The sequence below is a fragment of the Massilia sp. 01N410 genome, from assembly GCF_056399665.1.
The window spans coordinates 340,149-397,819 of the sequence record NZ_JBFTRV010000002.1 but is presented as its reverse complement, the minus strand read 5'-3'; the positions used below and the strand labels follow the sequence as shown (position 1 = coordinate 397,819).

Below are 57,671 nucleotides of genomic sequence, written 5' to 3'. Positions count from 1 at the left end.
CCGGAGAAGGCCAAGATCGGCACCTTCGGCGTGGTGCTGCAGCCGGCCCGCGACGTCAGCATCTCGATCGACTACTGGATCGTCAACCGCCGCAACGAGATCGTGCGCCAGGACTTCAACCAGCTGTTCACCGACCTGGTCGACCAGTACGGCCCGGCGCTGCAAGGCACCAGCCAGGCGATCCGCAACGATCTCACCGACGCCGACCGCGCCAACATGGCGGCGGTACGCGGCATGTGCGCCAACGCGGCGAATGCGGCGGCCTGCGCCGGCGGCGTGCCGGGCTACTCGGTGGGCAACCTGGGCGGCCTGATCAACTCCTACCTGAACCGCGGCCGCACGCTGGTGGACGGCTTCGACATCGATGCGCGCACCCGCTTCTCGCTGGGCGCCTGGGGCAAGCTGAACACGGGCGTGGCGGCGACCATCCGCCGCCGCGAGACCTATAACTACGACGACGGCAGCGGCTTCTCGGGCAACTACGTCGGCTACTACGATTCGCCGCGCCTGCGTGCGACCGTCAACGCCGACTGGAGCTACCGCAACTTCGTGACCAGCCTGTTCGTCAACTTCACCGGCCGCACCAAGTGGGCCTACGGTCCCTACGACAACGACAACGCGCCGGAGAACTGCACCGCGGCCGGGGTGTCGCTGCCGGAGAGTTCCTGCGACGGCGCGCCGTCGTACACCACGGTCAACCTGGGCTTCAACTGGAAGCCGGTGAAGAACCTGGAGGTGGGGCTGAACGTCAAGAACCTGCTGGACAAGCGCCCGTACTACGATCCGAACGGCTGGGAAGGCTATAACCACAGCCAGAACCTGTTCGGCCGCCAGTTCTCGGTGTCGGCCGCTTACAAGTTCTTCTGAGCCGGGGCGCCGGCCGCCGCGAAGCAGTGATCGAGGCTGGGGAAAGTACCGTCGCGGACTTCGTCGCGGTACTTTCCGAAGGCCTCCCGCATATTGTCGGCCAGCGCGGCATACTGCTTGACGAAGCGCGGCCGGTAGTCGGAGAACAGGCCGAGCATGTCTTCGGTGACCAGTACCTGGCCGTCGCAGCTGGGTGAGGCGCCGATGCCGAGGGTCGGGATCGCCACCGCCCCGGTGACGGCGCGCGCCGCCGCCTCGCTGGTGCCTTCGATCAGCAGGCAGAAGGCGCCTTGCCGCTCCAGGCCGCGCGCCAGCCGCACCAGCGCGTCGATCTCTTCCGGCGTGCGGGCCTGGTAGCGAAAGCCGCCCATCGCCTGCACGTGCTGGGGCAGCAGGCCGATGTGCGGCATCACCGGAATCCCGCGCCGTACCAGGAAATCCACGGTCTCGAGAAGCTCTTCGCCGCCCTCCATCTTGACCGCCTGGGCGCCGGTGTCGGCCAGCACCCGGGCTGCGTTCCGGTAGGCCTGCCGCGGCGATTCCTGATAGGTGGCGAAGGGCATGTCGACCACCACGCAGGCGCGCGCGGCGCCGCGTACCACCGCCTTGCCGTGGGCTATCATCATGTCGAGGCCGACCTGCAGGGTCGACTCCATCCCGTAGGCCACCATGCCGGTCGAGTCGCCGACCACGATCAGGTCGACATAATCATCCATCAGCTTCGCCATCAAACTCGTGTAGGCGGTCAGGGAGACGATGCGTCCAGGTCCCTTCATGGCGCGGATCTGCGGCACGGTGATGCGGCGGAGGGTAGTGTGAGTGCTCATCGAATGGTCTCCTGTTGGAACAAGCAGCCGCCATTCTAGGCAGCGGCGCCTTGACAGGATTTCGACAGGCGGACAAGAATTGTCGCAATGCTGACAACCCTCGATTTCGACCCCGACCCGCGCCGCGTCCCCTCCATTGCGGAGCCGGTGACGGTCAACCTGCGCCGCCCCGCGCCCGGCCTGCGGGTGCCGAAGCACCGCCACGCCTGGGCGCAGATCGCCTATCCCTTCCGGGGCAGCATCCAGGTGGAAGCGCAAGAGATGATGTGGATCGTGCCGCCGCTGCGCGCGGTGTGGATTCCACCGGACGTCGAGCACGAGGTGACCATGCTGGGCGAGGTCGAGCTGCGCACCATCTACGTGGCGCCGGAGGCGGCGCCGCGCGCCATCGACGCCTGCGCGGTGATCGAGATTTCGGCGCTCACGCGGGCGTTGTTCGAAGCCTTGCTGGCGGCGGATCCTGTCAATGACGGGCGGCGGCACCTGCTGACAGAGCTGCTGCTGGTGGAAGTGGGAAGGGCGCCGGCATTGTCGCTCGGCCTGCGCATGCCGCGTGACCGTCGCCTGCAGGCCTTATGCCAGGCGCTGGCCGCCGATCCGGCCTCGCACCGGACCCTGGAAGACTGGGCCGGACAGGTGGGCGCCAGCGCCCGCACGCTGGCGCGCCTGTTCCGCGAAGAGATGAACTTCGGCTTCGGCACCTGGCGCCAGCAACTGCGGCTGGAACGCTCGATCGAACTGATGGTCCGCGGCCTGCCGCTGGGCGAAGTCGCCGCGCGCATGGGCTATGAAAGCCAGAGCGCGTTCTCGGCGATGTTCCGGCGGGCGCTGGGCGTCGCGCCCAGCCGTTTCATCGACGACGCTGCCGTCAGCGGGCCGCGCGCCTGATCCCGCGGCGGCTGGCGCCGAGGCCGGCCAGTCCGAGTCCCAGCAGCGCCAGGCTGGCCGGTTCCGGCAGCGGCAGCGAGAGCGTGTCGATGCCGATGTAGTTGGCGCTGTCCGCCGGACCGGTGTAGCGGATCGCGAAGCGGCCGACGCTGCCCGGCGTGCCGGTGCCGGCGAAGTCCAGGCTGACGCGGGTCCAGTCGCCGGTCGGCGCGGCGTCCAGGCTGCCGAGGACGAAATCGGCGGCGCCGGTACCGCCGGTGCTCAGGCCGTACTGGAACAGGTCGGAGTAGCCCTGGTCCGCCGCCGCCCGCACATAGAAGGAGATGGTGCCGCCGGCGCTGGTCGAGAACTCCGGGCTGATCAGCCAGTCGTCGATGCCGCCGCCGGCGGCCGCGCTCTGGTAGTTGGCGCCGAGGTAGGCGCCGGGTGCACCGTCCTGGGCGCCGAAGACGCGGCTGTTCCCCTGGAAGAAGCCGTTGCTGCCGACTGGTGCGCTGGCATTGCGCAGGATGAAGCCCCTGGCGGCCAGGCTGGCGATGTCGTCGAAGCCTTCGATGATGTTGGCCTGGGCGGTGCCGGCAAAACCAAGGGAGGCGAGAAGGGCGGCAAGGAGAACTGTACGCGGCGATCGTTTGAACATGATGGACTCCTGATGGTTTGCGCTCACTGCAGTGGCAGGGCGTTGAGGTCGACGGCGGGCGGGGTGCCGGTGGCCGGGCGGGTGAAGTTCTGGTTGATCGGCACATAGTTGCTGAAGAAGCCGCCGTTGCGCAGGTAGAAGCTGCTGCCGCGCCGGCCGCCGGCATAGTCCATGCGCTGGGCGTTGGCCGCGGTGGCGTCGCCGGTGAAGCGGGCGGTGGTGATTTCGGTCCAGCTGCCGGTGTTCGAGCGCGCCCACTGGTTGCCGTAGTCGGCCGAGCGCTCCATATAGCCGTTGGTGTCGATGAAGTTCTCGAGGAAGGAGTAGACGCCGGTCAGGTAGCTGGAGGTTCCCGGCCGCTTCCAGGTGGCGATGTACTTCCAGGCGCCGGTTTCCGGAGCGAAGAACCAGGCCGAGTAATCGGTGCCGCCGGCGCCGTCGGGCCGGGCGCGGGTGATGAAGCGATAGGTATTCCCGGCGATCCAGTTGAAGCGCAGGTAGGACTGGCCGCCGGTGCCTTCGCCGCCGAAGCCGTTGTCGACCACGCCGGCGCCCTTGCCGACAAGAGTGGTCCTGGCGCCGTTGTCGGCATCCCAGACCGAGAACAGCATCCAGCGCTCGCTCGGCGACTTCACCTGCATGCCGAAGTAGCCGCCGGTGAAGCCGTTGGCCATGAAGTAGGAGCCGATCTTGTCCTGCCCCTGCGGGACCGTGACCTCGTTGTAGAAGTACTCGGTCTGCGCCGGGACCGTGAAGCCGAGGTGCACCGAAGGACCGCGCCGCGACCAGTAGTAGTTGGCCGGATCGTTCGCGTAGTTCAGCGTCGCCTCGGTCGACACGCCGATCGAGGACACGTCGCCGAAATAGCCGCCATCCTTGCTCACGCCCTGCAGGTCCACCTTCACGTAACCAGCGGGGACGATCACGGTGCCGACCGGGTAATTTTTGGTGACGTTGCCCGTCAAGGTGACGTCGAAGGGCGTGCCGTTGATGCTGACGCGGACGGTGCTGCGCGTGCTGCCGGCCAGGCGCGCATTGAGCGACACCGTCACCGCCGCCGGACAGCTGCGCGAACAGTTGGGGGATGCGGCCACGCGGAAGTACGTGCTGGTGACGGTGCCGGCGCTGGTCCAGTTGCCGAGTCCATTGCTGGTAATGACTTCGGCGGCGTTCGGCGCCGCGCTGGTGACGAAGGCGTTGCCGGCGAGGGCGACCACGGCGTCGGTGGCCGCCGCCGGCAGAGGCGCCAGGGCCACGGCGGCGGCGGCGGCGAAGGCGGCAGCATTCAAATACTTGATCCTGCGTTCCATTGCATCTCCTTATGTGATTGTCATAAAGCGAAAGATATTAATTAAATTTCTTTCTTTTTTATTACGATTGCCTGGGTAATTTACGAATAAAAGAAAGTATCGTCAACAAAAACATAAGTTTCATGCCGATGATCAGATAAAAAACCAAATATATGTTTCGTTTATAGCTGAGATGGATTTTTGGCTTTCGTTTTGCCGGAATGGTGTGGTGCGCTCCGATTCTCCGGTGACGTGTAATCTGACCCTGTCTACATCGGTGCAAGCGGTAGATCATCATGTCCACAGAACAAGCAAGGCCGCTGGGATCCACCGGCTTCGTCAGCCTCCTGTTCACCGTGCTGACAGGGCTGTATCTGCTGATCGGCGGCGCTTGGCTGCTGTCGCTGGGCGGATCGGCGTATTACCTCATCACCGGCATCGTGCTGCTCGGCGTGGCATGGCTGCTGTTCCGCCGCCGCCCCGGCGCGCTCGCGCTCTATGCCCTGGTGCTGGTCGGCACGGCGGCCTGGTCGCTGTGGGAATCGGGGCCCGATTTCTGGGCGCTCGCGCCGCGCTCGGGCGTGCTGGTCGTCTTCGGCGTCTGGCTGCTGCTGGTGAGCCTGCGTCCGGTGGCGCCGCCCAGGTTCGACAGCGGCTCGCTGCTTGCGGCGCTGGTGATCTGGGCGGGCGTGCTGGTCTACGCAGCCTTCAACGATCCGCAGACCGTCGACGGCCGCTTCGCCGCTGCCGCCGGAGCGCAAGCGGCGAACGCCAACGTGAATGCCGGCGCCGGCGCCGGCGATCCGGCCGACTGGCCCGCCTATGGCCGCACGCAGGCGGGCACGCGCTACTCGCCGCTGCGGCAGATCACGCCGGACAACGTCAGGAACCTGCAGGTCGCCTGGACCTTCCGCACCGGCGACATGAAGGGGCCGAACGATCCCGTCGAGATCACCGACGAAGTCACGCCGGTCAAGATCGGCGACCTGCTGTATCTGTGCTCGCCGCACCAGAAACTGTTCGCCCTCGATGCGAAGACCGGCGCGCTGAAGTGGAAGTTCGATCCGGGTCTGCGGACCGACCCGAGCTTCCAGCACGTGACCTGCCGCGGCGTGTCCCATGTCGACCTGGCGCAGGGCGCCGCTTTGGCTGCCAGCACAGCTAGCGGCCCGGCCCCGGCCTGCACGCGCCGCATCTTCCTGCCGGTGAATGACGGCCACCTCTACGCCCTCGACGCGCTCACCGGCGAGCGCTGCGCCGACTTCGCCGACAAGGGCGACCTCGACCTCCAGCACGGCATGCCGGTGACGAACCAGGCCAGGAACATGTACGAGCCGACTTCGCCGCCGGTCGTCACGGGCAAGGTGATCGTGGTGGCGGGGGCGGTCGAGGACAACTACTCCACACGCGAACCCTCGGGCGTGATCCGCGGCTTCGACGTCAGGACCGGCGAGCTGCTGTGGGCCTTCGATCCCGGTGCGCCCGATCCGAACAGGATTCCGGGCCCCGGCGAGCACTACGTATGGAATTCGCCGAACTCGTGGGCGCCCGCCGCCTACGACCCGCAACTCGACATCGTCTACCTGCCGATGGGCGTATCGACACCGGATATCTGGGGCGGCAAGCGCACGCCCGACCAGGAGCGCCATGCGTCCGGCCTGCTGGCGCTGCACGCGTCGACGGGCAAGCTGGCCTGGTTCTACCAGACCGTGCACCACGACTTGTGGGACATGGACCTGCCGTCGCAGCCGACGCTGGCCGACATCACCGGCAAGGACGGCAAGACGATTCCGGTCGTGTACGCGCCAACGAAGACGGGCAACCTGTTCGTGCTCGACCGCCGCAGCGGCGCGCTGGTCGTGCCCGCGCCCGAAAGGCCGGTGCCGCAGGGCGCGGCGCCCGGCGACCGTGTCTCGCCGACCCAGCCCTTCTCCGAACTCACTTTCCGCCCGTCGAAGCCGCTCACCGATGCCGACATGTGGGGCGCGACCATGTACGACCAGCTCGTGTGCCGCGTGATCTTCCACCGGCTGCGCTACGAAGGCACCTTCACGCCGCCCTCGTTGCAGGGCACGCTCGTCTTCCCCGGCAACCTCGGCATGTTCGAATGGGGCGGCATCGCCGTCGACACCGATCGCCAGATCGCCATCGCCAATCCGATGGCGCTGCCTTTCGTCTCGCGCCTGGTGCCGCGCGGCCCGAACAATCCGGTGGAACCGGTACCCGGCGTGAAGGGCGGCGGCTCGGAACAGGGCCTGCAGACGCAATACGGCGTGCCCTACGGCGTGACCCTGAATCCTTTCCTCTCGCCGATCGGCCTGCCGTGCAAGCAGCCGGCCTGGGGGTATATCTCCGCGATCGACCTGAAGACCAACAGGATCGTGTGGAAGAAGCGCATCGGTACGGTGCGCGACAGCTCGCCGGTGCCGCTGCCCTTCAAGATGGGCATGCCGATGCTGGGCGGCCCGATCGTGACGGCCGGCGGCCTCGCCTTCATCGGCGCGACCGCGGACAACTATCTGCGCGCCTTCGACGTGAACACCGGCAGGCAGCTCTGGCAGGCCCGCCTGCCGGCAGGCGCCCAGGCCACGCCGATGACTTATTCCGCCAACGGCAAACAGTACGTCGTGATCGCCGCGGGTGGCCACGGATCCTTCGGCACCAGACTGGGCGATTATGTGATCGCCTATGCGCTGCCCTAGGCGAACTCCATCGCCTCGATACGACTCCAAGGTGTCAATGCAGGGGGAATCACATGGCGACGCTCGACAGGCTTTTCCGTTCCCGGCGCTCCCTGGTCCGGCCCGGCGTCCTTGCCGCGGCGGCCTTGCTGGGCCAGGCCATGGCCCATGCCATGGCCCATGCCGGCGACCTCACGACCAGCCCCACCCTGACCGGCGACTGGGGCGGCCTGCGCAAGCAGCTGGCCGACCGCGGCGTGGTGTTCAATCTCGGCTACGGCAACCAGCTGGCCCACAACTTCAGCGGCGGCACCGAACACCTGACGCGCGACACCGACCAGTGGGAATTCGGCACCACCGTCGACCTCGACAAGCGCTGGGGCTGGCGCGGCGGCAGCTTCCAGTTCACCATGACCGACCGTAATGGCCGCAATCTCGGCGCGGACGCACACATCGGCAACAACTTGCTGATCCAGGAAGTTTATGGACGCGGCCAGACCTGGCATCTGACGCAGTTGTGGCTGAACCAGAAGCTGCTCGACGACCGCCTGGAACTCAAGTTCGGGCGCATGACCCTCAGCGAGGATTTCTTCAGCTTTTCCTGCGACTTCCAGAACCTGACTTTCTGCAGCGCCCAGCCGGGCAACCTGGTCGGCAACTACTGGGTCAACTGGCCGACCAGCCAATGGGCCACGCGCATCAAATACCACCCGTCCGCGGACAGCTACGTGCAGCTGGGCGTCTACCAGGTCAATCCGAAGTACGTGGACGACGAGTACGCGCGCCACAACGGCTGGAAGCCGAACAACCCGAGCGGCACCACCGGCGCCCTGATCCCGCTGGAGCTCGGCTGGCAGCCGAACTGGCAGGGCCTGCCCGGTTCCTACAAGCTGGGCGCCTGGTACAACACTTCGGACGGCAAGGACCTGTTCTTCGACCGCAACCACAACCCGCGCGGCCTGACGGGACTGGAACCCCTCGAGCGCAACGGCCAGTACGGTGCCTACCTGAGCCTGCAGCAGAAGGTGACCGGAACGGCCAAGGGTAGCGGCGCGACGCTGTTCCTGAATTTCACGCAGGCCGACCACGACACGGCCCAGTTGGACCACCAGCTCACGCTGGGCGTGCAGTACAAGGGCCCGTTCGAAAGCCGCGCCCAGGACTCGATCGGCTTCGCCGTGGGTGCCACCCACAACAATGGGCGCTTCGCCGATTTCACGCGCCAGAACAATGCCCGCACCGGCCGGGACACCGTCGCGGGCGGTGGCTACGAATACGTGGGCGAGCTGTATTACTCCTGGTTGCCGCTGCCCTCGGTGGTTTTGCGTCCCAATCTTCAGTACATCGTGCATCCGGGCGGCACGACGCGCAACAGCAATGCCTTCGTGATCGGTTTGAAATCCAGTCTCAGCTTCTAATGCGTGCGGGGTAGGAACTGGTATTCTGGAGGCGCTAACTGATTGCAAGGGAAAAATTGAACAAGCTTTTCGCCGCTGCCCTGAATGCGATTCTCATTGCCGCCATGTTCGGCATTGCACTCTGGGCGATTCACGAATTGCCTGCCGGCGGGCAGGTCGTGATTCATTGGGGTTCGGATGGCAGGCCGGATGCCTGGGTCGGGGAGTGGGCCGGCCTCTTGATTATGCCGATCGTCGCCTGTGTGGTGTGGTTCTTGATGTCCGTGTCGCCGCAGGGCTTTTCATCGTCGGGAGATTCCGTTCCGCCGGCGCGGGTCCGGCGTACCGTGTTTTCGCGCCTGCTTTTCGTCCAGCTTGCGATCCAGGCGGTCATTGCGATTCATGCGCTGGGACGTGAGGTCGATACCAGCAACTATATTGCCCTTGCGCTGGGCATGCTCTATATCGCGATTGGGGCGCTCGACAAATCGCGCAAGGCCGGGCGCTGGATTTTCGTGGCGAGCGGGCTGGGGATGCTGGTTGCCGCGTTCGGGCTGGAGCGGGGGGATAAGGTGCTCGGGGTGTTTGTGCTGGCACTTGGAGCACCCTTGGTGACGGTGCTCTATTCCCACTTGATGAGCCGTACCGGATAGATGAGCAAGCTTTCCAAAATGGGTACATTGGCAGCAGCTTCACACCTCTTAAGTGGTTCAAGCATATTACCCGATAGACATCATCGCACTTTGTCAGTAGACTGAAAAAGTATGGTCTTGCGTGCAACGGCTGGGCAAGGCAAGCAGGTTTGCCAGCCGAGTTTCCATGGGAGCGGCCGGCGTGATTTCTTCCACACTTTTTTGTCAATAAGTACAATATCCCTGTAGCCGGTGCAGTCTTGAGATGCATGGGCTGCCTAACTTACAATTCTTTAGTTGGCTAGCCACTGGAACTGAGCAACTATTCGGGAAGACACTGTCCCGCAGGCAGCGAGCGACCGGGTAGAGTCTTATCCTTCGCCTCTAAAAATGTAGACTTAACCCAAGCAAGCTGTGCGAATCGCTTCTGCGCCGCTGATATATTGAGCCATACCAATGATCGACCACCCAGACCAGCCGCACTTGCGCGGTGGTGGCGCTATGGGCGCACTGATCCGTTGCCACGACTGGTCGACGACGCCGCTTGGCGCACCGGGATCTTGGCCTCTGTCCCTGAAGACGGCCGTGAGCCTGATCCTGCGCGCGCAGCAGCCTATGTACATCGGCTGGGGGCCACGCTGCATCTCGCTCTATAACGACGACTACATCCCGATCCTTGGCGACAAACATCCCGATGCGCTCGGCCATTCGATGGCCGACGTCTGGGGCGAGATCTGGGACGAACTAGGGCCGTTGAACGAGGCCGTCATGCGCGGCGAGTCGCTGTCATTCGAGAACAAGCTGTTCCGCTTGGCCAGCCGCAAGACGCCCGGACCACACTATTTCAGCTTCACCTACACGCCCTTGCTGGATGACGACGGGCAGGTCGCGGGCATCTTCTGCGCAGCGATCGAAACCACCTCGACAGTGATGCTCGCGGACAACGCACGTGCCGCGAGCGCGGCGCAGCAGGCCCTGGCCGAGAGCGAAGAACGCCTGCGCCTGGCCACGGACGCTTCCGAGATCGCGTTCTGGGACGTGAACGTGCCCGAGGGCAGCCTGATCTGGCAACCAGGGCTGCGAACCATGTTCGGCATCACGACCGATGAAGCGCTTTCGCTGGACGACTTCTTCGCGGGCCTGCATCCGGACGATCGGGCGACAGTGGCCCGCGCATTCGCGGCGGCGTGCGATCCGCAGCGGCGCGAGCTTTACAACGTCGAGTACCGCACGGTGGGACGCGACGACGGCCGGGTTCGCTGGATTGCGGCCAAGGGACGCGGACTATTCGACGACGCCGGCCGCTGTGTGCGCGCTAACGGCACGGCTATGGACATCACCAGCCGCAAGACCACCGAACTGGCGATGGAGATGGCCCTGGAAGCCAGCCGCACCGGCACCTTCCACTGGGACATCCAGGACAACCGGCTCACCTGGGATGGCGCGCTTGACCGCCTGTTCGGACTGCGCCCCGGGGAGGCGGTGCGTAGCCTCGACCAATTCATCGCGCTGGTTCATCAGGACGACCGCGCCGAGGTTATCCGCCGCTGCGAACGCTGCCGCGATGACGGTGACGATTTCGAGATGGAGTTCCGGGTGGTGTACCCGGATGGTTCGGTGCACTGGCTGTATGATCGTGGCCGGACCTTCCTGGACCCGACGGGCCGCGCGAAGACAATGACCGGCGCTTGTGTCGACATTACCGACTATGTACGCACGCGCGAGGCGCTTAAGCTTGCCGATCGCCAGAAGGACGACTTTCTTGCCACGCTCGCGCACGAGTTGCGCAATCCGCTCGCACCTTTGCGCACCGGGCTGCAATTGCTGCAGAACATCAAAGGCGAGCTGCCGAGCCAGGCGGATCAGGTGCTGGGCATCATGCAACGCCAGCTCGATCACATGGTGCACTTGGTCGACGACCTGCTCGACATTGCCCGCATCCGGCAGGGCAAAATCCTGCTGAGGCAGGAACCGCTTTCGCTGCAATCCGTGCTCGAACAAGCGCTGGAGGGCGTGCAGGCTCTGCTCGATGCGCAGGGCCATGAGGTCATTTGGCAAGGTGTGGATCGGGGGCTATGGGTCACGGGTGACCCGACCCGGCTAGTGCAGGTGGTGGGCAACCTGCTTAACAACGCGGCGAAGTACACGCCACGTGGAGGCCGCGTGGCGCTGCGCGGTGGCGAGTCCCCTCAGCCCGGCATGCTGCTCATCGAAGTGGCCGACACGGGCATCGGCATCCCGCCCGATATGATCGAGCACGTGTTCGACCGGTTCGCGCAGGTGCAGCAGCACCTGGACCATGCACAGGGCGGGCTGGGCATCGGCCTGAGCGTCGTCAAGGGCTTGGTCGAGATGCACGGTGGCCGCGTCGCCGCCCAGAGCGCCGGCCCGGGCGCAGGAAGCCTGTTCCGCATCTGGCTGCCGCGTGCCGACATGCCGGAGCCGGCCGAGGCCGCACCGCCTTCGAGTCAGGGCGCCATCGAGCGGCACAGGGTGCTGGTCGTCGACGATAACCGCGACGCGGCCGAGACCATGGCCATGGTGCTGGACATGAGCGGCCACGAGGTATTCCTCGCGCACGACGGGCAGACAGCGGTAGAGATGGTGAAGCGGCATGACCCTGCGGTGGTGTTCCTCGACATCGGGATGCCGGGCATGAATGGCTACGAGACTGCATTCCTGTTACGGGCCTTGCCGGGCGCGCAGGCTCGGGTGCTGGTGGCGCTCACCGGCTGGGGCAGCGAGGCCGATCAGGCGCGCAGCCTCGAGGCGGGTTTCGACCTCCACCTTACCAAGCCGGTCGACATCGACAAAGTCCAGCGCGTGCTGTCGGCGAGGTTCAAACACGAGGTTCGCGCGTCGACGCTGTAAGGGCCTTGATTCAGGCGGATGCCTGAAGTGCCGCCCGAGTCCAAGCTCCAGGTTTTAGGACGCCAGAAACTCATGGTCTCAATCAAAGAAACTGTCGACCTGGTTGCCAGGCCGTTAAATCTCGGCATACCGGCTTTTTTCATGACAGGCACTTCAACGAGGTGCATCCGCATTCGGCCCTAGGGTACAAATCGCCGCGCATGTTTAGGAAAAAGCGACGACGTCAGGCCCTGGAAACTGACGCTAACTAAGCATCAGGCTGTGTCCGGGAAAAGCAGGGCAAGGTCACCAAGACTTGAACTTGATGTGAGTTATAGTGAGCGTGTCGGGCCTTCTTAAGGGGATGTCATGAACTCGTCTCAAGTCCACACTTTATCTTCGGAAGGTGAGCCTGATGTCGATCACTTGCGCTTCCATCGTCAGCACGAACATTTGTTCAAGACGTTTGGCAGTGACTTGTTTGGACTGCGAGCGGAAGCCTTCGCCCGTTTCTTCGGAACGCCGGTTTTTCTCGGTGGGCAAACCTTAATCGTCGCCGTCTGGATCGCAGCAAACGTGCTGGGCTTCACGCATTTTGACCTTTACCCTTTCATTCTTTTGAATTTGGCGTTCAGCCTCCAGGCGGCTTATGCGGCGCCGCTTATCTTGCTTGCCCAAACTCGCCAGGCAGCGCGGGACAAGGCCCATTCCGACGCGGATGCCAAGCACCGCGAAGCAATCGCCACTGCGTCAACCAAGCAATCCGAGCAGATGCTTGAGCTGCTCCGTCAGAATACAGAGCTGACGGAAATCACCAAAGCCATGGCGGAAYGCATCGAAAAGCTGACGACGGAAATGCATCAGCATTTCGTACGGGATAACGAGCAAAAAAACTGAGTGCAATTTCTTATATACACCGAGGCTCGCTCTCGCCTTGGCACCCCTTCATGGTCGATGTTGGTCGAGCAAATCTACTAGTTTGGTAACGTCGATTTTGGTAACGTCGATTTTGGTAACGTCGATTGGTTTCACGAGATGATGGCCGAACCCAGCTGCCGTGGTTTTACGCCTGTCATGCTCCTGGCCGTATCCTGGCATTCCCCCACCGCGACGGACACTTTCGATAGGTCTTGGCATCTCGCTTGTGCAGTAGTTTGCCAAACCCGAGCAAACTACTGCGAACACCATGAGATCACTGCGAATTCACTGCGAAGTATTCTGAGAACCTATAATGTCAAAGTTTTAAACCACCGACCCCAGCTTGAAGATAGGCAGATACATCGCCACCACCAGGCCGCCGATCAGCACGCCCAGGATCACCATGATCATCGGCTCCATCAGCGAAGACAGCGCGCTCACCGCCTCGTCGACTTCCTCTTCATAGAAATCCGCAACCTTGCCCAGCATGCCGTCGAGGGCGCCGGATTCTTCGCCGATGGCGACCATCTGGGTGACCATGTTCGGGAACACGTTGGCGTTCTGCATGGCCGCCGTCAGGCTGGTGCCGGTGCTGACTTCGGTTTGGATCTTTCTCGTCGCGTCCAGGTAGACCGCGTTGCCGGAGGCGCCGCCGACGGAGTCGAGGGCTTCGACCAGCGGCACGCCGGCCGCGAACATGGTGGCCAGGGTGCGGGTCCAGCGGGCGATGGTCGCCTTGCGGATCACGTCGCCGAAGACCGGCAGGCGCAGCATCAGGCGGTCCATGGCCTGCTGCATCTTCAGCGAGCGGCGCCAGGACTGGAAGAAGAAGTAGATGGCGCCGAACAGCGAACCGAAGATGATGTACCACCACTTCACCACGAAGTCGGACATCGCCATCACCACCAGGGTCGGGGTCGGGAGGTCGGCGCCGAAGGTGGTGAATACTTCCTTGAAGGCAGGCACCACCCAGATCATGATCACGGCGGTGACGATGAAGGCGATCGCCAGGATCGAGATCGGGTACATCAGGGCCGACTTGATCTTGCCCTTCAGGGCCAGGGTCTTTTCCTTGTAGATCGCCAGGCGCGTCAATAAGTCTTCGAGGATGCCGGCCTGTTCGCCGGCGCCCACCAGGTTGCAGAACAGCGGGTCGAAATAGAGCGGGTATTTGCGGAAGGCGTTGTTCAGGCTGGTGCCGGTCTCGATGTCGGCGCGCAGGTCCATGATCAGCTTGGACATCGACGGATTCGAGTGGCCCTTGCCGACGATGTCGAAGGATTGCAGCAGCGGCACGCCGGCCTTCATCATGGTGGCGAGCTGGCGCGTGAACAGGGTCAGGTCCTTGTCGACGATCTTCTTGCCGCTGCGGTAGGCTTTCTTCTTGACCTTGGTGACCATGATGCCCTGGCGGCGCAGGGTCACGTTGACGATGGTTTCGCCGCCGGCGCGCATCTCGCCGCGCACGGTCTTGCCGGTCTTGTCCTTGCCTTCCCAGGCGTAGACGTGCTCCTTGATCTGGGCGCCGCCAGCGCTGCGGACTTGGGCCGAAGTTGCCATGTGTTTTCCCGTATTGGTTTACTACTCGTTGGTGCAGCCGAGCACTTCTTCGAGGCTGGTCAGCCCCTGTTTCACCTTCATCAGGCCGGAGCGGCGCAGCGAGTTCACGCCTTCGCTTTCGGCCTGGGCGGCAATTTCCATCGAGTTGCCGCTGGCCAGGATCAGGGCCTCGATGCTTGGGCTGATCGGCATGATCTGGTAGATGCCGACCCGGCCCTTGTAGCCGGAACCCAGGCAGCGTTCGCAGCCGACCGGGCCGTAGGGCTTCCATTCGCCGTCCAGGTCGCTGTCGCGAAAGCCCGCCGCCTTCAGCACGTCGCGCTCGATGTCGAGGGGCTGCTTGCAGGTACACAGGCGGCGCGCCAGGCGCTGGGCCGTGATCATGATCACCGAAGAGGCGATGTTGAAGGGCGCCACGCCCATGTTCATGAGACGCGTCAGCGTGGACGGCGCGTCGTTCGTGTGCAGGGTCGAGAACACCATGTGGCCGGTCTGGGCGGCCTTGATGGCGATGTCGGCGGTTTCGAGGTCGCGGATCTCGCCGACCATGATGATGTCCGGATCCTGGCGCAGGAAGGCTTTCAGGGCGACCGGAAAGGTGAGTCCGGCCTTTTCGTTGACGTTGACCTGGTTCACGCCGGGCAGGTTGATCTCGGCCGGGTCTTCGGCCGTCGAGATATTGATGCCCGGCTTGTTCAGCAGGTTCAGGCAGCTATATAAGGACACCGTCTTGCCAGAGCCGGTCGGCCCCGTCACCAGCACCATGCCGTAGGGGCGGGTGATGGCGTCGATCAGCAGCGCCTTCTGGTCCGGGTCGTAGCCCAGCGAGTCGATGCCCATCTGCGCCTGGGTGGCGTCGAGGATACGCATGACCGTCTTTTCGCCGAACAGGGTCGGCAGGGTGCTGACACGGAAGTCGATCGACTTGGTCGGCGACAGCACCAGGCGCATGCGGCCGTCCTGCGGCACGCGCTTTTCGGAGATGTCGAGCTTGGCCAGCACCTTGATGCGCGAGACCAGCTTGTCGCGGATCGACAGCGGCGGCGCCAGGTGGTCGCGCAGCACGCCGTCCACGCGTAGGCGGATCCGGTACTGCTTTTCGTAGGGCTCGAAGTGGATGTCCGAAGCGCCCAGCGTGATCGCGTCCATCAGCACCTTGTTCAGGAAGCGCACGATGGGCGCGTCCTCGACTTCGGTGGCGGCGGCTTCGACCGCCGCGGCGTGCGGCTCGTCCTCGGCGAATTCGATCTCGGCATCGTCGCCGACCAGCTCGCTGATGCTCTGTTCGGCGTTCTTCGACAGGCCGGCCAGCAGGGCCAGCAGGGTGTCGTGGGCGACGATCACCGGCTCGACCGAGGCTTCGCTCTGGAACTTGATCTGGTCCAGGGCCTGGGAATTGGTCGGATCGGACAGCGCCACCGACAGCTTGTTGCCACGCTTGGACAGCGCCACCACGCGCTGGCCCTGCATCAGGCGGGCATCGATGGCGTTGGTGGGGAGGGAGTCCACATTGAAGGTGGACAGGTCGAGCAGGGGATAGCCGAAGGTCTCGGCGCAGAATACCGCCAGGCCCCGCGCATCGATGATTCCGGCGCCGAGCAAGGTGTCGATGAAACCAGTCTTGTCGGCGGCGGCCTTCTTTTGGAGGCCGTCCGCCTGCGCTAGCGTCAATCGCCCCGCCTGGACCAGGGCGCGCGCCAACCCGGGCAATGCGGTGCCTGCGGTCGTGTTGGGGAGGACTGCTGCCATAGGATCAGGGACGGAGTGTCGACAAGGGGCTGGGCTGGACGGTTATGCCCGGCGGCTGCTTGGGATCATGCCCGCAGGCATCAAATTTGTAAAGAGATTGGCGTTGGGAAAGAGGCGTGCATACCACGTAGACGGAATGGTATTGCTGAGGTGATAAGCTGTTGGCTGGGGTCATTGCGGCTCCTGGGTGGGCAAAAGCACATCGTCGTTCCCGACATTGTCGGAAACGACTTCCCGCGGAGGCGGGAATCCAAGTTTGCTTGAGCTAAGGAAACGCATACAAACCTGGGCCCCCGCCTTCGCGGGGGCGACGTGGCGGCTTTTCAGGCCGCCAGCCACCGTTTGACGGCAGCCGGCCGCAACAGTTTCACGATCTTGATTGACTGATTCTGCACCTGCACCACTTCGATCACGCACTGGCCCACCTTCAGCGCAATCGGAAACTCGGGAATTTCCTGCAGCAGTTCCAGCAGCAGGCCGTTGACCGTCTTCGGCCCGTCCAGCGGCAGTTCCAGGCCCAGCTTCTTGTTGATGTCGCGCAGAGGCGTGCTGCCTTCGAGCAGGCATTCGCCTTTCGTGTTCCAGGCCATGGCGTCGGCGCGCGCATTGCTCGGGGTCGAGGTGGTGAAGTCGCCGATCATTTCCTCGATGATGTCCTCGAGCGTGACCAGGCCCTGCACTTCGCCGTATTCGTCGACGATGATGCCCAGCCTTTCCTTGTTTTCCTGGAAATACTGAAGCTGGGTAAAAACGTCCGTGTCCTGGGGGATGAAGTAGGGCTCGCTCAGCAGTCCCCGGATGTGGTCGACCGTCAGCTCGTCCGCTTCGTTGAGCAGCCGGACCGCCTTGCGGACCGCCAGGATGCCGACCACCTTGTTGATCTCGCCTTCATAGACCAGCAGCTTGCGGTGGTAGGAGGTGGTCAGCTCGGCCATGATGTCCTCGACCGGTGATGCCAGGTTCAGGGCTTCGATCTGGCTGCGCGGGGTCATGATGTCCTCGACCGAGATCTTTTCCAGGTCGAACAGGTTGAGCAGGATGCTCTTGTGCTTTTGCGGCATGAAGTTGCCGCCTTCCAGCACGACGGTGCGCAATTCCTCCGGCGACAGGCGCTGCTGGTGGGCGTCGGCGCCGCCGCGGATGCCCAGCGGACGCAAGATGGCGGAGACGAACAGGTTGACGAACCAGATCGCCGGCTTGGCCAGCTTCATCAGCGGCCGCAGCACCAGGCTGGTGCCCAGCGAGATGCGTTCCGGATAGGTGGCACCGATCACTTTTGGTGCGATCTCGGCGAACACGATCAGCAGGAAGGCCACGCTGGCGGTGGCGATCGTGATGACGCTTTCCTCGTGGCCGAAGAACAGGATCGCGATCGCCGTCACCAGGGCGGTGGCCATCGCATTGATCAGGGTATTTGCGATCAGCACCAGCGACAGCAGCTTGTCGGTACGCTCCAGCAGCCACAGGGTGGTGACGGCGCCGCGGTGGCCGCGCTTGGCCAGGTGGCGCAAGCGGTATTTATTGGCTGCCATCAGGGCCGTTTCCGCCATCGCGAAAAAGGCCGAGCAGAGAATCAGGAGAACGAGGGCGAGGACAAGCGCCCAAAGGGGTACGGATTCCAAGGTTTACCGTGAAGAATCGGGGAGAGGTCGATTCTAAGGTACGGGGGTGGGGGCTGCAAGTTCAGTTCCACCAATGCGAAGTCGTACCCGCTTCCGGCAATCGGACTTGGCGCGCATCGTGGACGATTCCCGCCTCGACGGCCTGTTCGGCCGTGTAGATACGCGAACTGCCCGTCAAAAAGCCGCGGATGTCCTGGGGCGTGCGGGCGCCGCGCGTCGCTTCTTCGAAGATCGAGGCATAGCGCTCGGCGTCGAAATCCAGGCAGTCGCGCCATTCCGAGATGCGGGCATGATCGGCCGCCACCAGGTTGCCGAAGCCCCAGTGCAGCGGGTGGATCAGGAAGCGGGTGCCGGGGCAGGCGTAGCGCTTCTGGCCGGCCAGGAAGATCGCGACCCCCACCGATTCGACGCTGCCGACATTCCAGGTGGTGAGGGGCAGCGGCAGGGACTTGAGAAAGAAATAGAGGGCGAAGCCGGCCGTCATGTTGCCGCCCTCGGTGGACATGTGGAGTTCGATTTCGCTGGCGCCGCTCTGCAGGGCTTGCAGGCACAGGTTGCGCACTGTGCAGGCCGAGTTGGCGTTGATGGGACCAATGAAATGAACGATGTGTAGCGCCATGCTTCCTCCTCGAGACGGTTCAAGCATAGCAAGTTCCGGCGTTTCGCCTCGTCTTGTTCAGCCGCCGCGCCCGCACCGGGAATATACTGGGGTAAGAGGTTTGGTTGAACTATTCGATATTGATGATATTCAAAATCATCCGCCGGATATATCATGCGCCCCCGCCGATGTTAATCTCGCACGCTGGGTTAAATCCGAGGCAACAATGTCCACACCGATCCGATTCTTCTACCGCGGGGCCGTCCACGAAGTGAGCGGCGCCCCCACCACGCAGACCGTCCTCCAGCATCTGCGGGAAGACCTGCATTGCACCGGCACCAAGGAAGGCTGCGCGGAGGGCGACTGCGGTGCCTGCACCGTGGTGATCGGTTCGCTGGAGAACGGCCGGCTCGAGATGAAGGCCGTGAATTCCTGCATCCAGTTCACGCCGACCCTGGACGGCAAGGCCCTGTTCACCGTCGAAGACCTGCAGCAGGCCGGCGGCGACCTGCACCCGGTGCAGCAGGCCCTGGTCGAGTGTCACGGCTCGCAGTGCGGCTTCTGCACGCCTGGCTTCGCGATGTCGCTGTGGGGGATGTATCTGAAGAGCGAAGGGCAGGGCTGCCCCTCGCGCCGCGAGATCGACGACACCCTGTCCGGCAACCTGTGCCGCTGCACCGGCTACCGTCCCATCATCGACGCCGCCCGCCGCATGACGGAACTGCCGCGCGTGGACTTCGACCGCGAGGCGCTGGCCGCCACCCTGCGCGGCCTGCAACGCGAAGCCGGCGCCGTCTACAGCGCACAGGGCCAGACCTTCCACGCCCCGCGCAGCGTCGACGAACTGGTGGCCGCGCGCGCCGCCCATCCGCAAGCCGTGCTGCTGGCCGGATCGACCGACGTCGGCCTCTGGGTCACCAAGCAGATGCGCGAGCTCACCGACATCATCTATCTCGGCCACGTCGAGGAACTGAAATCCGTGCGCGAGCACGACGGCCTGCTCGAGATCGGCGCCGGGGTGTCCCTGAACGATGCCTATGCGGCGATCTGCGCGCGCTATCCCGCGCTTGCCGAGCTGTGGCAGCGCTTCGCTTCCCTGCCGATCCGCAATGCCGGCACACTGGGCGGCAACGTCGCCAACGGTTCGCCGATCGGCGACTCGATGCCCTGGCTGATCGCCCTCGGCAGCCGCCTGGTGCTGCGCGGCCCGGACGGCGAACGCGAGCTGGCGCTGGAAGACTTCTATCTCGGCTACCAGCAGAAGGACCTGCAGCCGGGCGAGTTCGTGCAGGCGCTGCGGATTCCGCTGCCGCGCGCGGGCGTCGCCTTCCGCACTTATAAGCTGGCCAAGCGCTTCGACCAGGACATCTCGGCCGTGTGCGCCGCGTTTGCCCTCGAACTCGATGATGGCGTCGTCAGGCAGGCGCGCATCGCCTTCGGCGGCATGGCCGCGACGCCGAAGCGCGCGGCGGCAGCCGAGGCCCTGCTGCGGGGCCGCGCCTGGGACGAGGCCGCGCTGGCCGATGCGATGGCGGCGCTGGCCAAGGACTATGCGCCGCTGACCGACATGCGCGCCTCGAACACCTACCGCATGCAGGGCGCGCAGAACCTGCTGCGCCGCTTCTGGCTCGAAACGCGGACCGAGAACCCGCTGCCGGCCGAAGCAGTGAACGTATTCGCGTAAGGAGACACTGACCATGAACGACATGAGCGCACCGGAACTGAACACGGCGGCGTGGAGCGCGGTCGGCGTTTCGCGGGCCCACGAATCGGCCCGCCTGCACGTGCTCGGCCAGGCCGACTACACCGACGACATCGACGAGGTGCGCGGCACCCTGCACGCGGCCCTGGGTCTCTCCGCCAGGCCGCATGCGAAGATCGTCTCGATGGACCTGGCGCCAGTCCGTGCCAGCCGCGGCGTGGTCGCGGTCTATACCGCGCAGGACATTCCCGGCACCAACGATTGCGGCCCCATCATCCACGACGATCCCATCCTGGCCGACGGCCTGGTCCAGTACGTGGGCCAGCCGCTGTTCGTGGTGGTGGCGGACAGCCATGACAACGCGCGCCGCGCCGCGAAGAAAGGCGTGGTCGCCTACGACGAGCTGCCGGCCATCCTGACGCCGCAGGCCGCGCGCGCCGCACAAAGCTATGTGCTGCCGCCGATGCGGCTGGCGCGCGGCGATGCGCAGGCGGCTTTCGAGCGCGCGCCGCACCGGGTGAAGGGCGAGCTGCACGTCGGCGGCCAGGAGCAGTTCTATCTCGAAGGCCAGATCGCCTACGCCATCCCGCAGGAAAACGATGGCATGCTGGTGTTGTGCTCGACCCAGCACCCGAGCGAGATGCAGCACGTGGTCGCGCATGCGCTGGGCCTGCACTCGCACCACGTGGTGGTCGAATGCAGGCGCATGGGCGGCGGCTTCGGCGGCAAGGAATCGCAGTCGGCGCTGTGGGCGGCGGCGGCGGCCGTGTCGGCCAGGCTGTGCGGCCGCCCGGTCAAGCTGCGCGCCGACCGCGACGACGACATGCTCGTCACCGGCAAGCGCCACTGCTTCCACTATGAATACGAAGTCGGCTACGACGGCGAAGGCCGCATCGTCGGCGCGAAAGTCGACATGGTCTCGCGCGCCGGCTTCTCGGCCGACTTGTCCGGCCCGGTGGCCACGCGCGCCGTCTGCCACTTCGACAACAGCTACTACCTGGCCGACGTCGACATCCGCGCCGCCTGCGGCAAGACGAATACGCAATCGAATACCGCCTTCCGCGGCTTCGGCGGTCCGCAGGGCGCGATCGCGATCGAGTACGTGCTCGACGAGATCGCGAGGAACCTCGGCCGCGACGCCCTCGACGTCCGCAAGCTGAATTTCTACGGCCGCAGTGGTGACGGTATGGAGCGCAACGTCACGCCCTACGGCCAGGTCATCGTCGACAACGTGATCCACGAACTGGTCGACGAGCTGGAAGCCAGCAGCGAATACCGTGCGCGCCGCGCCGCCGTCGACGCCTTCAACGAGTCCAGCCCGGTGCTGAAGAAGGGCGTGGCGCTCACCCCGGTCAAGTTCGGCATCGCCTTCAACGTCACCCACCTGAACCAGGCCGGCGCCCTGGTGCACGTGTACGTGGACGGTTCCATCCTCGTCAACCACGGCGGCACCGAGATGGGGCAGGGCGTCAACACCAAGGTCATGCAGGTGGTGGCGCACGAGCTGGGCGTGGACCTGTCCCGCGTGCGCATCACCGCCACCAATACCAGCAAGGTCGCGAATACCTCGGCCACCGCGGCCTCCACCGGCGCGGACCTGAACGGCAAGGCGGCCCAGGACGCGGCGCGGAGAATCCGCGAGCGGCTGGCGGCATTCGCGGCCAGGCAGCACGGCGGCGCAGCGGAAGACGTGCGCTTCGCGGCCGACACGGTATTCGCGAACGGCGCCGAGATCCCCTTTGACGAGCTGGTGGCGAAAGCCTACCTGGCGCGCACCCAGCTGTGGTCGGACGGCTACTACGCGACCCCCGGCCTGTCCTGGGATCCGAAGACCATGACCGGCCGTCCCTTTTCCTATTTCGCCTACGGCGCCGCGGTGTCCGAGGTGATCGTCGACACCCTTACCGGCGAATGGAAGCTGCTGCGCGCCGACGCGCTCTACGATGCGGGCAAGTCCCTGAATCCGGCCATCGACATCGGCCAGGTCGAGGGCGCCTTCATCCAGGGCATGGGCTGGCTGACCACCGAAGAACTGTGGTGGGACCAACGCGGCACCTTGAAGACCCATGCGCCGTCGACCTACAAGATCCCGGCGGTGTCGGACTGCCCGGAGGACTTCCGCGTGCGCCTGTTCGAGAACCGCAACGTCGAAGACTCGATCCACCGCTCGAAGGCCGTCGGCGAGCCGCCGCTGCTGCTGCCGTTCTCGGTGTTCTTCGCGATCCGCGATGCGATTTCCAGCGTCGGCGGTCACAAGGTCAATCCGCCCTTGAACGCGCCGGCGACCTGCGAAGCCATCCTCAACGCCGTCGCCGCCGTCGAAGCGGCCACCCGGGCAGGCTGAGATGGAAGACTGGCTGTTCGTGGCGGCACGTGATGCCGGGCCCGAGGCCGCGCCCAGGGTCCTGGTGACCGTGGCCGCGGTCGAAGGCTCGGTGCCGCGCGAACCCGGCGCGAAGATGCTGGTCGATGCCGTGCGCCAGTGGGGCACGGTCGGCGGTGGCCACCTGGAGCTGCGCGGCGTCGAGACCGCACGCGCGATGCTGGAAAAGGGGGAGGTCCGGCGCCTGGAACGCTTCCCGCTCGGCCCCAGCCTCGGCCAGTGCTGCGGCGGCGTGGTGCACCTCGCCTTCGAGCTGGCGGATGCCGGCCACCTGGCGGCCCTGGCGGCGCGCGTCAATCAGGACAGCTGGCGCCTGGTGGCGCTGGACGGCGCGCCCGGCCTGGCGCTGTTCGACGCGCACGGACAAACGGTCCACGGCGGCGCGGCGCCGGAATTTGCACGCAACCCCGCCGCTACTCATATAATGCGCGAGCCGGACGGCCGCCGCTGGCTGGTGGATGCCGTCGAAGCCCCGCGCGCGCGCCTGGTGCTGTTCGGCGCCGGCCATGTGGGTGCGGCCATCGTGCGCGTCCTGGCCGGGCTGCCCTGCCGCGTGACCTGGGTCGACGAGCGCGAGGACCTGTTCCCCGCGAACCTGCCGTCCAACGTCGTCGCCGAAGCCACCGACACCCCGGAGGCGCTGGCGGAAAGCGCTGCGCCGGGCACCAGTTTCCTCGTCATGACCCACAGCCATGCGCTCGACCAGCGCCTGGCCGAAACGATCCTGAAACGCCCGTCCTTCGATGAAGACTGGTTCGGGCTGATCGGGTCGAATACCAAACGCAAGCAGTTCGAGCACCGCCTGCGCGAGCGCGGCATCGAGCCCGCGCGCCTGGATGCCATGGTCTGCCCGATCGGCGTGCCCGGCATCGAAGGCAAGCAGCCCGCCGTGATCGCGGTCGCCGTCGCCGCCCAACTGCTGATGGTGTGGGAAGCCCACGCCGCCACTATCGCTTCAACAGGAAGAATCTAATGTCGATCGACACCCAGAACCTGCAGGCCTACCGAGCGAGCCTGCTGCACTTTCACGCGGATCCGGCCTTTCTGGAGTCCGCCCATGCCTGGCACGAGGACGGCCTGCTGGTCGTCGAGAACGGCCGCGTCAAGGCGGCCGGCGACTACGCGAAGCTGGGATCGACCCTGCCGGCAGGTGTCGAGGCGGTCGACTACCGCGGCAAGATCATCACGCCCGGTTTCATCGACACCCACCTGCATTTCCCGCAGACCGACATGATCGCCTCGCCGGCGCCGGGCCTGCTGCCCTGGCTGGAGACCTATACCTTCCCGACCGAGCGCCAGTTCGGCGACCCCGTGCACGCGCGCGCCACCGCCGAGTTCTTCCTCGACGAGCTGCTGAGGAACGGCACCACGACGGCGCTGGTCTACTGCAGCGTGCACAGGGAATCGGTCGACGCCTTCTTCGAGGCGGCGTCGGCGCGCGACCTGCGCATGGGCGCCGGCAAGGTGCTGATGGACCGCCACTGCCCGGACTTCCTGCAGGACACCGCCGACCTGCGCGAGAGCGAGGGACTGATCAAGCGCTGGCACGGGCGGGGGAGAAGCATGTACGCGATCACGCCCCGCTTTGCCCCGACCTCGACCGAGGCCCAGCTGGCCGCCACCGGCGAACTGGCGCGCGCCTATCCGGACATCTTCATCCAGACCCACGTATCGGAAAACAAGGACGAGTGCAAATGGGTGGGCGAGCTGTTCCCGCAGCGCCGCAGCTACCTGGACGTGTACGACCACTATGGCCTGATGCGTGAGCGCGCCATGTATGGACACTGCATCTGGCTGGACGATGCCGACGTCGCCCGCATGGCGGAAAGCGGCTCGGCGATCGCCCACTGCCCGACCTCGAACCTGTTCCTGGGCAGCGGCCTGTTCGACATGGCGCGCGCCGACAAGGCCGGCGCGCTGGTCTCGCTGGGTACCGACGTGGGGGCGGGCACTTCCTTCTCGATGTTGCAAACCATGAATGAAGCGTATAAAGTTGCGCGACTGAAAGGCAGCTACCTCCCGGCCCTGCGCATGTTCTACCTCGCCACGCTGGGCGCCGCGCGCAGCATGCAGCTCGAGGGCACGATCGGGAATTTCGTTCCGGGGCTTGAAGCCGATTTCATCGTGCTCGACCCCAAGGCCACGCCGCTGCTGGAGCGCCGCACCGCGCACAGCAATACGCTCGAGGAAACCCTGTTTGCGCTGGCCCTGCTGGGCGACGACCGTGTCATCCGCGCCACCTACGCGGCCGGCCGTTTGGTCCACGAGCGGACGCTGCCCTGAGGTTTACCCTTGACGTTTCGCCCCTGGATCAGCCACGAGAACTTTATGCAGAACACATTCAGCCGCCGCCTCCCGCTCGCCGTCGCACTGGGCCTGGCCCTGGCCGCCAATGCCGGCGCGCGCCCGACCGCCGCCAACGCCAACGAGGCCGCCACCGCCCGCCATTACGCGGCCCTGATCGCGGGCGCCGAGCCGAAGACGGCCGAGCTGACCATGTTCTTCACCCAGATGCCCAAGGGCGGCGACCTGCACCACCATTATTCCGGCGCCGTTTACGCCGAGACCTATGTCGACTTCCTCGACAAGCAGGGCTATTGCGTCAACAAGCAGACCTACAGGATCGAGACCGACAAGGCGCTGGTCGAGGCCGAGCGCGCCAAGCCGGCGAAAGAGCGCAACTGCCTGGGCACCGCCGACGTCTACGCCGACGATTTCACTTACCGCGAGCTGCTGCAGCGCTGGTCGAGCAAGGATTTCCATAACCACGGCGCCCTGCAGGCGCCGCCGGACCGCCAGTTCTTCCAGACCTTCGGCTACTTCGGCCCGGTCTCCAACGCCAACTTCCACGAAGGCCTGGTCGAGATCAAGGAGCGCGCGATCCGCGAGAACGTCGGCTACATCGAGACCATGTTCAAGATGTCGCCCTTCGTCGCCAACAAGGACTTCGACGCCCAGGCCTGGCAGAACGCCCACGACGACAAGGCCTTCGAGGCCCAGATGCGCGCCTGGATGACCCAGCTCGACGCGGACCAGAAGTTCAACCAGGCGATCGCCGACTTCACGGCCAAAATCGACGAAGCCGCCGCCGGTATCGACGACGAGCGCTTCACCATGCGCTACCAGACCTATGTGCTGCGCCTGCTGAACCCGTCGCAGGTATTCTCCTCGATGCTGGCCGGCTTCAAGGCCGCGAGCAAGGACAGCAAGATCGTCGGCGTCAACATCGTCGGGCAGGAGAGCCAGATGGTGTCGATGCGCGACTACACCCTGCACATGCAGATGTTCCGCTTCCTGAAGTCGGTCTACCCGAAGGTCAAGGTGGCGATGCACGCCGGCGAGCTGGCCCTGGGCGACGTCCCGCCGGAAGACCTGCAGTTCCACATCGACCAGGCCGTCAACCTGGCCGGCGCCGACCGCATCGGCCACGGCATCGACCTGGCCCACGAGAGCAATGCGGTCGCCATCATGCAGCGCATGCGCGAGAAGGACATCCCGGTCGAGATCAACCTGACCTCGAACGCCTTCATCAACGGCGTGCAAGGCGAGAACCACCCGGTCACCCTGTACCGCAAGTACGGCGTTCCCTACGTCATCTCCACCGACGACGCCGGCGTGACCCGCCACAACCTGGCCAACGAATACGTGCTGTTCGCCAGCCGCTACAAGCCGGGCTACGCCGAGCTCAAGAAGGCGTCCTACAACAGCATCCGCTATTCCTTCCTGGATGCCGCCGACAAGGCGCGGCTGACCAAACAGCTGGACCAGCGCCGCGAAAGCGGGAACGACGGCTTTGGGCGTGCGTAACTAACCAAAAAATGCATATGTTTATGCTGGCTCTGTGGTCAACTCGCTACAAAACTCACGCTTTCTTCACAGCTTTGCCCAAAAAACAAGCGAAACAATTTTTCTACAGAATGCCTCCCTTATAATCCCGCCGTGCGCTTTTCCTAGGGGAAAGCCGCTCCACACGCGAATTCCTGCCCGTTTTTTCATCAACTTATACGCGCAAGCTATAAATTCCCAAGAGAAAACGTATTTGCTATCAGTTTTGCCTTCATGCATATTGGTCTTTTATTAACCAGTGGCAAAGACGAAGCTGGCAACCAATGGCTGTAACAGCCGGGAAATATTTGGCCGCTAGAATCGCGTGCGCCGCTTTTGTTCTTGAAGCTTTGGCAAGGGCGGTAAAGGGATGTACCGAATGTATAGGCGACGGCGCTAAGCGGTCGGTCCTAAGGGTTGCAGTACTGTGAGAGAGGGAACGACGTGTCCCTTAATAATTATTAAGTCTTTTTGGGGTTAATCCAATGATCTATCAAAAACGGATCCAGCTGACCAAGCTGGCGCTGGCTTTGTCGATTGCACTGGCAGGAGCACCGGCTCTTGCCCAGAACACGACTTCGGCAGTTGGCGGTCGCATCTCCGGCCCGGACGGCAAGCCTGCCGCCGGCGCCTCGGTGCAAATCATCCACACCGAATCGGGTTCGGTCAGCAACGTCACCACCGACGCCGAAGGCCGCTACCTCGCGCGCGGCCTGCGTACCGGCGGTCCGTACACGATCATTATCACGAAGAACGGCGTGACCGAGAAACGTGAAGGCATCTACCTGGAACTGGCCGAAGTCGCCGCCGTGGACGCCACCATCGGCGCACCGATGCAGACCGTGACCGTTGCCGGCAACCGCGCACGTGCCGACATCTTCAACCGCAACAACATGGGCGCCGGCACCTCGATCAGCAACGCCGTGCTGCAGACCCAGGCATCGATCAACCGCAACCTGCAGGACTACGCACGTGCCGACCCCCGCGTGTCGCAGACCGACAAGGAACGCGGCGAGATGTCCGTCGCGGGCCAGAACTCGCGCTTTAACTCGATGACCGTCGACGGCGTCGCCATCAACGACATGTTCGGCCTGGAAGCCAACGGCAGCCCGACCGCACGCCAGCCGATCTCGATCGAAGCGATCCAGTCGGTGCAGGTGAACATCGCCAACTACGACGTGACCCAGAAGGGTTACACCGGCGGTAACATCAACGCTGTCACCAAGTCCGGTACCAACAACTGGAAGGGCGGCATCTACTACGTCTACCGTGACGATCAGCTGTCGGGCAAGCGCTTCAACACCGCCAGCGGCGAATACAGCGACCCGCCGAAGTTCACCGAAACCACCAAGGGCGTCTGGACCTCCGGCGCGCTGGTGCAGGACAAGCTGTTCTTCTACGCCCTGAGCGAAGAGACCAGCTCGAGCCGCGCCGCTCCGGACTTCGGCTACGTCGGCCAGGGCCAGGGCACCACCGCCGGCATCACCCTGGACGAAATCAACCGCGTCCGTGACGTTGCCAAGAGCACCTACGGTATCGACCTCGGCAACCCGGTTGCCGGCGGCAGCGAGCTGAGCTCGCGCGAGCAGATGCTGAAAGTCGACTGGAACATCAACGAAAATCACCGCGCCAACATCCGTTACCAGCGTACCTCGCAGTCCGAGCCGATCTATCCGGGCTACTCGGCTACCGGCATCGCGCTGAGCTCCTACCTGTACACCCAGCAGAAGCAGCTGCAAACTGTCGTCGCCCAGGTCTTCTCGGACTGGACCCCGACCTTCTCGACCGAGTTCAAGGCTTCGAAGCGTGACTACGATTCGGTGCCGAAGAACAATGCGCGCCTGCCGACCCTGGGCTTCCAGTTCAGCGGCCCGCTGCCGTCGGATGCGCCGGCCGGCACCCGCACCGGTAACCGCTTCATCAACGCCGGTACCGAGATGTCGCGCCAGCAGAACGTGCTGGGTACCCGTACCCAGGACTACTACGGCGGCGCTAACTGGACGCTGGGCGACCACGAGATCAAGTTCGGTGGCGACTACCAGAAGAACAAGATCTACAACGCCTTCCTGCAGAACGTGTACGGTAACTACACCTTCGCCTGCGACAACAACTTCACCTACAACACGATCGGATCGAGCACGATCAACTGCGGCACGGCATCGCTGGCCCAGATCGAGAAAGCCGTCCTGGAGAACTTCCAGCGTGGCCGTCCGTCGTCGTACAGCCTGCAGACCGCCGCCGCTGGTTACACCCTGAACGACGCAATCGCCCAGTTCGAAATGTCGAACGTCGGCCTGTTCCTGCAGGACACCTGGTCGGTCAACCGCCAGCTGACCGTGAACTACGGCTTCCGCGTCGACCAGCTCGGCTTCGACCACGCACCGCCGGCCAACGCCGCCTTCGCCGCGCCGGTCGTCGCCGGTGCAGCCGGTGCCCGCCAGACCGGCGGCTTCGGCATCGCCAACACCTACACGCCGGACAACAGCAAGCTGTTCCAGCCGCGCTTCGGCTTCAACTACCGCTTCAACACCCCGCGCATGATGCAGCTGCGCGGTGGCGCCGGCCTGTTCCAGGGCGCGTCGGCCAGCGTGTGGATCGCCAACCCGTACCAGAACGCCGGTATCGCCACCCGTTCGAGCACCTGCTCGGGCACCGGCAACACCCGCTGCCCGGCTACCGACGGCACCTTCAGCCCGAATCCGGACACCCAGAAGGTCGTGACCGGCGCGCCGGCCACCGCTTCGGTCGACCTGCTGAACCCGAGCCTGCGCCAGCCGTCGAACTGGAAGTCGAACCTGGCCTTCGAGATGGAACTGCCGTGGTACGGCCTGGTGGCTGGCGCCGAAGCGCTGTACATCAAGACCAAGGATGGCATCACCTACCAGAACCTGAACCTGGGCAAGCCGAGCGCAATCGGCACCGATGGCCGCGAGCTGTACTACGGCGCCACCGGCGGCCTGCTGGCCAAGTGCTGGAACGTGGGTAACAACTCGGTCAGCACCGCAAGCGGCTGCACCAACACCACCAAGGCGCTGAGCAACGCGGGCTACGGCAACGTGCTGATGGCAACCGGTACCGACAAGGGCGAAAGCCGTCTGGAAACCCTGTCGCTGACCTATCCGATGACCCGTGGCCTGGGCTGGTCGATCGCCGCGACCCACACCTATGCGACCGAAGCGTCGAACCTGACTTCGTCGACCTCGAGCTCGAACTTCGGTGCACGCTCGGTGTTCAACCCGAACGAAGACGTGGCAGCGAACTCGGCCTACCTGGTGAAGAACCGCGTCAACGCGACGGTCAACTTCGAGAAGGCATTCTTCTCGGGCCTGAAGACCCGCTTCGGCCTGTTCTACGAAGGCCGTACCGGCAAGCCGTACAGCTGGACCTTCAAGAACGACATGAACGGCGACGGCATCGCGACCAACGACCTGATGTACATCCCGAAGGCCTTCGGTTCGGGTGAAGTCGTGTTCTACGGCGATACCGCAAGCAGCCACGCCAACGAGCAGCGCTTCTGGGACATCGTCAACGCCAACAAGGCGCTGAAGAACTCGGCCGGCGGCGTCGTGAACCGTTACAGCGACTTCGCACCGTGGACCAACAGCTTCGACCTGCGTATCAGCCAGGAGATCCCGGGCCTGTTCGCACGTAACAAGGGCCGTGTCTCGTTCGACATCTTCAACGTCGGCAACCTGCTGAACAAGAAGTGGGGCCACATCAACGAGATGCCGTTCTCGTCCTCGGGCGGCCAGACCCGCGGCTTCGTCGACTACGCCGGCCTGGATGCACAGGGCCGTTACGTCTACGCAGTGCGCACCCAGAACGACGACTACAGCATTCGCCAGAACAAGGGCGAATCGCAGTGGGCAGCACAAATCACCCTGCACTACGACTTCTGATCTGTTGATTTCGTAGCTGGATGATCGAGACGGCCGGTGGCGACACCGGCCGTTTTTCTTTCCCGCAGTGACTGGATTACATGCAATAATCTTCGGCTTGCAATCCATCGCAACAAGATAAGGTGTACCATTTCATGACCGTTTCCCGTCCCCTCCGCACCGGCCTCACCGTGCTGGCAGCCGGCCTGGTGCTGGCGGGTTGCGCGAGCGCTCCCGCAACGGCGCCGCGCGGCCCGATCGAACTCAATATCGTCGCCATCAACGATTTCCACGGCAACCTGGAACCCAGCAGGTACAGCTATGCGCCGATGGGCAGCGAGAAGAAGGAAAACATCCGCGCCGGCGGCATCGACGTGCTGAAGGGCGCGCTGGACGCCTTCCGCAAGGAAGACAAGGACCTGCTGTTCGTCGCCGCCGGCGACCTGGTGGGCGCGAGCCCGGCGGTGTCCTCGATGTTCGCGGACGAGCCGACCATCGAGGCGATGAACCGGATGGGCCTGGTCGCCAGCTCGCTCGGCAATCACGAGTTCGACCCCGGCAGCAAGGAACTGCTGCGCCAGCAGCACGGCGGCTGCGATTCGCCGCGCCCGGACAAGGCTTGCCGGCTGTCGAAGGACTTCCGCGGCGCCGGTTTTACTTACCTGGCCGCCAACGTCGTCGATGCCGCGACCGGCAAGAACCTGGTGCCGGCCTGGCGCGTCGTCGACGTCAAGGGCGTCAAGGTCGGCCTGATCGGCGCGGTGCTGAAGGACACGCCGTCGGTGACGGTGTCTTCCTCGATCAAGGGCCTGTCCTTCCTCGACGAGGCCGAGTCGATCAACAAGGTCGTTCCCGCCATGCGCGCCCAGGGTGCGCAGGTATTCGTGGTCCTGATCCACGAGGGCGGCCACACCGGCGAGCCCTTCGACAAGACGTATTGCGACGGCCTCGAAGGCCCGATCGTCGGCATCGTCAAGAAGCTCGATCCGGCGATCCGCCTGGTCATCACCGGCCACTCGCACAAGGGTTACCTGTGCAAGGTCGACGGCCGCGTGGTGACGCAGGCCGACTATGCCGGCCACGTGCTGTCGCGCATCAAGATGACTGTCGAGCCGGGCAGCGGCAAGGTCGACGACATCCAGGTCCGCAACGTCGTCATGGCGCCCGATCTGCCCGGTAATCCGGCCTTCACCCCGGATGCGCAGATGACGGCCTACCTGCAGGACGTGCGCGCCCGCAGCGCCGCCGAACTGGCCAGGCCGATCGCGCGCATCTCCGCGTCCGGCGTGTCGCGCAAGGACAGCGACGCCGGCGAATCGCCGCTGGGCGACGTGATCGCCGACGCCGCGGTGGCGGCGACCCGCGACCAGGGCGTGCTGCTCGGCTTCATGAACCCGGGCGGCATCCGCAAGGACCTGGAAGCGGGCGAGGGCGGCGTGGTCAGCTTCGGCCAGGCCCAGGCCGTGCTCCCGTTCGGGAATACCCTGGTGGTGCTGGACATCACCGGCGCCCAGCTGCGCGCCATGCTGGAGCAGCAGTGGGACCGTCCGGACAACAGCCAGTACATGCTGCAGGTTTCGCGCGGCCTGTCCTATTCGTGGGACAGCACCCGTCCGGTCGGCCAGCGCCTGGTGCCGGGCAGCCTGAAGGTGGACGGCAAGCCGGTCGAGGAGGGCAAGACCTACCGCATCGTGGCGAACAACTTCCTGGCCGAAGGCGGCGACAACTTCCCGGCGCTGGCCCAGGGCGTCAACCGCCATGACACCGGGATGCGCGACCTCGACGCGCTGATCGCCTGGCTGAAACAGAACCCGGGCATCGGTGCGACCGGCATGGCCGCGCCCCAGCCCCGAATCAACAAGGTGCGCTGAGCACCGTTCGATGAAACGTCCGGACAAGGAACCATCATGAAAAAACTCGTTTGTGTACTCGCGCTGGCCGGCGCCTTCGCCTCGACCGATGCGCTCGCCTGGGGCAACGACGGCCACCGCGCGGTCGGCGCCATCGCCGACAAGCTGATCAAGGGCACCAGGGCCGAGCAGCAGGTGAAAGCCATCCTGCTGCCGGGGGAGACCCTGGAATCGATCGCCACCTGGCCCGACTGCGTGAAGGGCAACTGGTGCGGCCCGCAGACCCCGGACATGGTCGAGTACGTGAACGCCAACCCGAAGCACAGCGAGTACCACTACACCGACGTGCCGTTCCAGCTGGATCATTATCATGACGGCGCCGCCGGCACCGCCGACGACGACATCGTGCAGACCCTGAAGCAGGCAATCGCCGTCCTGCAGGGCAAGGACACCCCGGCCACCAACCCGCACAAGTTCACCCCGCGCCAGGCCCTGATCCTGCTGACCCACATGACCGGCGACATCCACCAGCCGCTGCATGTGGGCGCCGCCTTCGTCGACAAGGACGGCAAGTTCGTGGTGCCGAAGACCAAGGCCGAGATCGACGAAACCGCGATCTTCGATTCGCGCGGCGGCAACAACCTGCTGATGGACGACGCCAAGCTCGCCGGCCTGGTCGCCAACCTGTCCAGCGTGATCCCGCCGGAAGAAGCCAAGCCGGTCAAGGAAGGCGTGCCCAAGGCGCTGACCAAGCCCTTCCACTCCTACTGGGACAGCACCACCGTCAACTACGCCTTCCGCCGCATCCAGACGAAGACGCCGGAAAAGTTCGCCCAGGCCGCGATCGACAGCAAGCCGGACGTCGCCCGCTCCACCGGCGACCTGGCCACCTGGCCCTATCAATGGGCGGACGATGCGCTGGCGGTGTCGAAGCAGGTGTTCGACGGCGTCACCGTCGGCAAGATCACCCCGCAGACCGGCAAGAAGGGCGAGACCTACTACACCTGGAGCCTGGAAGTACCGCAGAACTATCCGGTGCCGAGCTCCGCGATTGCCAAGACCCAGCTGATCAAGGGTGGGTATCACCTGGCGCAGGTGTTGCAGGCCATCTATCAATAATCGCTAACGCACGCACCACGCGCACATGGGCGCCGTTAAAATGGCGCCCATGCACAAACTATCCCTCCTGGCCCTCGCGGCCGCCTCCATCCTGCCCGGCATCGCGGCCGCCCAGGCTCAACCTCAAGAACGCGACCTGCCGCTGTGGGAAGCCGGCATCGGCGCCGCCGCCTTCAGCACGCCAGCCTATCCGGGCGCCGACGACCGCTCGAACCGCGGCCTGGCCCTGCCTTACCTGATCTACCGCGGCAAGGTCTTCCGCGCCGACCAGAACGGCATCGGCGCGCGCCTGGTGAACACCGACAAGGTGGAATTCGACGTCGGCTTCGCCGGCTCGCTGCCCGCGCATTCGAAGGACGTCGAGGCGCGGCGCGGCATGCCCGACCTCGGCACCCTGGTCGAGTTCGGCCCGCGCGTGAAATACAAGTTCGCCGACCTCGGCGAGCGCGGCAGGCTGCGTTTCGAACTGCCGCTGCGCGCCGTGATCGAGGCTCGTGGCGGGCTGCGGCGCCAGGGCTGGACCATGGAGCCGCGCCTGGTGTGGGAGAAGCGTGGCGAGGCCGCGCGCTGGACCATGGAAGCCCAGCTCGGCGCCGTGTTCGGCGACGGCCGCATCAACCGTTATTTCTATGAAGTGCAGCCGCAGTATGCGACCGCCGGGCGGCCGGCCTACAAGGCGGACAGCGGCCTGCTGCTGGTGCGCACCGGGCTGTTCGGCACCTACCGCCTGAACCCCGACCTGAGGATGTTCGGCTTCGTCCGCTATGAAACCTACTCGGGCGCGGCGAACCAGGACAGTCCGCTGATGAAAAAAAATACCGGCACATCGGCCGGTATCGGATTTGCGTGGACCTTCGCGCGCTCGCAGGAACGAGCGCGCAGCGCCGAGTGATCAGCGCGACTTGACGAACGGCTTGCCGATCGCCTTCGGCGCCACCGACTTGGCCATCAGGCCGGCCAGCACGATCACGGTCACCACATACGGGATCATCTGCACCAGCGAGCCCGGGATGCTGCCCACGACCGGCAGCTCGACGCCTTCGAGCTGGATCTGGATCGCGCCGAACAGGCCGAACATCAGGCAGCCCAGCACGGTGTGCAGCGGACGCCAGTTGCCGAACACCAGGGTCGACAGGGCCAGGTAGCCGGCGCCGGCCGACATGTCGCGCAGGAAGAAGCCGCTCTGGACGATGGCGAGATAGGCGCCCGAGAACGAGCACAGCACGCCGGCCACCAGCATCGCCAGGTAGCGGGTGCGCTCGACCGAGACGCCGGCGGCGTCGGCGGCGTGCGGGTTCTCGCCGCAGGCGCGCAGGCGCAGGCCGAAGCGGCTGTGGTAGATCGTCCAGTGCACCACCGGCACCAGCAGGAAGGCGACGTAGACCAGCACCGACTGGCCGCCGATCACGTGGCCGTACAGCCAGCCGATGAATGGGATGTTGGAAAGCAGCTCGGTGCCGGGCAGGGTGACGTCGAACAGGCGCGCCTCGCGCAGGTCCGGCGTGCGGCCGCCTTCATGGAAGAAGAACTGGGCGAGCACGAAGGTCAGGCCGCTCATGGCGATGTTGATCGCGATGCCGCACACCAGCTGGTTGCCCTTCTGGGTGATCGAGACGAAGGCCTGGACCATGGCCAGCGCGCTTGATACGCCGACGCCGGCCAGGATGCCGAGCCACGGGCTCTGGGTGACGTAGGCGACCGAGGCCGAGACGAAGGCCGAGGCCAGGATCTTGCCTTCGAGGCCGATGTCGACCACGCCGGAACGTTCGGCGAACAGGCCCGCCATTGCGGCGAACATCAGCACCGGCGCGTTGCGGATCATGGACACCACGATGCTGGCGATGTGAAAGTCTTCCATTTATGCTTCCTTGCTGGTGCGGGTCAGGTTGATCAGTTTCAGGAGCGCCGGCGCGTAGAAATTCTCCATCGCACCGCAGAACAGGATGATCAGGCCCTGGATGAAGATGAAGGTCTCCTGGGGGATGTTCGGCTTCTCGAGCGACAGGTCGAAGCCGCCCTGGATCAGGGCGCCGAACAGCACCGACGACAGGAAGATGCCAACCGGGTGCTGGCGCCCCATCAGCGCGATCGCGATGCCGACGAAGCCGGCGCCGGCCGGGAAGTTCAGCGACAGGTAGTGGGTCGAGCCCATCACCGAATTGACCGCGCCCAGGCCGGCCAGTGCGCCCGAAGCCAGCATGGTGACGATGATCATGCGGTCGATCCGCACGCCGGCGTAGTGCGCGGCGTGGGTATTCAGGCCGGTCGCGCGCAGCTTGTAGCCCCACGACGAGCGCCAGACGATCACGCCATACACGACAAGTGCGGCGATCGCCAGCAGGAAGCTGATGTTCAGCGGGGTGTCGCCGAACACGGGGAAGATCTTGTTCAGCAGCGGCAGCGAGGCGCTGTCGGCGAACACGCGCGAGGCCGGGTTCTGCTGGCCTTCCGGGATCATCTTCAGGATCACGTAGTTCATCAGGCTGGCGGCGATGAAGTTGAACATGATGGTCGTGACCACCACGTGGCTGCCGCGCTTGGCCTGCAGGTAGCCAGGCAGGAAGGACCACAGCGCGCCGAACAGCGCGGCGCCGATCATCGCGACCGGGATCATCAGCCAGCCCGGCAGGTGGGCATCGAAGGCCAGCACGGCCAGCGTGAGACCGAGGCCGCCGACATACATCTGGCCTTCGGCGCCGATGTTGAACAGGCCGGCCTGCATCGCGATCGACACCGCGAGGCCGGCGAAGATGAAGGTCGAGGCATAGAACAGGGTGTAGCCCAGGCCTTCCGGATCGAGGATCGCGCTGTCGATCAGGATGTGCAGCGATTCCGACGGGCTTTCGCCGAGCAGGTGGATGACCAGGCCCGCCACCAGCAGCGCCGACAGCAGGTTCAGGATGGGGAGGGCGAAACCCGTGGCCCAGCGAGGGAGTTCAGTCTTTTTCATGTCTCTTACCGTCAGGACTTGTGCAAGCCGCCCATCAGCAGGCCGATGCGGGTAGTGTCGAATTCATCGATCGGCAGGATGCCGGTGATGCGGCCGCCGGACATCACCAGGATGCGGTCGGCGAGCGCGCGCACTTCTTCCAGTTCCACCGAGGACAGCAGGATGGCCACGCCCTCGTCGCGCAGGCGCAGCAGCTGGGTGTGGATGCTCTCGATGGTGCCGATGTCGACGCCGCGGGTCGGCTGGCCGACCAGCATCATCTTCGGCCTGGCCGCGACTTCGCGCGCGATCACGACCTTCTGCTGGTTGCCGCCCGAGAGCAGGCCGATGCGCAGGTCCGGATTGTTCGGACGGACGTCGAAGGCCTGCATCAGGCCGGCGCAGCGCTGGGCGATCTTCCTGAAGTCGAACAGGCCCCAGCGGTTCTTGACGTGGTCCTGGTAGCCGAACACGGTGTTCTGCATGACCGAGAAATCCTTGATCACGCCGTCGCGCAGGCGGTCTTCCGGCACGTGGCCGATGCCCAGCTTGCGGAAGGTGGCCGGCAGGCCGTCGGCGTTCGCGCGGCCGGCGTAGGGCAGGTCCTGGCCCAGGAACTCGACCTTGCCGGAAGTCGGCAGGCGCATGCCGGACAGGATCTCGAGCAGCTCGCTCTGGCCGTTGCCGGACACGCCGGCGATCGCCACCACTTCGCCTGCGCGCAGCGTGAAGTCGATGTCCGACAGCAGCGCGACGCCGTTGGCGTCCTTCAGCTGGACGTTCGAGACCTTCAGCACGTCAAAGCCCGGATTGTAGGGCGCGCGCGGCAGCTCGCTCTGGATCGGACGGCCGACCATCATGTTGGCCAGCTGTTCCTTCGAGGTCTCCGGGGTCTTGACGGCGCCGACCACGCGGCCGGCACGCATCACCGTCACCTCGTCGGTGATCTCCATGATCTCCTGCAGCTTGTGGGTGATCAGGATGATGGTCTTGCCCTGTTCCTTGAACAGCCGCAGGATCTCGAACAGCGAGGCGGTTTCCTGGGCGGTCAGGACGGCGGTGGGCTCGTCCAGGATCAGGATGTTGGCGCTGCGGTAGATCTGCTTGAGGATCTCGACGCGCTGCTGGGCGCCCACGGACAGGTCGTGGACGGTGGCCAGCGGATCGACGTCGAGGCGGTAGCGTTCGCAGATCTCGCGCAGCTTCGCCTCGACCCCGGCGCGGTGCGCGGACAGCTTGAAGCCGCCCTCGTTGCCGAGCATGACGTTGTCGAGCACCGTCATGTTCTCGACCAGCATGAAGTGCTGGTGCACCATGCCGATGCCGAGGGCGATCGCTTCGTTACTGGTGCGGATATCCTGCGCCTGGCCGTCGATCAGGACCTGGCCGCTGTCGGCATTGTAGTAGCCGTACAGGATGCTCATCAGGGTCGACTTGCCGGCGCCGTTTTCACCGATCACGCCGTGGATCGAACCCTTGGCGATCGAGAAGCTGACATCGGCATTCGCCTGTACCGCCCCGAAGGCTTTGCTGATATTGCGGAATTCTACGGCTGGCTGCATAGCGATCCGTTTTCGTTAGACAAAGTAATTATGAAAAGCATTCATTCAAAAGCGCGCCGCGCCGGTTTCGGGCCGGCGCGGCGCGCTTCCTACGTAAAAAAACATTCGCCTATTGCGGGCACGAATTCGACGCGCGGTAGTCGACCACCTTGATCTTGCCGCTGATGATGTCGTCCTTGGCGGCGAGCACGCGCTTCTCGATCTCGGGCGTGATGAGGGCCCGGTTGTATTTGTCGAGCGCCCAGTCGACGCCGCCTTCCTTCAGTCCCTCATACGTGATGCCGGAGGTGAACTGGCCGTTCTTCGCCTTCATGAAGGCGTCGTAGGCGGCGTTGTCGACGCGCTTGACCATCGAGCTCAGCATGGTGCCCGGATACAGGTAGTTCTGGTTCGAGTCGACGCCGATCGCCAGCTTGCCCTTTTCCTTGGCCATCTGGAGGGCGCCCATGCCGGAGCCGCCGGCCACCGCGAACACGACGTCGGAGCCGCGGTCGAATTGCGCGCGCGCCAGTTCGCCGCCCTTGGCCGGGTCGTTCCAGGCCGCGCTGGTGGTGCCGACCATGTTCTGCAGGACCGGGATCTTCGGGACGATCGACCGGGCGCCCTGCACGTAACCGCAGGCGAAAGCGCGGATCAGCGGAATGTCCATGCCGCCGACGAAGCTGATGGTCTTGGTCCTGGACGCCATGGCGGCCGCCACGCCGACCAGATAGGAACCTTCCTGTTCCTTGAACAGCACGGAATTGACGTTCTTGCCCTGGGCATTGCCGTCGATGATGACGAAATGGACGTTCGGGTATTCGGCGGCGATCTTCTGCACCGGCTGGGTCTGGGAAAAGCCGATCGACACGATCAGGGTCAGCTTCTTGCGCGCGAGGGCGCGCAGCACCTGCTCGGCCTGGGTGTCGTAGTTTGCCTGGGCTTCGAACACCTTGATGCCGGTTTCCTTCGTGAAGCGCGTCACGCCTTCGGCCGCCGACTGGTTGAAGGACTTGTCGAACTTGCCGCCGGCGTCATAGACGATGGCCAGCTTGGCGCCGGCGATGTCGGCCGATGCGCTGGCGCTGATGCAGAGTGCCGCGATCGCCAGACTGAGTTGCTTGAATTTCATCTGTTTTTCCTGAATCTGGAAGGACCTGCAAGCTTGCGCGCTACGCGGCAAAGCAAGGACCAGCCATCCGCGGGTCTCCTCGCGGACTGTGTCAAACCTTGTTGAATCCTGTGGTGTCGATTGTGTAATCTGGCCGAGGCGGGCAAGACCGGAGAGTCGGCCACGCGGTTGAGCATCGTATTCGTCCTTGACGTTTAACTATGCATCAGTCTGTTTATTCGTGGCAAATACGATTTTACTTCGCAATTTATTTACTGGAAATATAAATAGTGCCACTTTTCGGTGGTTTCTTGCAGAAAACCACACGTCTTGACAGCTGCGAAAGGCTGGCCGAGGCCGATGCGCGCCGGCTTGCCGCTTACTTGACGGCTACCTGGATCGGCAGTGCGGTCAGCTTGGGACTGGCGTCCATGGCGGGCAGCGGGATGGCATCGGCCGGGTTGGGAAGGAGGGTGGCCGTGACGGCAATCGCCGCGACGGGAGCGGGAATGAGAGGCGCCGGCGCGCCATCGGTAGCGACGGAGGCGATGACAGGCGCCGGAATCGGCGCGCTCGATGCGGCGCTTGCCGGCGCCGCGTCAGGCGCGCGACTACCCGCCGCCGCGGCCTGTTCCAGTGGTTTGGCGAACTGGGAGCTCAGGAAGCCGGCGATGCGGCTCTGGGTGCCTTCCAGGTAGGGGATGTCCATGTGGTCCGAGCCGGGCACGATGTCGTCTCCGCACAACTGGGCCAGCTTGGCCACCAGCTGGTCGGTATGCGAATGCGGCACCACGTCGTCGCTTTCCGCGCGCAATACATAAGTCGGCGCCTTCAGGGCGGGCGCATATTTGATCGACTCGAAGCGGTGGCGCAGCATGTACTCGATCGGCATCACGCGGAACTTGCGCTTGGCGATCGCCAGGATCGAATCGTAGGGCGTGATCAGGACCACCGAATGCGCCGGACGCTCCTTCGCCACCTGCACGGCGACGCCGGAACCCAGGCTGCGACCGACCACGGCGATGCGGCGTGCGTCCACGTGGGCGCGTGCGGCCATCCAGTCGAACAGCATGCAGCCGTCTTCGACCATGTGGATCTCGTCCGGGTCGCCATGCGAATCGCCGTAGCCGCGGTAATTCACGGCCAGCACGGCCATGTTGGGGAAGAGCTTGCCGGCATCGCGCACCACCCAGGAGACTTCCTCGGAGCGGCCACCGAAATAGACGACGGCCGGATGCGGGCCAGGGATCTGCGGGGTCATCAGCCAGCCGCAGAGACGGGTGCCGTCGGCGGCGCGCAACACCACGGGACGGGTGCGGTGGCCGCTGCTGCGCGGGCTTTTGACTTCGCGCTCGACGGTAGGATTGAATACGAGGCGGCGCTGGTTGGCCGCGACCGCAGCCGTGAGGCCCAGCCACAGCATGCTGGCAAAGCCAGCCATCCCTGCCGCTACTTTTTTCCTGGTGTCCATGCTACTAGTCTACCTCTGCCATCCTGAAACGTTCTGTGCGCTGAGGTACAAAGCCATAGGAGCGGAGTAATTACCCAAGCGACGTTGCCATGTCGCAACGATAACATGGCTGGCGCAAAGCTGCAGGGCAGGGCCTGCTCAGGCCGCCGTGTCCTCGACCGTCTGGTAGCGCGAGCCCTGGCTGGGGAGGAGTGTCGGCGGCGTCGCGCAGTTGCAGATGCACAGGTCACCCTCCAGCGCCACCTGCCTGCCGTTGAAGCGCTCTTGCGTGCGCGGCCCGGTGCACTGGATGGTGCCGGTGCCGCCGCAGCCATGGCAGCTGATCTCATCGCCTTCGAGGGCGATGCGGGCGCCGTCGATCGACATGAAGCTCGAGGCCGAGGTGACGACGCCGTCGGCCGTCGTGCGTGCGCCCAGTGTGATGTGATGTCGTTTCATGGGCGCCATGCTGCCAGCCTCCGGCCGGCCCGCATTGGGATGCGTTAAGATGCCTTGGTCTTGTCGAATCCATGTCTGGGAGACTCCGTGCACTACCTGCTGATGTATGAACTGGCGCCCGATTACCTGGCGCGCCGCGGCGAATTCCGCAACGAACACCTGAAACTGGCCTGGGAGGCCGAGCAGCGCGGCGAACTCGTGATCGCCGGCGCCCTGGCCGATCCGGCCGACACCGCCGTCCTGCTGTTCAGCGGCGACTCGCCGGAAGTCGCCGAACGCTTCGCCAAGACCGACCCCTACGTCGTCCAGGGCCTGGTGACGAGCTGGCGCGCGCGTCCCTGGACCACGGTGGTGGGGAAGGATGCCAGCAATCCTGTCCGGCCCGAGTAAAACTTATTTCGCCGGCAGCAGCTTCACGACCAGGTTATGGGTCGTGAGCGCGAACGAGCCGTCCGGTGCGCGCGCTACCCCGATCGGCCGGTCCAGGCCGCCGGGCAGGGCGCCCAGCTGGATGCCCTGGCGGCCGGCCACGCCCGCCACCGTGCTGGTCACGTTGTCGAGGTTGATCCTGCGGATGGTGGCGTTGCCGGTGTCCGCGATATACAAGTCGTTGCCCTCGACCGCGATGCCGCTCGGCGCGCACAGCCGCGACACGGTGCTGCTGCCGTCCACCGCCCCGCACTGGCCGGCCTGGCCCGCCAGGGTCGATACCGTCCCGTCGGTCTTGATCATGCGGACGGTCGAATTGCCGGTGTCGACCACATAGACGTTGTCCCATTCGTCGACGCCGACGTCCTGCGGATTGCAGAAGCGGGCTGCGCCGCCGCGCCCGTCCGCGCTGCCGCACACGCCCGGCGAGCCGGCCACGGTGCTGACCTTGCCGTCGATATCGATGCGGCGCACCGTGTGGTTGCCGGTATCCGCGATCCACAGATTGCCGCGGCGGTCCAGCGCAATGCCCTTCGGATTGCAGAACTGGGCGGACGTCGTGCGCCCGTCGACGCTGCCGCAGGTGCCGTTGCCGGCTACAGTGCCGGTCAGGCCGGCCGCCGTGATCTTGCGCACCACCGAGTTGCCGGTGTCGGTCACATACACATTGCCCTGGGAATCCGCCGCCAGCCGGCTCGGTCCGTTGAAGCGCGCCGCGCCGCCGCTGCCGTCCGCATAGCCGACCGCGCCGAGGGCGCCGGCCAGGGTCGTGACCGCGCCCTGGGGCGTGACCTTGCGGACGGTCGCGCTGGCCGGCTCCGCCACATACAGGTTGCCGGCGGTGTCGGCGGCAATGCCTTCCGGCGCATTGAAGCGGGCCGCCGAGCCGGTGCCGTCCTTCGAACCGCCGCAGACGCCGCAGACGTCCCCGGCAATGGGGAAGAGTCCGGTCGCGCCCTGCGGCCGGTCGGGCCAGCTGGGCCAGTCGGGGTGGTTGGGCCACGGGTACTGGGGACCGTCGTGCCAGACGACCCCGATGCCGATGCCGATGTCGCCGCCGCAACTGGCGAGGCCGAGCGCGGTCAGCAGCGAGACTCTGCGTAATAGCGAATTCATGGCTGCCTCCCTTGGATGACCCACCGAGCATAGCGGGTGGGCGCCGCCTTGTCATGTGCACACGCAATGCGGGAGTGGCGCGTTCATGCAGTGGCCGTTCTTCCGATGTAAAAGCCACGGCGGCGCGGGCTGCGATGGCGGATCTCATCCATTCGTTGGACGCGCCCTATGCTGAGGTAATATCTCCACGATAAAAAATCCATACGGAGACCCATGCACACCGCTGTCAACCTGTGGCCGCTGCTCGGCATTGCCGTTGTCGTCGCCGGATTCCTGCTGCGCGCCAATCCGGTGCTGGTCGTGATCGCCGCCTGCGGCGTGACCGGGCTGGCCGGCGGCCTGTCCCTCGTCCACCTGCTGGAATCGCTCGGCACCGCTTTCGTCAAGACCCGCAACCTGCCCTTGATATTGCTGCTGCCGCTGGCCGCGATCGGCCTGCTCGAGCGCGCCGGGCTGCGCGAGCACGCCCAGGCCAGCATTGCGAAGATCCGCTCCGCCACCACCGGGCGCCTGCTGACGGTCTACCTGCTGGTGCGCGAACTCGCCGCCGCCTTTGGCCTGACCAGCCTCGGCGGTCATCCGAACATGGTGAGGCCGCTGCTGGCGCCGATGGCCGAGGCGGCCGCCGAAGCGCGCGGCGCCAACCTGGACGAGGCGATGCGCCAGCGCATCCGCGCGATGAGCGCCGCCACCGACAACGTCGGCCTGTTCTTCGGCGAAGACGTGTTCGTGGCCTTCGGCGCCATCGTGCTGATGCAGACCATCCTGCGCGCCGAAGGGCTCGAAGTCGATCCCCTGCGCATGGCGATGTGGGGCATCCCGACCGCGGTCACGGCCTTCCTGATCCACGCCTGGAACCTGCGCCGGCTCGATGCCCGCATCCTGCGCTGCACGGGCAGGCCGCGCCACGTGGCCGACGGAGTCACGCAATGATCCTCGCGCTCGACGATTTTTACGTGCTGGTCGGCCTGCTGTTCGCGGCCACGGCCATCATGAACCTGCGCGACCGCAGCAATCCGCTCCGCTTCACGAGCGCGCTGTTCTGGGGCCTGTACGCGCTGCTCTACCTGGCGGGCGGGCGCACGCCGCCGGCCGTCACCGGCCTGCTCATGGTCGCGATGGCGCTGGTGGCGGGCGTCGGCCTGGTGCGGGGAGGGAAGGCGAATCCGCCGCCGGAAGACGCGCGCCGCGCCAGCGCGGCCCGGCTCGGCCACAGGCTGCTGGTGCCGGCGCTCGCGATTCCGGTGGTGACGATGATCGGCTCGACCTTGCTGAAGGACGTACGCATCGACCTGGGAGCCTACAGCGCGCCGCTGCTCGATCCGAAGAACCTGACCCTGGTGAGCATGGGCTGCGGCTCCATCGTGGCCCTGGCGCTGGCCTGCTGGCTGACGCGCGCCACGCCGCTGCAGGGCGTGCGCGAGGCGCGCCGCCTGATCGACGCGATGGGCTGGGCGGTGGTGCTGCCGCATATGCTGGCCGTGCTCGGGCTGCTGTTTTCCGAGGCCGGCGTCGGCAAGGCCGTGGCCCACATCACGACCTCGTATATTCCGATGGATTCGCGCCTGGTCGCCTGCGCCGCCTTCTGCATCGGGATGGCGCTGTTCACGGTCGTGATGGGCAACGGCTTCGCCGCCTTCCCGGTCATCGCCGGCGGCATCGGGATTCCGATACTGGTCGGGGTGTATCATGCGAATCCGGCCGTAATGGCGGCGATCGGCATGTTCAGCGCCTATTGCGGCACCCTGATGACGCCGATGGCCGCCAACTTCAACATCGTCCCGGCGGCCCTGCTCGAGCTGCCGGACAAGAACGCCGTGATCAAGGCCCAGCTGCCGACCGCGCTGCCGCTGCTGCTGGCGAATATCGTCCTGCTCTACTTCCTGATGTATCGATAAGCTCATGAAAACTGTCCTTCTCACCGGATTCGAGCCCTTCAACGGCGCCTCCATCAACCCGGCATGGGAAGCCGTGCGCCTGCTGGAGGGCTGGTCCGGCGATGGTTTCAAGGTCGAGGTGCGCCTGCTGCCCTGCGTATTCGGCCGCGCCGCCGAGGCGCTGCTCGGCTTCGTCGACGAAGTCCGCCCCGACATCGCGATCGCGGTGGGGCTGGCCGGCGGGCGTCCGGAGATCTCGATGGAGCGCATCGCCATCAACGTCGACGACGCGCGCTTCCTCGACAACGCCGGACAGCAGCCGATCGACGCGCCGATCGTCGCGGACGGCCCGGCCGCTTACTTCACGACCCTGCCGATCAAGGCCATGGTGGCGGCGATGCGCGAGCAGGGCCTGAAGGCGGGCGTGTCGCAGACCGCCGGCACCTTCGTCTGCAATCACGTCTTCTATGCGCTGATGCACCACCTGCGCGGGCAGGGCGTGAAGGCCGGTTTCATCCACGTGCCCTTCCTGCCCGAGCAGGCCGCGGCCTGGCCCGAACCGACGCCGTCGATGGCACTGGAGGAGGTCGTGGCGGGCTTGCGGCTTGCGGTCGAGGTGGCGCTGTCAGTGGACGCCGACGTGGCGCTGGCGGGTGGGGCGACGCATTGAGTGCGCCGGGAATCCGCCTCGGGCTCGAAAGCGGTCAGGCCGCGGCGGCCAGCTGGCCAGCTTCATAACGGCGCAGCTCGCCTTCAGCCCAGTCCAGATCCTCGCGATTGACGCGAGGGGAATAAGATCCGCCCTTCAGGCGGCCTTCCGGTACCGGAATCTGCGCCGACCAATGTGCGATGCCATCCTTTCCGTTTTCGAGGCCGGTGACCAGGGTGACACGGTCGTTTTCGAAGAAGAAGTGCAGCATCTCGTCCTTGGTCATGACCGGGGCGCCCTCGGCGAACAAGTGTTTGCCACGATCCTTGCGCGCCATCCTGTGACCGCGCCGGAGTCCTTTTGGCTTGCGCTCTTTTACCAGGTGCCTGAGCGCATCGAGCGAAATGGCCTCGACGTGCCAGGGGCGCATATCGACGGCGGCGGTCTCGAAGGTGCGGTAACGTCCGTGCACCGACAACGGCGCTTCGCGCAGCACCAGGTACAAATTGTAGAGAAAGTCGGATTGAGCAGCGCTCAGATTCGTATGCACGTGTGGCCTTTCATCGTTCTGTAAGCAATAGGCGACATATTACGCGCTTGCATCGCTTAGAATGTTCCTTGAGGCAACTTTTTCAAGCGTGAATCAGATTGATGAAAAAAACCGCAGTATTCTTGTCCGCGATGCTCTTGAGCGGCCTTGCATCGGCAACGGACGTCAGGGCCTTCGATCTCGGCGGTGTCAGGCTGGGGATGAGCCCCAGCGAAGCCAAGGCCGCCTTGCAAGCGAAGTGCCAGCGCGACCACGGCAAATTCGATGTGACACCGTTCGCCGAGCCGAATCCCTACCTTCCAGGGAAAAAGTACAAGCTATATATGCACTGTGAAGCGCCGGCCGGTAAAACCTCGGTCCACGTCCGGGCGATTCCAGGCGGCGCGATTGTGGTCGAAAGGGTGATTTATGAAATGCCCTGGAATAACGACAACGTAAAGGCATTGCGCGCCAACGCCATTGCCAAGTACGGCGAGCCGACGAACATCATCCAGATGGGACCGGACCCGGAGTGGTGCGAAAGCCCCCATCCATCGTGGCCAGGCGGTCCGGCGTGCCAGGACGATAGTGGCCTCTCGGCCGGGGCCCGCCTCCGGATCACGTCGACGAAGGTCGAGCTTTACGATCCCCGGCCTTCCGAACTGGTGCAGGCGGATCGCAAGGCAAAGGAAACCGTGAAGCCCTCGCTGTAAAACGGGCAAGGTGCGCGCCCTTCAACGCCTGAACACGCCCACCTGCGCCTGCTCCAACAGGTCGTACTGCCGCCCACCAGGCAGACCCGGTCCTCGCGGACGATCGGGCTGGAAGTGCTCATGGTTTGTCTCCGAAAGGATCAGCCGAAGGTGAACGCGAAGGCGCTGGCGCCGGCGTCGAGGAAGCGGATCTCGAACAGGTGTTCCTTCACGGCGCCGGACTGCCTGACGAGCTGGTAGAGCCGCGTATCGCCGATGCTGCCGTTGCCGTCGACGTCGGTGTCCGAACCGTGATCCGCTCCGGGCGCGCGGCCGTCGATGCGTACCTGGAAGCGCACCGGCTTGCCGCCGGGTCCCGGTCCCAGCACCAGGTGCAGGTCGCGCGCACTGAAGCGGTAGACGATGCTGCCGTCCGCGTGGTTCAGGCGGGCGCGCTCGGCGCCGACGGTCCAGTTGCCGACGAGGCTCCACTGGTTCGATCCGACCTCCGTCCTCGCGTAATCGTGCGGCGCATCGCGTTCGAGCTGCCCGCCGCCGGCCAGATTGGACGCCTGCGCATAGCCTACATAGGTTTCGCCGGACCCCAGGTGCGCGAGGTCGGGGGCGGACTGTTCGCCGGCGGCGCGCGGCGTGACGAGGGTGTCCGGCGCGCCGGCCTTGCCCGCTTCCGCCAGCAGTGACTGGATGATGCGTTCCGTCTTCTCGTAGTTGCCTTCGCCGACGACACGCGCGCGCAGCTGGCCGCGGGCGTCGGCAATGTAGAACACGGGCCAGGCATTGTTGCGGAAGGCGGTCCAGATGCGCCTGTCGCTGTCCACGGCCACCGGGTAGTCGATCATGAAGCGCGCAAGGGCCTGGTTGAGGTTCGCGATCTCCTTCTCGAAGTCGAACTCCGGCGTGTGGACGCCGACCACGACCAGGCCCTGGTCACGGTATTTCCGTTCCCAGGCGCGCAGGTAGGGCAAGGTGCGGATGCAGTTGATGCAGGAATAGGTCCAGAAATCGACCAGCACCACCTTGCCCTGCAAAGCCTTGCCGCTGAGGGCAGGGGAGTTCAGCCAGGTCACGGCGCCGTCCAGCGGCGGCAGGGCGCCGAGTACCGGCAAGCCGCTGCGGTAGCCGGTATCGGCCGCGCCGGCCGCGCCGGCCGCCGGCATCATCATCGAGAAGGCGGCGCCGGTAGCGGCCGCTGCAAGGACGGCGCCGGACAGCCAGTTCAGGGGATGGCGAAGCATGCGTTTGAATTCGAACATGGCGGGTCTGCTCTCCGTCTCAGAGATGGTCGACGTCGATCACGGCGTCGGCGAAGGCGCGCGGCGCTTCCTGCGGCAGGTTGTGGCCGATGCCGCCGCGGATGAGTTCATGTCTGTACTTGCCGGTGAAGCGCTTCGCATAAGCCGCCGGCTCAGGATGCGGCGCGCCGTTGGCGTCGCCCTCCAGGGTGATCGTCGGGACCGTGATGGCCGGCGATGTGGCAAGGCTGGCTTCCAGCCCCGCGTATTTCGCTTCTCCCTCCGCCAGGCCGAGCCGCCAGCGGTAGTTGTGGATCGTGATGGCGGCGTGGTCCGGATTGTCCAGCGAGGCGGCGCTGCGCTCGAAGGTGGCGTCGTCGAAGTGCCAGCGGGGCGAGGCGGTCTGCCAGATCAGTTTGGCGAAATCGTGGCGGTTCTTCTCGTAGCCGACCCGGCCGCGCTCGGTGGCGAAGTAGAACTGGTACCACCACTGCTGTTCCGCGGCGGGCGGCAGCGGCTGCCTGCCCGCTTCCTGGCTGCCGATCAGGTAGCCGCTCACCGACACCAGGCCCTTGACGCGCTGCGGCCACAGGGCGGCGACGATGTCCGCCGTGCGCGCGCCCCAATCGTAGCCGGCCAGGATGGCGCGGTCGATCTTCAGCGCATCCATCAGCGCGACCACGTCGGCCGCGAGCGCCGCCGGTTCGCCGTTGCGCACGGCATGGGCGTCGAGGAAGCGGGTGCTGCCATAACCGCGCAGGTGGGGCACGATCACGCGATAGCCGGCCCTGGTCAGCAGGGGCACGACGTCGACGTAGCTGTGGATGTCGTAGGGCCAGCCGTGCAGGAGGATCACGACGGGGCCCGTGGCCGGACCTTCGTCCACGTAGCCGACATTCAGGACGCCCGCATCCACCTGTTTGATCGAGGCGAAGCCGGGCGCCGGCCTTGCCGCTTGCGCCGCGCCGGGCAGGGCGAAGGATGCGGCGGCCAGGGCGGCTGCCGCTGCCAGGCTGCGGATGCTGGACTGCTTGTCGTGCTTGCTCATGCTTGACTCCGATGGCGGTTAGAGGAGAACTTTCTGGAATTACTTATGACGATAATCATTATGATCATAAATTTATACGAAGTCTCCGCGCTTTTCAAGTACGATAATCGTTATCGCGATAATTATTTTTTGGGGATGTCAAATGAGCAAGGACGATCGGAAGCGCAAGGACGCCGCAAAACTCGGCGACTTCATGTGCTTTGCCATCTACTCGACCAACCTGGCCTATTCACGCGTCTACAAGCCGGTGCTGGAGCAGCTGGGGCTGACCTACCCGCAGTACGTGACCATCATCGCGCTCTGGGAACAGGACCGGCAGACGGTCAAGGGCCTCAGCGAAAACCTGTTCCTGGAGCCGAGCACGCTCACGCCGATGCTCAAGCGCCTGGAAGCGATGGGATATGTGCGCCGCGAGCGCGACGCGGAGGATGAGCGCAGCGTGCGGGTGTCCCTGACCGAGGCCGGACGCCAACTGCGGGAAAAAGCCTTCGACTACCGCGAGGTCACGGCCAAGGCCGCGGGCTTGACCCCGGAAGAGTTCCGGACCCTGCAGAAGGCCATCGTCAATCTGCGGACGAACCTGATGGATGCGGCCAGTCCGCCGGCTTGAGTGGAGCCTATCCCTATCGGGATCGATTCCTAGGATTCGCCTTCCGGATTCACGATCTTCAGGAAGGCCCGCACCACCGGCGCGTCGTCCTGGATCGGATAGGTGATGTACAGGTTCGCCGACGGCGGAATGTCCCTGATCGGCAGGAAGCGCACGCCCGGCCAGCCGATCCGGCCGGTGGTCTCCGGCATCAGCGCCACGCCCAGGCCCGCGCCCACCATCGCCAGCAGGGTCTGCGGCTCGGCCGCCTCCTGGAAGATGGTCGGCTGGAAGCCGGCGTTCACGCAGCACTGGATCAGGTAGCGCGGCTCGGCCGACTGGTCCAGGTGCAGGATCAGCAGCGGCTCGCCGGCGATGTCGGTGAGCTCGATGCGGTCCTTGCGCGCCAGCGGATCCTGGACGTTCACCGCCACGCAGTAGTTCTCCTGGAAGCACAGGTCCTGGCGCAGGCCGGCGTGCTTCAGTTCGTCCTCGTCGCGCTTCGGCTCGCGCCAGAAGCCGACGTCGATCTGTTTTCCGCGCAGGGCGTCCCACTGCTCGTTCGGGCCGAGTTCGTGGATGGTCCAGGTCACGCGCGGGAACTGGCTCTGGAACTGTTCCAGCAGGCCGGGTATCGGGCCCCACATCGCCGAGCCGACGATGCCCACGCGCAGGCGCCCGACCTCGCCGCGGTCGATCTGGCGGATGGTGTCGACCGCCATCCGCATCCGCCCCAGCAGGTCCGAGGCTTCCTGCATGAAGGCCTTGCCGGCCACCGTCAGCTCGAAGCTGCGGGTGGTGCGCGCGAACAGGCGCACCCCCAGCTCGCTCTCCAGCTTCATGATCTGCTGCGAGAGCGGCGGTTGCGAGATGTGCAGGCGCTCGGCGGCGCGGCTGAAGCTTTTCTCTTCGGCCACCGCGAGGAAATACTTCAACTGCTTCAGGTCGATCGACATGGAGAACCCGTCAGGCTGTCGTTAATGGGTGGCGTGCAGCGCCACGGCCAGCTTGGCGCCGACCAGGGCGTTGTGCTTGACCAGGGCGATGTTGGTGGCCAGGCTGCGGCCGCCCGTCAGTTCCTTGATGCGCGCCAGCAGGAAGGGCGTGACGAGCTTGCCCTTCACGCCCTGCTGCGCCGCTTCGGCCAGGGCCTGGGCGATGATGGCATCGATCTCCTCGTTCTTCATCGACGAGACTTCCGGCACCGGATTGCTGACCACCACGCCGCCCTCCAGGCCGAGCTGCCACTTGGTGCGGATGAAGCGCGCCTGTTCTTCCGGCGTGTCGAGCTGGAAGTCGGCCTTGAAGCCGCTGTCGCGCGTGAAGAAGGCGGGGAAGGCCGCCTGGCCCACGCTCACCACCGGCACGCCGTGGGTCTCGAGGTATTCGAGGGTCAGGCCGATGTCGAGGATGGACTTGACGCCCGCGCAGACCACGGCGACGCCGGTCCGGGCCAGTTCCTGCAGGTCGGCCGAGATGTCGAAGCTGGTCTCGGCGCCGCGGTGCACGCCGCCGATGCCGCCGGTGACGAAGACTTCGATGCCGGCCAGCTTCGCGCAGATCATGGTGGCGGCGACGGTGGTGGCGCCGAGCTTTCTGGTGGCCAGGACGTAGGCCAGGTCGCGGCGGCTCACCTTGATCGCGTCCGTCGACTGGCCCAGCTGCTCGAGCTGGTCGTCGGACAGGCCGATGCAGATGCGGCCGTCGATGATGGCGATGGTGGCCGGCACCGCGCCGGCGTCGCGGATCACCTGCTCGACTTCGCGCGCGGTCTGCACGTTCTGCGGGTAGGGCATGCCGTGCGAGATGATGGTCGACTCGAGGGCGACGACGGGTTTGCCGGCGGCGCGGGCGGCCTGCACTTCGGGAGAAAACTGGAGAAAGGCTTGCATGGTCAGTCCTGGAGGTTCATGTTCGTAAGAGTGTCCGGGCCGAGGCGCGGATGCACCGTCTCGGTCACGCCGAGGGTCAGCGCCGACAGTTTCAGGCCGCGCCGGCAGGCCAGTTCGAGGTCTTCGCCGTCGTGGACCAGCGACCAGCACACGGCGGCCGCGAAGGCGTCGCCGGCGCCGGTGACGTCGACCACGTCGGTGCCGGGCGCGTACAGGCGGACGATCCGGTCCTCACCCGTGCCGCCGCGCGTGAACAGCACGCCGTCGGCGCCGCGCGTGACGATCAGGTCGCGCGCGCCCTGGGCCCGCACTTCGGCCACCGCGGCGTCGAGCTCGGTTTCGCTGGAGAGTTCGCGCCCGACCCGCGCCGCGAGTTCGCCGCGGTTCAGGATCAAGAGACGCACGCCCGAGAGATCGCGCGGCAGGCGCGCCATCTTCGGCTCGGACACCGCCACCAGCACCAGCGGCACCTCGGCACGGCGCGCTCCGGCGATCACGGCGTCGACCGTGTCGAGCGGCAGGTTGAGGTCGGCCACCACCAGCGCGCTGGTCGCGAGCCGGGCCTGGCAGCTGTCGACGAAGGCGCGATCGAGGCGGTCGTAGAGGGCCATGTCGGCCAGCGCGACCACCATCTCGCCATCCTGGTCCAGCACCGCGGTATAGGTGCCGCTGGCGAGGTCGGGCAGCTGCAGCGTGCCCCCCAGGTCGATGCCGAGGCTTTTTGCGTGGGCGAGCAGGGCGGCGCCCGAGCTGTCCTTGCCGGTCGCGGTCAGCAGGGCGGCCGGCGTGCCCATGCGCGCGAGGTTTTCGGCGATGTTGCGGGCGACGCCGCCGAAGGATTCGCTCTGGATGGCGGGGTTCGAGGTGTGCATGGCGATGCCGGCCAGCGAGCGCAGCTTGCGGTCGAGGTTGGCCGCGCCGATGCAGGTGACGGGACGGCGGTCCGGCAGCACGTAGGCGCGTCCCAGCAGCTTGCGTTCGCGGATCAGGCCGGCGATATAGCCGGCCACGGCCGAGCGCGACAGCCCCAGGCTGGCAGCCAGATCCTGCTGCGAAATAAAGGGGTTCGCGCGGATCAGCTCAAGCAACTGTTGTTTTTTTGAGTGTTCGCTCACGGTGGTTCCGATTCAAGGAGGCTATAAACAATTGTTTTTAATCTTAAACACTTGTTTGGTCGGCGTCAATCCGAGGCTGTCTCCGGGGGCTAACATGCAGCATAGCCCATTTATACCTTCTACATATAAATCGAGCAAAAATTTGGTATTTGCCATACCAATCCACGATAATGCATAGTTTGATTTATTTGGTGCACCGGGCTCCCGCTTTCTGTGCAACACCTTGAGCGCCTGACGCTCCTTCAGCTTCTCCGGTCTGCCAGCACGAATACCCGCAATAAGCCCAATCCAGCGAATATCACAAGGAAGCCATCCATGCTCAGCAACACCCCATTCGAAGCCGCCGACGTCATCCGTGCCCGCAAGCCCGGTTTCACGCCGCGTGTGGCGCTCATCCTCGGCTCCGGTCTCGGCGTGCTGGCCGAGCAGATGACGGACGCGGTGGCGATCAGCTACGCCGACCTGCCTGGCTTCCCGATCAGCACCGTGCACGGCCACGCCGGCGAACTGGTGCTGGGCACCCTGGCCGGCGTGCCGGTCGCCTGCATGAAGGGCCGCGGCCACTTCTATGAAGGCTACGGCGCCAGCGTGATGACTTCCGCTGTCCGTACCCTGAAACTGATGGGCTGCGAACTGCTGTTCGTGACCAACGCGGCCGGTTCGCTGCGTCCGGAAGTGGACGCCGGCAGCATCGTGCTGCTTTCCGACCACATCAACCTGCTGCCGGGCAGCCCGATGGCCGGCCCGAACGACGACCGCTTCGGCCCGCGCTTCTTCAGCATGGCCAACGCCTATGACCTTGACACCCGCGAACTGGTGAAGACCGTGGCGAAAGAGAAGGGCATCACCCTGCACGAAGGCGTCTACCTGTCGACCCCGGGCCCGCACTTCGAAACCGCGGCCGAGATTCGCGCCTTCCGCACCATGGGCGCCGACGTGGTCGGCATGTCGGTGGTCCCGGAAGTGATCGCCGCCCGCCACTGCGGCCTGAAAGTCGCCGGCGTCTCCGCCATCACCAACCTGGCCGAAGGCCTGACCCCGTTCCCGCTGTCGCACGAGCAGACCCTGAAGTATGCTGCGGTGGCGGCCAAGGACCTGGTGGCGTTGATGCACGCGTTTATTGAACGTCTGGGTACGACCGCTAACGCCTAATACGTCGTCCCCGCGCAGGCGGGGACCCAAGTTTGTCGAGCAGTCGAAACGCAGGCAAACTTGGACCCCCCGCCTTCGCGGGGGCGACGAGCTAGCAATTTCTATGTGAGATAACTATATGTCACGCGCATTCATCCTCCTGCTTGACTCCTTCGGCCTCGGCGCACTGCCCGACGCCGGCAAGTACGGCGACACCGGCGCCAACACCCTCGGCCACATCGCCGAATGGGCCGCCAGGGAAGGCAAGCCGATGTCGCTGCCGACCCTGGAAACCATCGGCCTCGGCGCCGCGGCGCATAAAGCCTGCGGCGAATGGCCGGCCGGTTTCGAGAAACGCGACGGCTTCAGCGGCGCCTGGGGCGTCGCCCGCGAGCAGTCGACCGGCAAGGACACCCAGAGCGGCCACTGGGAAATCGCCGGGGTGCCGGTGCTGTTCGACTGGGGCTACTTTCCCAAGACCGTGCCGAGCTTCCCGAAAGAGCTGACGGATAAACTGCAGGAGCTGACGGGCGTACCGGGCTGGCTGGGCAACTGCCACGCTTCCGGCACCACCATCATCAACGAGCTGGGCGACGAGCACGTCGCCAGCGGCAAGCCGATCCTGTACACCTCGGCCGACTCGGTGCTGCAGATCGCCGCGCACGAAGAACACTTCGGCCTCGAGCGCCTGTACGAAGTCTGCGAAGCCGCGTACGAGCTGGTCAAGCCCTACAATATCGGCCGCGTGATCGCGCGTCCCTTCACCGGCTCGAACGGTGATTACAAGCGCACCAGCAACCGTCACGACTACGCCGTGCCGCCGGTCGCGCCGACCCTGCTGGACCACGTCAAGGACGCCGGCGGCGAGGTCATCGCGCTCGGCAAGATCAGCGATATCTTCGCCGGCCAGGGCGTGACCCAACTGATCAAGGGCGCCGACAACATGGCGCTGTTCGACCGCCTGCTGGAAGTCGCGGACACCGCCGGCGACAAGTCGCTGACCTTCGTGAACTTCGTCGACTTCGACATGCACTTCGGCCATCGCCGCGACGTCGCCGGTTACTCGAACGCGCTGCACGAGCTGGACGCGCGCCTGCCGGAATTCATGGCCAAGCTTCAGCCCGGCGACCTGGTCGTGATCACCGCCGACCACGGCTGCGACCCGACCTGGCCCGGCTCCGACCACACCCGCGAACACATCCCGATGCTGTTCTTCGGCCCGGCCGCGCCCGCGAAGGAACTGCCGGTGGCCGACACCTTCTCCGATATCGGCGCAACGCTCGCCAAACACCTCGGCGTCAAACCTCTCTCGAACGGAACTGCTGTGCTATGAGCCCGAACCTCGATTCTAAAATTATCACTGCGCGTAACACGGCCACCGGCCTCGACCTGGGCTGGATCAACCACCTCAAGGTCAACCGCAACGCCGCCGACCGCCGCGCCGCCAGCCTGGCGAACCGCCGCACGGTCAAGAAGGACTACCAGGCCGCCTGGCTGGTCAAGGCGATCGAATGCATCGACCTGACCACCCTGTCCGGCGACGATACCCCGGGCCGCGTCGAGCGCCTGTGCATGAAGGCGATGCGTCCGCTGCGCACCGACCTGATGCAGGCACTGGGCCTGGACTCGCTGACCACCGGCGCCGTCTGCGTGTATCACGAAATGATCACCCCGGCGGTGCAGGTCCTGAAAGGCCGACTGCCGATCGCCGCGGTGTCGACCGCCTTCCCGGCCGGCCTGTCGAGCATGGAAACCAAGCTGCGCGAGATCGAACTGTCGGTGGCCGCGGGCGCGACCGAGATCGACATCGTGATCACCCGCCAGCACGTCCTGACCGGTAACTGGCAGGCGCTGTACGACGAGATGCTGGCCTACCGCCAGGCTTGCGGCGAAGCCCACGTGAAAGCCATTCTGGCGACCGGCGACCTGGTCACCCTGGAAAACGTGGCCAAGGCATCCTGGGTCTGCATGATGGCCGGCGCCGACTTCATCAAGACCTCGACCGGCAAGGAAGGCGTGAACGCGACCATCCCGGTGTCGCTGGTGATGGTGCGTGCGATCCGCGAATACTACGAACGTACCGGCTTCAAGGTCGGCTACAAGCCGGCGGGCGGCGTGAGCACCGCGAAATCCGCGCTGCAGTACCTGACCGTGATGAAGGAAGAGCTGGGTAACGAATGGCTGCAGCCGCACCTGTTCCGCATCGGCGCATCCAGCCTGCTGACCGACATCGAGCGCCAGCTCGAGCACCACGTGACCGGCTACTACTCGGCCGCCCACCGCCACGCGCAACCCTAAGATTTCACGGATTCGTCATGCCTACTATCAAAGAGATTCTGCAAACTATGGATTACGGTCCCGCACCCGAAAGCACCAAGGAAGCGCAAGCGTGGCTGGACCAGCATGGCCGCCGTTTCGGCCTGTTCATCGACAACGCCTGGACTGAAGCCCTTGACACCTTCGGTTCCTTCAATCCGGCCGACGGCAACGAACTGGCCCAGGTGACGCAAGCCACCTCGGACGACGTCAACCGCGCCGTCGAAGCCGCGCGCCGCGCCCAGCCGCTCTGGGTCGCCATGGGCGGCCACGGCCGCGCCAAGATCCTGTACGCGATCGCCCGCCTGCTGCAGAAGCACTCGCGCCTGTTCGCCGTGCTCGAGACCCTGGACAACGGCAAGACCATCCGCGAAACCCGCGATGCCGACCTGCCGCTGGCCGCGCGCCACTTCTATCATCACGCCGGCTGGGCCCAGCTGCAGTCGGAAGAATTCGCCGACTACCGCGCCGTCGGCGTGGTCGGCCAGATCGTGCCGTGGAACTTCCCGCTGCTGATGCTGGCGTGGAAAATCGCGCCTGCGCTCGCAGCCGGCAACACCATCGTCTTCAAGCCGGCCGAGTTCACGTCCTTGAGCGCACTGCTGTTCGCCGAGATCTGCCAGCAGGCCGGCGTGCCGGCCGGCGTGGTCAACATCGTCACCGGCGACGGCCGCGTGGGCGAAGCCATCGTCAACCACCCGGGCATCGACAAGCTGGCCTTCACCGGCTCGACCGAAGTGGGCCGCATCATCCGCAAGGCCACCGCCGGCACCGGCAAGAAGCTGTCTCTGGAACTGGGCGGCAAGTCGCCCTTCATCGTCTTCGAAGACGCGGACCTGGACGCCGCCGTCGAAGGTCTCGTGGATTCGATCTGGTTCAATCAGGGCCAGGTCTGCTGCGCAGGCTCGCGCCTGCTGGTGCAGGAATCGGTCTACCCGCGCTTCATCGCCAAGGTCAAGGCGCGCATGCAGAACCTGCGCGTCGGCTCGCCGCTGGACAAGTCGAACGACATCGGCGCGCTGGTCGATCCGGTGCAGCAGCAGCGCATCACCGGCCTGGTGGAATCCGCCCGCGCCGAGGGTTGCGAAATCTGGCAGCCGAGCTGCGACATGCCGGTTGCCGGCTCCTGGTACCTGCCGACCCTGATCACCGGCGCCTCGACCTCGGCCGCCGTGGCCCAGACCGAAATCTTCGGCCCGGTGCTGGTGGCGATGAGCTTCCGCACCCCGGGTGAAGCGGTCCAGCTGGCCAACAACACCGTCTACGGCCTGGCCGCCTGCGTGTGGACCGAGTCGATCAGCCTGGCACTGGACGTCGCGCCCGCCATCAAGGCCGGCGTGGTGTGGATCAACACCGCCAACCAGTTCGACGCCGCCTGCGGCTTCGGCGGTTACAAGGAATCGGGCTTCGGCCGCGAAGGCGGCAAGGAGGGCATGTACGAGTACCTGACCCCGCTGGCCGAAGACCGCCGCCCGGCCGCGCCGCTCGCGCCTGAAAAGGGCAAGCTCAAGCCGGTGGAAGAGGGTGTCCCGTTCGCCGTCGACCGTACCGCCAAGCTCTACATCGGCGGCAAGCAGGCCCGCCCGGACGGCGCCTACAGCCGCGCCATCCATGGCGCCAACGGCCAGTTCATCGCCGACATCGGCGAAGGCAACCGCAAGGACATCCGCAACGCCGTCGAAGCCGCGCACAAGGCGGCCGGCTGGTCGAAAGCCACCGCCCACAACCGCGCCCAGGTGCTGTACTACATCGCCGAAAACCTGGCCGTGCGCGCCGACGAATTCGCGTCGCGTATCGCCCAGCAGACCGGCGCGAAGAACGCTGCGGCCGAAGTGCAGGCCTCGATCGAGCGCCTGTTCTACTGGGCCGCCTGGGCCGACAAGTACGACGGCCTGGCGCACCAGCCGCCGATGCACGGCATTACCGTGGCGCTGAACGAGCCGGTCGGCGTGATCGGCATCGTCTGCCCGAACGAGAACCCGCTGCTGGGCTTCATCTCGCTGGTCGCCCCGGCGCTGGCGCTGGGCAACCGCGTGATCGCCGTGCCGTCGGAAGCGCATCCGCTGTCGGCGCTGGACCTGTACCAGGTGCTGGACACTTCGGACCTGCCGGGCGGCGCGCTGAACATCGTCACCGGCTCCAGCGACGAACTGGCCCGCACCCTGGCTTCGCACTTCGACGTGGATGCCGTGTGGCGCCACGACGGTTCGGCGGAAGGTTGCGCGGAAGTCGAGCGCCTCTCCAGCGAGTCGCTGAAGCGCACCTGGACC

Annotated in this window: 46 protein-coding genes (2 of these 46 cut by a window edge); 26 read left to right on the top strand and 20 right to left on the bottom strand. The window is 65.3% G+C overall.

Annotation, left to right across the window (positions count from 1 at the left end):
• A protein-coding gene (locus tag AC1DOP_RS04395) for a TonB-dependent receptor plug domain-containing protein (RefSeq protein ID WP_477250011.1) crosses the window boundary here: on the top strand, window positions 1-867 show its 3' end. 2,139 nt of this gene lie to the left of the window's left edge; the window shows 867 of its 3,006 coding nt (coding positions 2,140-3,006); its start codon lies beyond the left edge, outside the window; the stop codon is at window positions 865-867.
• Here the strand turns inward: AC1DOP_RS04395 and panB are convergent.
• Window positions 852-1,694: a 3-methyl-2-oxobutanoate hydroxymethyltransferase gene (gene panB, locus AC1DOP_RS04390; RefSeq protein WP_442122254.1), complete on the bottom strand. Its 843-nt coding sequence runs from the start codon at window positions 1,692-1,694 to the stop codon at window positions 852-854. The genes AC1DOP_RS04395 and panB overlap by 16 nt on opposite strands.
• Before the next feature lie 87 nt (window positions 1,695-1,781).
• Here panB and AC1DOP_RS04385 point away from each other — a divergent pair, with 87 nt between their 5' ends.
• Window positions 1,782-2,582 carry an AraC family transcriptional regulator gene (locus AC1DOP_RS04385; RefSeq protein WP_442122255.1) on the top strand — a complete coding sequence of 267 codons (801 nt, stop codon included), beginning with the start codon at window positions 1,782-1,784 and terminating at the stop codon, window positions 2,580-2,582.
• Here the strand turns inward: AC1DOP_RS04385 and AC1DOP_RS04380 are convergent.
• On the bottom strand, window positions 2,563-3,222 hold the full coding sequence (locus AC1DOP_RS04380) for a choice-of-anchor J domain-containing protein (protein ID WP_442122256.1): 660 nt from the start codon (window positions 3,220-3,222) through the stop codon (window positions 2,563-2,565). The two genes, AC1DOP_RS04385 and AC1DOP_RS04380, sit on opposite strands and share 20 nt — an antisense overlap.
• Before the next feature lie 23 nt (window positions 3,223-3,245).
• Window positions 3,246-4,532 carry a DUF3472 domain-containing protein gene (locus tag AC1DOP_RS04375; RefSeq protein WP_442122257.1) on the bottom strand — a complete coding sequence of 429 codons (1,287 nt, stop codon included), beginning with the start codon at window positions 4,530-4,532 and terminating at the stop codon, window positions 3,246-3,248.
• Window positions 4,533-4,807: 275 nt separating this feature from the next.
• Here AC1DOP_RS04375 and AC1DOP_RS04370 point away from each other — a divergent pair, with 275 nt between their 5' ends.
• From AC1DOP_RS04370 to AC1DOP_RS04350, 5 genes are all read left to right on the top strand, one after another.
• Entirely contained in the window at window positions 4,808-7,213 is a 2,406-nt protein-coding gene (locus AC1DOP_RS04370; protein ID WP_477250008.1) for a glucose/quinate/shikimate family membrane-bound PQQ-dependent dehydrogenase, read from the top strand.
• 53 nt (window positions 7,214-7,266) lie between these two features.
• Window positions 7,267-8,610, top strand: coding sequence for a carbohydrate porin (locus AC1DOP_RS04365; RefSeq protein WP_477250006.1), 1,344 nt, complete (start codon window positions 7,267-7,269; stop codon window positions 8,608-8,610).
• 56 nt (window positions 8,611-8,666) lie between these two features.
• Entirely contained in the window at window positions 8,667-9,242 is a 576-nt protein-coding gene (locus tag AC1DOP_RS04360) for a DUF1648 domain-containing protein (protein ID WP_477250004.1), read from the top strand.
• A 564-nt stretch (window positions 9,243-9,806) separates the two neighbouring features.
• The gene (locus AC1DOP_RS04355) at window positions 9,807-12,092 is read left to right on the top strand and encodes a hybrid sensor histidine kinase/response regulator (protein WP_477250002.1); all 2,286 of its coding nucleotides are present in this window, start codon (window positions 9,807-9,809) and stop codon (window positions 12,090-12,092) included.
• A 348-nt stretch (window positions 12,093-12,440) separates the two neighbouring features.
• Entirely contained in the window at window positions 12,441-12,968 is a 528-nt protein-coding gene (locus tag AC1DOP_RS04350) for a DUF1003 domain-containing protein (protein ID WP_477250000.1), read from the top strand.
• Between the two features lie 345 nt (window positions 12,969-13,313).
• Here the strand turns inward: AC1DOP_RS04350 and AC1DOP_RS04345 are convergent, their stop codons facing one another.
• The 4 genes from AC1DOP_RS04345 to AC1DOP_RS04330 form a co-directional block, all read right to left on the bottom strand.
• The gene (locus AC1DOP_RS04345) at window positions 13,314-14,549 is read right to left on the bottom strand and encodes a type II secretion system F family protein (protein WP_442122263.1); all 1,236 of its coding nucleotides are present in this window, start codon (window positions 14,547-14,549) and stop codon (window positions 13,314-13,316) included.
• Window positions 14,550-14,570: 21 nt separating this feature from the next.
• Window positions 14,571-16,298 (bottom strand): type IV-A pilus assembly ATPase PilB, encoded by a 1,728-nt coding sequence (pilB, locus tag AC1DOP_RS04340; RefSeq protein ID WP_477249998.1) that lies wholly within the window; start codon window positions 16,296-16,298, stop codon window positions 14,571-14,573.
• A gap of 323 nt (window positions 16,299-16,621) precedes the next feature.
• Window positions 16,622-17,920 (bottom strand): HlyC/CorC family transporter, encoded by a 1,299-nt coding sequence (locus AC1DOP_RS04335; protein ID WP_442122265.1) that lies wholly within the window; start codon window positions 17,918-17,920, stop codon window positions 16,622-16,624.
• A 61-nt stretch (window positions 17,921-17,981) separates the two neighbouring features.
• Complete coding sequence (locus tag AC1DOP_RS04330) at window positions 17,982-18,539, bottom strand: ClpP family protease (protein ID WP_442122266.1); 558 nt, start codon at window positions 18,537-18,539, stop codon at window positions 17,982-17,984.
• 205 nt (window positions 18,540-18,744) lie between these two features.
• Here AC1DOP_RS04330 and xdhA point away from each other — a divergent pair, with 205 nt between their 5' ends.
• The 9 genes from xdhA to AC1DOP_RS04285 all read left to right on the top strand — a co-directional run bounded on the left by xdhA (window position 18,745) and on the right by AC1DOP_RS04285 (window position 34,167).
• Complete coding sequence (gene xdhA, locus AC1DOP_RS04325) at window positions 18,745-20,202, top strand: xanthine dehydrogenase small subunit (protein ID WP_477249995.1); 1,458 nt, start codon at window positions 18,745-18,747, stop codon at window positions 20,200-20,202.
• A 13-nt stretch (window positions 20,203-20,215) separates the two neighbouring features.
• A complete protein-coding gene (gene xdhB / locus AC1DOP_RS04320) occupies window positions 20,216-22,564 on the top strand; it encodes a xanthine dehydrogenase molybdopterin binding subunit (RefSeq protein WP_477249993.1) in 2,349 nt (782 codons plus the stop codon).
• Between the two features lies 1 nt (window position 22,565).
• The gene (xdhC, locus tag AC1DOP_RS04315; RefSeq protein ID WP_442122269.1) at window positions 22,566-23,576 is read left to right on the top strand and encodes a xanthine dehydrogenase accessory protein XdhC; all 1,011 of its coding nucleotides are present in this window, start codon (window positions 22,566-22,568) and stop codon (window positions 23,574-23,576) included.
• Entirely contained in the window at window positions 23,576-24,886 is a 1,311-nt protein-coding gene (gene guaD / locus AC1DOP_RS04310) for a guanine deaminase (RefSeq protein WP_442122270.1), read from the top strand. Before xdhC ends, guaD begins: the two co-directional genes overlap by 1 nt.
• A gap of 45 nt (window positions 24,887-24,931) precedes the next feature.
• A complete protein-coding gene (locus AC1DOP_RS04305; protein WP_477249990.1) occupies window positions 24,932-26,410 on the top strand; it encodes an adenosine deaminase family protein in 1,479 nt (492 codons plus the stop codon).
• A gap of 503 nt (window positions 26,411-26,913) precedes the next feature.
• A complete protein-coding gene (locus AC1DOP_RS04300; RefSeq protein WP_477249987.1) occupies window positions 26,914-30,327 on the top strand; it encodes a TonB-dependent receptor in 3,414 nt (1,137 codons plus the stop codon).
• 134 nt (window positions 30,328-30,461) lie between these two features.
• A complete protein-coding gene (locus tag AC1DOP_RS04295; protein WP_477249985.1) occupies window positions 30,462-32,177 on the top strand; it encodes a bifunctional metallophosphatase/5'-nucleotidase in 1,716 nt (571 codons plus the stop codon).
• Window positions 32,178-32,213: 36 nt separating this feature from the next.
• Window positions 32,214-33,275: a S1/P1 nuclease gene (locus AC1DOP_RS04290; protein WP_477249983.1), complete on the top strand. Its 1,062-nt coding sequence runs from the start codon at window positions 32,214-32,216 to the stop codon at window positions 33,273-33,275.
• Between the two features lie 49 nt (window positions 33,276-33,324).
• Window positions 33,325-34,167, top strand: coding sequence for a MipA/OmpV family protein (locus AC1DOP_RS04285; RefSeq protein WP_442122275.1), 843 nt, complete (start codon window positions 33,325-33,327; stop codon window positions 34,165-34,167).
• Here AC1DOP_RS04285 and AC1DOP_RS04280 read toward each other — a convergent pair whose 3' ends face one another.
• From AC1DOP_RS04280 to AC1DOP_RS04255, 6 genes are all read right to left on the bottom strand, one after another.
• Window positions 34,168-35,133 (bottom strand): ABC transporter permease, encoded by a 966-nt coding sequence (locus AC1DOP_RS04280; protein WP_477249981.1) that lies wholly within the window; start codon window positions 35,131-35,133, stop codon window positions 34,168-34,170.
• The gene (locus tag AC1DOP_RS04275) at window positions 35,134-36,225 is read right to left on the bottom strand and encodes an ABC transporter permease (protein ID WP_442122277.1); all 1,092 of its coding nucleotides are present in this window, start codon (window positions 36,223-36,225) and stop codon (window positions 35,134-35,136) included.
• 11 nt (window positions 36,226-36,236) lie between these two features.
• Window positions 36,237-37,766, bottom strand: a complete 1,530-nt coding sequence (locus AC1DOP_RS04270) for an ABC transporter ATP-binding protein (RefSeq protein ID WP_442122278.1) — start codon at window positions 37,764-37,766, stop codon at window positions 36,237-36,239.
• A gap of 109 nt (window positions 37,767-37,875) precedes the next feature.
• The gene (locus AC1DOP_RS04265; protein WP_442122279.1) at window positions 37,876-38,877 is read right to left on the bottom strand and encodes a BMP family lipoprotein; all 1,002 of its coding nucleotides are present in this window, start codon (window positions 38,875-38,877) and stop codon (window positions 37,876-37,878) included.
• Window positions 38,878-39,235: 358 nt separating this feature from the next.
• Window positions 39,236-40,297, bottom strand: coding sequence for an alpha/beta hydrolase (locus AC1DOP_RS04260; protein ID WP_477249978.1), 1,062 nt, complete (start codon window positions 40,295-40,297; stop codon window positions 39,236-39,238).
• Between the two features lie 168 nt (window positions 40,298-40,465).
• Complete coding sequence (locus AC1DOP_RS04255) at window positions 40,466-40,765, bottom strand: PAAR domain-containing protein (RefSeq protein WP_477249976.1); 300 nt, start codon at window positions 40,763-40,765, stop codon at window positions 40,466-40,468.
• Between the two features lie 87 nt (window positions 40,766-40,852).
• Between AC1DOP_RS04255 and AC1DOP_RS04250 the strand changes: the two genes are divergently transcribed.
• Entirely contained in the window at window positions 40,853-41,155 is a 303-nt protein-coding gene (locus AC1DOP_RS04250; protein ID WP_477249974.1) for a YciI-like protein, read from the top strand.
• 3 nt (window positions 41,156-41,158) lie between these two features.
• Here AC1DOP_RS04250 and AC1DOP_RS04245 read toward each other — a convergent pair whose 3' ends face one another.
• A complete protein-coding gene (locus AC1DOP_RS04245) occupies window positions 41,159-42,310 on the bottom strand; it encodes an NHL domain-containing protein (RefSeq protein ID WP_477249972.1) in 1,152 nt (383 codons plus the stop codon).
• 213 nt (window positions 42,311-42,523) lie between these two features.
• Here AC1DOP_RS04245 and AC1DOP_RS04240 point away from each other — a divergent pair, with 213 nt between their 5' ends.
• The 3 genes from AC1DOP_RS04240 to pcp are packed head-to-tail and all read left to right on the top strand — an operon-like array spanning window position 42,524 to window position 44,857.
• Window positions 42,524-43,243, top strand: coding sequence for a DUF969 domain-containing protein (locus AC1DOP_RS04240; RefSeq protein WP_442122284.1), 720 nt, complete (start codon window positions 42,524-42,526; stop codon window positions 43,241-43,243).
• Complete coding sequence (locus tag AC1DOP_RS04235) at window positions 43,240-44,208, top strand: DUF979 domain-containing protein (RefSeq protein ID WP_442122285.1); 969 nt, start codon at window positions 43,240-43,242, stop codon at window positions 44,206-44,208. Before AC1DOP_RS04240 ends, AC1DOP_RS04235 begins: the two co-directional genes overlap by 4 nt.
• Before the next feature lie 4 nt (window positions 44,209-44,212).
• Window positions 44,213-44,857 carry a pyroglutamyl-peptidase I gene (gene pcp, locus AC1DOP_RS04230; protein WP_442122286.1) on the top strand — a complete coding sequence of 215 codons (645 nt, stop codon included), beginning with the start codon at window positions 44,213-44,215 and terminating at the stop codon, window positions 44,855-44,857.
• 34 nt (window positions 44,858-44,891) lie between these two features.
• Here pcp and AC1DOP_RS04225 read toward each other — a convergent pair whose 3' ends face one another.
• Window positions 44,892-45,386 carry a hypothetical protein gene (locus AC1DOP_RS04225; protein WP_477249969.1) on the bottom strand — a complete coding sequence of 165 codons (495 nt, stop codon included), beginning with the start codon at window positions 45,384-45,386 and terminating at the stop codon, window positions 44,892-44,894.
• A gap of 101 nt (window positions 45,387-45,487) precedes the next feature.
• Here AC1DOP_RS04225 and AC1DOP_RS04220 point away from each other — a divergent pair, with 101 nt between their 5' ends.
• Window positions 45,488-46,078 (top strand): hypothetical protein, encoded by a 591-nt coding sequence (locus AC1DOP_RS04220; protein ID WP_442122288.1) that lies wholly within the window; start codon window positions 45,488-45,490, stop codon window positions 46,076-46,078.
• Window positions 46,079-46,218: 140 nt separating this feature from the next.
• Here the strand turns inward: AC1DOP_RS04220 and AC1DOP_RS04215 are convergent, their stop codons facing one another.
• The gene (locus tag AC1DOP_RS04215) at window positions 46,219-47,331 is read right to left on the bottom strand and encodes a thioredoxin family protein (RefSeq protein ID WP_442122289.1); all 1,113 of its coding nucleotides are present in this window, start codon (window positions 47,329-47,331) and stop codon (window positions 46,219-46,221) included.
• Between the two features lie 19 nt (window positions 47,332-47,350).
• Window positions 47,351-48,358 carry an alpha/beta fold hydrolase gene (locus AC1DOP_RS04210; protein WP_442122290.1) on the bottom strand — a complete coding sequence of 336 codons (1,008 nt, stop codon included), beginning with the start codon at window positions 48,356-48,358 and terminating at the stop codon, window positions 47,351-47,353.
• Between the two features lie 142 nt (window positions 48,359-48,500).
• Between AC1DOP_RS04210 and AC1DOP_RS04205 the strand changes: the two genes are divergently transcribed.
• The gene (locus tag AC1DOP_RS04205) at window positions 48,501-48,968 is read left to right on the top strand and encodes a MarR family winged helix-turn-helix transcriptional regulator (RefSeq protein WP_442122291.1); all 468 of its coding nucleotides are present in this window, start codon (window positions 48,501-48,503) and stop codon (window positions 48,966-48,968) included.
• A 29-nt stretch (window positions 48,969-48,997) separates the two neighbouring features.
• Here the strand turns inward: AC1DOP_RS04205 and AC1DOP_RS04200 are convergent, their stop codons facing one another.
• Genes AC1DOP_RS04200 through AC1DOP_RS04190 form a run of 3 tightly spaced genes read right to left on the bottom strand, consistent with a single transcriptional unit; the run spans window position 48,998 to window position 51,954 of the window.
• Window positions 48,998-49,903 carry a LysR family transcriptional regulator gene (locus tag AC1DOP_RS04200; RefSeq protein WP_442122292.1) on the bottom strand — a complete coding sequence of 302 codons (906 nt, stop codon included), beginning with the start codon at window positions 49,901-49,903 and terminating at the stop codon, window positions 48,998-49,000.
• Between the two features lie 21 nt (window positions 49,904-49,924).
• On the bottom strand, window positions 49,925-50,839 hold the full coding sequence (locus AC1DOP_RS04195; protein WP_442122293.1) for a pseudouridine-5'-phosphate glycosidase: 915 nt from the start codon (window positions 50,837-50,839) through the stop codon (window positions 49,925-49,927).
• A gap of 2 nt (window positions 50,840-50,841) precedes the next feature.
• Window positions 50,842-51,954 carry a carbohydrate kinase gene (locus tag AC1DOP_RS04190; protein ID WP_442122294.1) on the bottom strand — a complete coding sequence of 371 codons (1,113 nt, stop codon included), beginning with the start codon at window positions 51,952-51,954 and terminating at the stop codon, window positions 50,842-50,844.
• A 315-nt stretch (window positions 51,955-52,269) separates the two neighbouring features.
• Here AC1DOP_RS04190 and xapA point away from each other — a divergent pair, with 315 nt between their 5' ends.
• From xapA to AC1DOP_RS04170, 4 genes are all read left to right on the top strand, one after another.
• The gene (gene xapA, locus AC1DOP_RS04185) at window positions 52,270-53,106 is read left to right on the top strand and encodes a xanthosine phosphorylase (RefSeq protein ID WP_442122295.1); all 837 of its coding nucleotides are present in this window, start codon (window positions 52,270-52,272) and stop codon (window positions 53,104-53,106) included.
• 118 nt (window positions 53,107-53,224) lie between these two features.
• Entirely contained in the window at window positions 53,225-54,418 is a 1,194-nt protein-coding gene (locus AC1DOP_RS04180; protein WP_477249965.1) for a phosphopentomutase, read from the top strand.
• Window positions 54,415-55,383 carry a deoxyribose-phosphate aldolase gene (deoC, locus tag AC1DOP_RS04175; protein ID WP_442122297.1) on the top strand — a complete coding sequence of 323 codons (969 nt, stop codon included), beginning with the start codon at window positions 54,415-54,417 and terminating at the stop codon, window positions 55,381-55,383. The genes AC1DOP_RS04180 and deoC overlap by 4 nt, the downstream gene beginning before the upstream one ends.
• A gap of 17 nt (window positions 55,384-55,400) precedes the next feature.
• On the top strand, window positions 55,401-57,671 hold the 5' portion of the coding sequence (locus tag AC1DOP_RS04170; protein WP_442122298.1) for an aldehyde dehydrogenase family protein. Its footprint extends 108 nt past the window's final position; the window shows 2,271 of its 2,379 coding nt (coding positions 1-2,271); it begins with the start codon at window positions 55,401-55,403; the stop codon falls past the right edge of the window.

Coding starts and splice junctions, on each gene's coding strand:
- panB (WP_442122254.1), bottom strand. CDS start 1,694: ATGAGCACTCACACTACCCTCCGCCGCATCACCGTGCCGCAGATCCGC.
- AC1DOP_RS04385 (WP_442122255.1), top strand. CDS start 1,782: ATGCTGACAACCCTCGATTTCGACCCCGACCCGCGCCGCGTCCCCTCC.
- AC1DOP_RS04380 (WP_442122256.1), bottom strand. CDS start 3,222: ATGTTCAAACGATCGCCGCGTACAGTTCTCCTTGCCGCCCTTCTCGCC.
- AC1DOP_RS04375 (WP_442122257.1), bottom strand. CDS start 4,532: ATGGAACGCAGGATCAAGTATTTGAATGCTGCCGCCTTCGCCGCCGCC.
- AC1DOP_RS04370 (WP_477250008.1), top strand. CDS start 4,808: ATGTCCACAGAACAAGCAAGGCCGCTGGGATCCACCGGCTTCGTCAGC.
- AC1DOP_RS04365 (WP_477250006.1), top strand. CDS start 7,267: ATGGCGACGCTCGACAGGCTTTTCCGTTCCCGGCGCTCCCTGGTCCGG.
- AC1DOP_RS04345 (WP_442122263.1), bottom strand. CDS start 14,549: ATGGCAACTTCGGCCCAAGTCCGCAGCGCTGGCGGCGCCCAGATCAAG.
- pilB (WP_477249998.1), bottom strand. CDS start 16,298: ATGGCAGCAGTCCTCCCCAACACGACCGCAGGCACCGCATTGCCCGGG.
- AC1DOP_RS04330 (WP_442122266.1), bottom strand. CDS start 18,539: ATGGCGCTACACATCGTTCATTTCATTGGTCCCATCAACGCCAACTCG.
- xdhA (WP_477249995.1), top strand. CDS start 18,745: ATGTCCACACCGATCCGATTCTTCTACCGCGGGGCCGTCCACGAAGTG.
- xdhB (WP_477249993.1), top strand. CDS start 20,216: ATGAACGACATGAGCGCACCGGAACTGAACACGGCGGCGTGGAGCGCG.
- xdhC (WP_442122269.1), top strand. CDS start 22,566: ATGGAAGACTGGCTGTTCGTGGCGGCACGTGATGCCGGGCCCGAGGCC.
- guaD (WP_442122270.1), top strand. CDS start 23,576: ATGTCGATCGACACCCAGAACCTGCAGGCCTACCGAGCGAGCCTGCTG.
- AC1DOP_RS04305 (WP_477249990.1), top strand. CDS start 24,932: ATGCAGAACACATTCAGCCGCCGCCTCCCGCTCGCCGTCGCACTGGGC.
- AC1DOP_RS04300 (WP_477249987.1), top strand. CDS start 26,914: ATGATCTATCAAAAACGGATCCAGCTGACCAAGCTGGCGCTGGCTTTG.
- AC1DOP_RS04295 (WP_477249985.1), top strand. CDS start 30,462: ATGACCGTTTCCCGTCCCCTCCGCACCGGCCTCACCGTGCTGGCAGCC.
- AC1DOP_RS04290 (WP_477249983.1), top strand. CDS start 32,214: ATGAAAAAACTCGTTTGTGTACTCGCGCTGGCCGGCGCCTTCGCCTCG.
- AC1DOP_RS04285 (WP_442122275.1), top strand. CDS start 33,325: ATGCACAAACTATCCCTCCTGGCCCTCGCGGCCGCCTCCATCCTGCCC.
- AC1DOP_RS04280 (WP_477249981.1), bottom strand. CDS start 35,133: ATGGAAGACTTTCACATCGCCAGCATCGTGGTGTCCATGATCCGCAAC.
- AC1DOP_RS04275 (WP_442122277.1), bottom strand. CDS start 36,225: ATGAAAAAGACTGAACTCCCTCGCTGGGCCACGGGTTTCGCCCTCCCC.
- AC1DOP_RS04270 (WP_442122278.1), bottom strand. CDS start 37,766: ATGCAGCCAGCCGTAGAATTCCGCAATATCAGCAAAGCCTTCGGGGCG.
- AC1DOP_RS04265 (WP_442122279.1), bottom strand. CDS start 38,877: ATGAAATTCAAGCAACTCAGTCTGGCGATCGCGGCACTCTGCATCAGC.
- AC1DOP_RS04260 (WP_477249978.1), bottom strand. CDS start 40,297: ATGGCTGGCTTTGCCAGCATGCTGTGGCTGGGCCTCACGGCTGCGGTC.
- AC1DOP_RS04255 (WP_477249976.1), bottom strand. CDS start 40,765: ATGAAACGACATCACATCACACTGGGCGCACGCACGACGGCCGACGGC.
- AC1DOP_RS04245 (WP_477249972.1), bottom strand. CDS start 42,310: ATGAATTCGCTATTACGCAGAGTCTCGCTGCTGACCGCGCTCGGCCTC.
- AC1DOP_RS04240 (WP_442122284.1), top strand. CDS start 42,524: ATGCACACCGCTGTCAACCTGTGGCCGCTGCTCGGCATTGCCGTTGTC.
- AC1DOP_RS04235 (WP_442122285.1), top strand. CDS start 43,240: ATGATCCTCGCGCTCGACGATTTTTACGTGCTGGTCGGCCTGCTGTTC.
- pcp (WP_442122286.1), top strand. CDS start 44,213: ATGAAAACTGTCCTTCTCACCGGATTCGAGCCCTTCAACGGCGCCTCC.
- AC1DOP_RS04220 (WP_442122288.1), top strand. CDS start 45,488: ATGAAAAAAACCGCAGTATTCTTGTCCGCGATGCTCTTGAGCGGCCTT.
- AC1DOP_RS04215 (WP_442122289.1), bottom strand. CDS start 47,331: ATGTTCGAATTCAAACGCATGCTTCGCCATCCCCTGAACTGGCTGTCC.
- AC1DOP_RS04210 (WP_442122290.1), bottom strand. CDS start 48,358: ATGAGCAAGCACGACAAGCAGTCCAGCATCCGCAGCCTGGCAGCGGCA.
- AC1DOP_RS04205 (WP_442122291.1), top strand. CDS start 48,501: ATGAGCAAGGACGATCGGAAGCGCAAGGACGCCGCAAAACTCGGCGAC.
- AC1DOP_RS04200 (WP_442122292.1), bottom strand. CDS start 49,903: ATGTCGATCGACCTGAAGCAGTTGAAGTATTTCCTCGCGGTGGCCGAA.
- AC1DOP_RS04195 (WP_442122293.1), bottom strand. CDS start 50,839: ATGCAAGCCTTTCTCCAGTTTTCTCCCGAAGTGCAGGCCGCCCGCGCC.
- xapA (WP_442122295.1), top strand. CDS start 52,270: ATGCTCAGCAACACCCCATTCGAAGCCGCCGACGTCATCCGTGCCCGC.
- AC1DOP_RS04180 (WP_477249965.1), top strand. CDS start 53,225: ATGTCACGCGCATTCATCCTCCTGCTTGACTCCTTCGGCCTCGGCGCA.
- deoC (WP_442122297.1), top strand. CDS start 54,415: ATGAGCCCGAACCTCGATTCTAAAATTATCACTGCGCGTAACACGGCC.